General features: G+C 38.3%; 47 protein-coding genes, 1 other RNA gene and 2 other annotated features. Of the genes, 6 read left to right on the top strand and 42 right to left on the bottom strand.

The features are described from left to right. Positions 1 to 385 precede the first annotated feature (385 nt). Together PVA17_RS05670 and cymR are read right to left on the bottom strand one after the other, a co-directional pair. Positions 386 to 1,534 (bottom strand): cysteine desulfurase family protein, encoded by a 1,149-nt coding sequence (locus PVA17_RS05670; RefSeq protein ID WP_132356935.1) that lies wholly within the window; start codon positions 1,532 to 1,534, stop codon positions 386 to 388. Positions 1,535 to 1,612: 78 nt separating this feature from the next. Then, positions 1,613 to 2,032, bottom strand: a complete 420-nt coding sequence (gene cymR / locus PVA17_RS05665; protein WP_132356936.1) for a cysteine metabolism transcriptional regulator CymR — start codon at positions 2,030 to 2,032, stop codon at positions 1,613 to 1,615. 201 nt (positions 2,033 to 2,233) lie between these two features. Between cymR and PVA17_RS05660 the strand changes: the two genes are divergently transcribed. Beyond that, positions 2,234 to 3,523 (top strand): replication-associated recombination protein A, encoded by a 1,290-nt coding sequence (locus PVA17_RS05660; protein WP_274067128.1) that lies wholly within the window; start codon positions 2,234 to 2,236, stop codon positions 3,521 to 3,523. 102 nt (positions 3,524 to 3,625) lie between these two features. Here the strand turns inward: PVA17_RS05660 and PVA17_RS05655 are convergent, their stop codons facing one another. The 18 genes from PVA17_RS05655 to hisS form a co-directional block, all read right to left on the bottom strand. After that, entirely contained in the window at positions 3,626 to 4,342 is a 717-nt protein-coding gene (locus PVA17_RS05655) for a hypothetical protein (protein ID WP_274067127.1), read from the bottom strand. 392 nt (positions 4,343 to 4,734) lie between these two features. Further along, positions 4,735 to 5,295, bottom strand: coding sequence for a hypothetical protein (locus PVA17_RS05650; RefSeq protein WP_274067126.1), 561 nt, complete (start codon positions 5,293 to 5,295; stop codon positions 4,735 to 4,737). A 170-nt stretch (positions 5,296 to 5,465) separates the two neighbouring features. Then, on the bottom strand, positions 5,466 to 5,852 hold the full coding sequence (locus PVA17_RS05645; protein ID WP_142508964.1) for a hypothetical protein: 387 nt from the start codon (positions 5,850 to 5,852) through the stop codon (positions 5,466 to 5,468). 325 nt (positions 5,853 to 6,177) lie between these two features. Continuing rightward, on the bottom strand, positions 6,178 to 6,939 hold the full coding sequence (locus tag PVA17_RS05640; RefSeq protein WP_132356940.1) for a tRNA threonylcarbamoyladenosine dehydratase: 762 nt from the start codon (positions 6,937 to 6,939) through the stop codon (positions 6,178 to 6,180). A 528-nt stretch (positions 6,940 to 7,467) separates the two neighbouring features. Next, a complete protein-coding gene (locus PVA17_RS05635) occupies positions 7,468 to 8,448 on the bottom strand; it encodes an N-acetylglucosamine kinase (protein WP_274067125.1) in 981 nt (326 codons plus the stop codon). Between the two features lie 81 nt (positions 8,449 to 8,529). Continuing rightward, positions 8,530 to 9,612: a DUF871 domain-containing protein gene (locus tag PVA17_RS05630; RefSeq protein WP_274067124.1), complete on the bottom strand. Its 1,083-nt coding sequence runs from the start codon at positions 9,610 to 9,612 to the stop codon at positions 8,530 to 8,532. A 25-nt stretch (positions 9,613 to 9,637) separates the two neighbouring features. After that, positions 9,638 to 10,966, bottom strand: coding sequence for a PTS sugar transporter subunit IIC (locus tag PVA17_RS05625; protein WP_274067123.1), 1,329 nt, complete (start codon positions 10,964 to 10,966; stop codon positions 9,638 to 9,640). Positions 10,967 to 11,012: 46 nt separating this feature from the next. Beyond that, a complete protein-coding gene (locus tag PVA17_RS05620; protein ID WP_132356944.1) occupies positions 11,013 to 11,333 on the bottom strand; it encodes a PTS lactose/cellobiose transporter subunit IIA in 321 nt (106 codons plus the stop codon). A gap of 13 nt (positions 11,334 to 11,346) precedes the next feature. Beyond that, positions 11,347 to 11,658, bottom strand: coding sequence for a PTS sugar transporter subunit IIB (locus PVA17_RS05615; protein ID WP_132356945.1), 312 nt, complete (start codon positions 11,656 to 11,658; stop codon positions 11,347 to 11,349). A gap of 291 nt (positions 11,659 to 11,949) precedes the next feature. After that, entirely contained in the window at positions 11,950 to 13,125 is a 1,176-nt protein-coding gene (locus tag PVA17_RS05610) for a GNAT family N-acetyltransferase (RefSeq protein WP_274067122.1), read from the bottom strand. A 41-nt stretch (positions 13,126 to 13,166) separates the two neighbouring features. Next, positions 13,167 to 14,885 carry a phosphoenolpyruvate--protein phosphotransferase gene (gene ptsP / locus PVA17_RS05605; protein WP_132356947.1) on the bottom strand — a complete coding sequence of 573 codons (1,719 nt, stop codon included), beginning with the start codon at positions 14,883 to 14,885 and terminating at the stop codon, positions 13,167 to 13,169. After that, positions 14,879 to 15,148 (bottom strand): HPr family phosphocarrier protein, encoded by a 270-nt coding sequence (locus PVA17_RS05600; RefSeq protein ID WP_132356948.1) that lies wholly within the window; start codon positions 15,146 to 15,148, stop codon positions 14,879 to 14,881. Before PVA17_RS05600 ends, ptsP begins: the two co-directional genes overlap by 7 nt. Positions 15,149 to 15,165: 17 nt before the next feature. Further along, complete coding sequence (locus PVA17_RS05595) at positions 15,166 to 15,885, bottom strand: SIS domain-containing protein (RefSeq protein WP_274067135.1); 720 nt, start codon at positions 15,883 to 15,885, stop codon at positions 15,166 to 15,168. A gap of 4 nt (positions 15,886 to 15,889) precedes the next feature. Next, complete coding sequence (locus PVA17_RS05590) at positions 15,890 to 16,612, bottom strand: GntR family transcriptional regulator (protein ID WP_132356949.1); 723 nt, start codon at positions 16,610 to 16,612, stop codon at positions 15,890 to 15,892. A gap of 31 nt (positions 16,613 to 16,643) precedes the next feature. Beyond that, complete coding sequence (nagA, locus tag PVA17_RS05585; RefSeq protein WP_274067121.1) at positions 16,644 to 17,801, bottom strand: N-acetylglucosamine-6-phosphate deacetylase; 1,158 nt, start codon at positions 17,799 to 17,801, stop codon at positions 16,644 to 16,646. Between the two features lie 498 nt (positions 17,802 to 18,299). After that, positions 18,300 to 18,499, bottom strand: a non-coding RNA gene (gene ssrS, locus PVA17_RS05580) — 6S RNA. A gap of 139 nt (positions 18,500 to 18,638) precedes the next feature. Continuing rightward, positions 18,639 to 20,408 carry an aspartate--tRNA ligase gene (gene aspS / locus PVA17_RS05575; protein WP_132356951.1) on the bottom strand — a complete coding sequence of 590 codons (1,770 nt, stop codon included), beginning with the start codon at positions 20,406 to 20,408 and terminating at the stop codon, positions 18,639 to 18,641. Between the two features lie 259 nt (positions 20,409 to 20,667). Continuing rightward, on the bottom strand, positions 20,668 to 21,933 hold the full coding sequence (gene hisS / locus PVA17_RS05570) for a histidine--tRNA ligase (RefSeq protein ID WP_274067120.1): 1,266 nt from the start codon (positions 21,931 to 21,933) through the stop codon (positions 20,668 to 20,670). A gap of 94 nt (positions 21,934 to 22,027) precedes the next feature. Then, positions 22,028 to 22,269: a binding site (T-box leader), on the bottom strand. A 162-nt stretch (positions 22,270 to 22,431) separates the two neighbouring features. Between hisS and PVA17_RS05565 the strand changes: the two genes are divergently transcribed. After that, on the top strand, positions 22,432 to 24,018 hold the full coding sequence (locus PVA17_RS05565; RefSeq protein WP_274067119.1) for an N-acetylmuramoyl-L-alanine amidase family protein: 1,587 nt from the start codon (positions 22,432 to 22,434) through the stop codon (positions 24,016 to 24,018). A 246-nt stretch (positions 24,019 to 24,264) separates the two neighbouring features. On the opposite strand, the gene PVA17_RS05560 is transcribed toward PVA17_RS05565, so the two are convergent. From PVA17_RS05560 to PVA17_RS05540, 5 genes are all read right to left on the bottom strand, one after another. Beyond that, positions 24,265 to 24,480 (bottom strand): DUF2642 domain-containing protein, encoded by a 216-nt coding sequence (locus tag PVA17_RS05560; protein ID WP_132356954.1) that lies wholly within the window; start codon positions 24,478 to 24,480, stop codon positions 24,265 to 24,267. 73 nt (positions 24,481 to 24,553) lie between these two features. After that, complete coding sequence (gene dtd / locus PVA17_RS05555; RefSeq protein WP_132356955.1) at positions 24,554 to 24,994, bottom strand: D-aminoacyl-tRNA deacylase; 441 nt, start codon at positions 24,992 to 24,994, stop codon at positions 24,554 to 24,556. Positions 24,995 to 25,068: 74 nt separating this feature from the next. Next, a complete protein-coding gene (locus PVA17_RS05550; RefSeq protein ID WP_132356956.1) occupies positions 25,069 to 27,264 on the bottom strand; it encodes a RelA/SpoT family protein in 2,196 nt (731 codons plus the stop codon). 208 nt (positions 27,265 to 27,472) lie between these two features. Further along, entirely contained in the window at positions 27,473 to 28,390 is a 918-nt protein-coding gene (locus PVA17_RS05545) for a pseudouridine-5'-phosphate glycosidase (RefSeq protein ID WP_132356957.1), read from the bottom strand. Between the two features lie 4 nt (positions 28,391 to 28,394). Further along, positions 28,395 to 29,486: a carbohydrate kinase gene (locus tag PVA17_RS05540; RefSeq protein WP_132356958.1), complete on the bottom strand. Its 1,092-nt coding sequence runs from the start codon at positions 29,484 to 29,486 to the stop codon at positions 28,395 to 28,397. A 174-nt stretch (positions 29,487 to 29,660) separates the two neighbouring features. Between PVA17_RS05540 and PVA17_RS05535 the strand changes: the two genes are divergently transcribed. Beyond that, entirely contained in the window at positions 29,661 to 29,891 is a 231-nt protein-coding gene (locus tag PVA17_RS05535; RefSeq protein ID WP_274067118.1) for a hypothetical protein, read from the top strand. A gap of 60 nt (positions 29,892 to 29,951) precedes the next feature. Here the strand turns inward: PVA17_RS05535 and PVA17_RS05530 are convergent, their stop codons facing one another. Beyond that, on the bottom strand, positions 29,952 to 31,208 hold the full coding sequence (locus tag PVA17_RS05530) for an MFS transporter (protein ID WP_274067117.1): 1,257 nt from the start codon (positions 31,206 to 31,208) through the stop codon (positions 29,952 to 29,954). Positions 31,209 to 31,424: 216 nt separating this feature from the next. Between PVA17_RS05530 and PVA17_RS05525 the strand changes: the two genes are divergently transcribed. Further along, positions 31,425 to 31,871 carry a MarR family winged helix-turn-helix transcriptional regulator gene (locus PVA17_RS05525; protein ID WP_132356961.1) on the top strand — a complete coding sequence of 149 codons (447 nt, stop codon included), beginning with the start codon at positions 31,425 to 31,427 and terminating at the stop codon, positions 31,869 to 31,871. Between the two features lie 345 nt (positions 31,872 to 32,216). Here PVA17_RS05525 and PVA17_RS05520 read toward each other — a convergent pair whose 3' ends face one another. The 8 genes from PVA17_RS05520 to PVA17_RS05485 all read right to left on the bottom strand — a co-directional run bounded on the left by PVA17_RS05520 (position 32,217) and on the right by PVA17_RS05485 (position 41,071). Beyond that, positions 32,217 to 32,729: an adenine phosphoribosyltransferase gene (locus tag PVA17_RS05520; RefSeq protein WP_132356963.1), complete on the bottom strand. Its 513-nt coding sequence runs from the start codon at positions 32,727 to 32,729 to the stop codon at positions 32,217 to 32,219. A 33-nt stretch (positions 32,730 to 32,762) separates the two neighbouring features. Beyond that, the gene (recJ, locus tag PVA17_RS05515) at positions 32,763 to 35,081 is read right to left on the bottom strand and encodes a single-stranded-DNA-specific exonuclease RecJ (protein ID WP_274067116.1); all 2,319 of its coding nucleotides are present in this window, start codon (positions 35,079 to 35,081) and stop codon (positions 32,763 to 32,765) included. Between the two features lie 197 nt (positions 35,082 to 35,278). Then, positions 35,279 to 36,070 carry a tryptophan synthase subunit alpha gene (trpA, locus tag PVA17_RS05510; protein WP_132356965.1) on the bottom strand — a complete coding sequence of 264 codons (792 nt, stop codon included), beginning with the start codon at positions 36,068 to 36,070 and terminating at the stop codon, positions 35,279 to 35,281. Continuing rightward, a complete protein-coding gene (trpB, locus tag PVA17_RS05505; RefSeq protein WP_483308004.1) occupies positions 36,067 to 37,275 on the bottom strand; it encodes a tryptophan synthase subunit beta in 1,209 nt (402 codons plus the stop codon). The genes trpA and trpB overlap by 4 nt, the downstream gene beginning before the upstream one ends. Then, a complete protein-coding gene (locus PVA17_RS05500) occupies positions 37,256 to 37,891 on the bottom strand; it encodes a phosphoribosylanthranilate isomerase (protein WP_274067115.1) in 636 nt (211 codons plus the stop codon). Before PVA17_RS05500 ends, trpB begins: the two co-directional genes overlap by 20 nt. Next, the gene (gene trpC / locus PVA17_RS05495) at positions 37,888 to 38,679 is read right to left on the bottom strand and encodes an indole-3-glycerol phosphate synthase TrpC (RefSeq protein ID WP_274067114.1); all 792 of its coding nucleotides are present in this window, start codon (positions 38,677 to 38,679) and stop codon (positions 37,888 to 37,890) included. The genes PVA17_RS05500 and trpC overlap by 4 nt, the downstream gene beginning before the upstream one ends. After that, positions 38,676 to 39,707: an anthranilate phosphoribosyltransferase gene (gene trpD / locus PVA17_RS05490; RefSeq protein WP_274067113.1), complete on the bottom strand. Its 1,032-nt coding sequence runs from the start codon at positions 39,705 to 39,707 to the stop codon at positions 38,676 to 38,678. The genes trpC and trpD overlap by 4 nt, the downstream gene beginning before the upstream one ends. Beyond that, the gene (locus PVA17_RS05485; RefSeq protein ID WP_274067112.1) at positions 39,707 to 41,071 is read right to left on the bottom strand and encodes a chorismate-binding protein; all 1,365 of its coding nucleotides are present in this window, start codon (positions 41,069 to 41,071) and stop codon (positions 39,707 to 39,709) included. Before PVA17_RS05485 ends, trpD begins: the two co-directional genes overlap by 1 nt. Positions 41,072 to 41,504: 433 nt before the next feature. Then, positions 41,505 to 41,860, bottom strand: a binding site (T-box leader). 319 nt (positions 41,861 to 42,179) lie between these two features. On the opposite strand from PVA17_RS05485, the gene PVA17_RS05480 reads away from it, so the two are divergent. Further along, on the top strand, positions 42,180 to 43,868 hold the full coding sequence (locus tag PVA17_RS05480; RefSeq protein WP_274067111.1) for a methyl-accepting chemotaxis protein: 1,689 nt from the start codon (positions 42,180 to 42,182) through the stop codon (positions 43,866 to 43,868). A 199-nt stretch (positions 43,869 to 44,067) separates the two neighbouring features. On the opposite strand, the gene secDF is transcribed toward PVA17_RS05480, so the two are convergent. Beyond that, entirely contained in the window at positions 44,068 to 46,335 is a 2,268-nt protein-coding gene (gene secDF / locus PVA17_RS05475) for a protein translocase subunit SecDF (protein ID WP_274067110.1), read from the bottom strand. Between the two features lie 347 nt (positions 46,336 to 46,682). Next, positions 46,683 to 46,991 (bottom strand): post-transcriptional regulator, encoded by a 309-nt coding sequence (locus PVA17_RS05470; protein ID WP_132356972.1) that lies wholly within the window; start codon positions 46,989 to 46,991, stop codon positions 46,683 to 46,685. Between the two features lie 93 nt (positions 46,992 to 47,084). On the opposite strand from PVA17_RS05470, the gene PVA17_RS05465 reads away from it, so the two are divergent. Further along, complete coding sequence (locus PVA17_RS05465; protein WP_274067109.1) at positions 47,085 to 48,602, top strand: putative polysaccharide biosynthesis protein; 1,518 nt, start codon at positions 47,085 to 47,087, stop codon at positions 48,600 to 48,602. On the opposite strand, the gene PVA17_RS05460 is transcribed toward PVA17_RS05465, so the two are convergent. From PVA17_RS05460 to ruvA, 6 genes are all read right to left on the bottom strand, one after another. Next, the gene (locus PVA17_RS05460) at positions 48,599 to 49,234 is read right to left on the bottom strand and encodes a DUF421 domain-containing protein (RefSeq protein WP_132356974.1); all 636 of its coding nucleotides are present in this window, start codon (positions 49,232 to 49,234) and stop codon (positions 48,599 to 48,601) included. The two genes, PVA17_RS05465 and PVA17_RS05460, sit on opposite strands and share 4 nt — an antisense overlap. A 422-nt stretch (positions 49,235 to 49,656) precedes the next feature. Then, entirely contained in the window at positions 49,657 to 49,917 is a 261-nt protein-coding gene (yajC, locus tag PVA17_RS05455) for a preprotein translocase subunit YajC (protein ID WP_132356975.1), read from the bottom strand. A gap of 167 nt (positions 49,918 to 50,084) precedes the next feature. Further along, positions 50,085 to 51,230, bottom strand: a complete 1,146-nt coding sequence (gene tgt / locus PVA17_RS05450) for a tRNA guanosine(34) transglycosylase Tgt (RefSeq protein WP_132356976.1) — start codon at positions 51,228 to 51,230, stop codon at positions 50,085 to 50,087. Positions 51,231 to 51,284: 54 nt separating this feature from the next. Next, positions 51,285 to 52,328 carry a tRNA preQ1(34) S-adenosylmethionine ribosyltransferase-isomerase QueA gene (queA, locus tag PVA17_RS05445; RefSeq protein WP_248716677.1) on the bottom strand — a complete coding sequence of 348 codons (1,044 nt, stop codon included), beginning with the start codon at positions 52,326 to 52,328 and terminating at the stop codon, positions 51,285 to 51,287. A 17-nt stretch (positions 52,329 to 52,345) separates the two neighbouring features. Further along, positions 52,346 to 53,350, bottom strand: a complete 1,005-nt coding sequence (ruvB, locus tag PVA17_RS05440) for a Holliday junction branch migration DNA helicase RuvB (protein WP_132356978.1) — start codon at positions 53,348 to 53,350, stop codon at positions 52,346 to 52,348. 18 nt (positions 53,351 to 53,368) lie between these two features. Next, positions 53,369 to 53,989 (bottom strand): Holliday junction branch migration protein RuvA, encoded by a 621-nt coding sequence (gene ruvA, locus PVA17_RS05435; RefSeq protein WP_053596159.1) that lies wholly within the window; start codon positions 53,987 to 53,989, stop codon positions 53,369 to 53,371. Positions 53,990 to 54,068: the final 79 nt, after the last annotated feature.

Below are 54,068 nucleotides of genomic sequence, written 5' to 3'. Positions count from 1 at the left end.
GGGCCAACAGATGTCTTTTGCGCGAAAGCGTGAGTGAAACGTAGCGGCAGCAGCACGATGTTGGTCACGAAGGCGTTATCACAGGATGTGATGCTTTTAGCCTTCGTTCCTCTATTGCTAATCCCCAAGGAGTCGCCTAGTCTCCACTCCAATCAACTTATTTACATAGTAGACGTTTTAACAAAAGTCACCCACAATTTTTGGTTATAAACCCGATTTTTAAAAGATGTGTTGATTAATCCTATTTTTACACATTCGAATTAATTCGAAGAGGCTGATTTCCGCTACGGGCTACAAACAGTTGAAAAGGGAAAATATTAGCAAAATAGCAACAAAGCTCAATAATTAACCTATTTTAATCAACACGCCTAAATTTATCAGCAAACTACTTTTTCGCGAGTCTTTTCACTATCGCTGCTGTTTTTTCTGCGGCATGTTGTACATCATCTTCTGTTAAACCTTGACCAAAGCTAAAGCGGATTGAGTTACGTAATTCCTCTGCCCCTTGTCCAAACATCGCAACTAAAACGTGTGATGGGTCAATGGAACCAGCAGTACACGCAGAACCACTCGATACGCAAATACCCGCCATATCAAGATTTACTAAGAATGACTCTACTTCCATACCAGAAAAACTTACATTTAAAACGTGTGGGAGCGTATGGTTTAAATCTCCATTCATATGAAAGGCTAGTTTTTCTTTCGTGAAAACATCCAGCAAAATTTGCTTGAAGCGATTATATAGTGCGCGCTTTTCTTCTCGCAACTCATTTGCAATTTGCACTGCAGTCGCAAAACCAATCACTGCTGGCACATTTTCAGTACCTGCACGACGTTTTTTCTCGTGTGCTCCCCCTAATGCATAACTAGTGTATGGTGTCCCAGCTTTTTGGTATAGGAAACCAATACCTTTAGGACCATTAATCTTATGAGCAGAAACACTTAGTAAATCAACATGGAGATCAGCAACATTAATTGACTCTAAACCATATGCCTGAACGGCATCTGTATGAAAAATAGCTTTATGTTCACGTAACAAGTCACCAATTTCAGCAATCGGTTGAATCGTACCAACTTCATTATTGCCGTACATAATCGTTACTAAAATTGTATCCTCTCGCAATGCATTTCGCACATCTTCTACAGAAACACGGCCATTCTCATCAACCGGCAAATATGTCACGTCAAAGCCATCTCGCTCAAGCTTTTCACAAGTATGTAACACCGCGTGATGTTCAATTTGTGTGGTAATGATATGCTTCCCTTCAGCAGCCCGTGCATAAACAGTACCAAAAATAGCCGTATTATCCGCCTCTGTTCCGCCACTTGTTATAATAATTTCTCCAGGCTGAGCACCAATTGATTGGGCAAGTATTTCACGTGCATTATCTAAATATTTACGTGCCTCTCGACCTATCCCATGAATACTTGATGCATTCCCATAAACTTGTTGCATTGCTGTAGTCATAGCGTCTATTACTTTGTCATTCATTGGTGATGACGCTGCATGATCAAGATAAATATATGAATTCATGTTGAAAACTCCTTTGTACGAAAAGCGCTAAAGACTCATCTCTCTCCTTAGGGTAGAGAGATGTGCTTTAGCCTAATTTTAAATATAGAACATATAGCCTTCCGCTACATTTTCCTCAGTATATTGAGCTAAATCCTCAATTGTCGTTGTATCTAATACATTTTTCACAGCATCACGAATGCGGAGCCATAACTCTCGCTGAGGTGCTTCTTCATTTTCAATACCTTCTACAGGTTGAATTGGACCCTCTAACACGCTAATAACATTAGCCGCTGAAATTTCACTTGGTGGATTTGCTAACATATATCCACCATATGCACCGCGTACACTTTTCACTAAGCCTGAATTACGTAATGGTGAAACTAACTGCTCCAAGTATGCCTCAGAAAGATCCTTTTCAGCAGCAATTTTGCGTAATGGGATAGGCCCTTCACCATAATGCTTTGCTAATTCAATCATAATCGTTAGACCATAACGGCCCTTTGTAGAAATTTTCATTTTATCACCCTCAAATAGTCTAGTCAAAAATACTACCAACAGTATATCATAATCTCCTCTCGAAGAACTCGGAAATACACTTGGAAGGTTATGATATACTATTTATTGCACCTTAATATAATTAGGTAAAATACTATATAACGCTTCATTCTAAGCACAAAAACAAAAATCATTGAAAACAGTTGAAAGGGGGAATTTTTAATGCATAATGAACCACTCGCTTATCGCATGCGTCCTTTAACCCTCGATGAAATTGTAGGACACCAGGATTTTATCGGTCCTAACACCGCTCTTTATAAAATGATTCAAAATGAACATGTTCCATCCATGCTGCTATATGGTGAGCCAGGTATCGGCAAAACATCAATAGCGAATGCCATAGCAGGAAGCTCGAGGCTCCCCTTTTTCGCGCTTAATGCTACTCGTGCTGGTAAAAAAGACGTCGAGGATATTGTACAAGAAGCTAGAATCTCAGGAAAAGTCCTTCTTTTTTTGGATGAGATTCATCGCTTTAATAAATTACAACAGGATGCTTTGTTGCCACATGTTGAAAACGGCTCGATCGTGTTAATTGGAGCGACAACGGAAAATCCATACCATGATGTCAATCCCGCTATCCGCTCCCGTTGTGGAGAAATATATCAGCTAAAACGTTTAACGAACGACAATATATTCGAGCTTCTAAAAAAAGCACTTTCTGATGAAAGGCGCGGGCTAGGTAAATATCACTTTATAGTAACAGATCATCAAATTAATCAAATTGCTGAAGCAGCTAATGGTGACGCACGGAAGGCATTGACTTTGCTTGAATCAATTTATTATGCAAGTGATGAAGTAGACGGTCAAACAATCGCTGCTGATCATATCATTGAGCATCTTGTAGGCAGAATTGGCGTTTATGGTGATAAAAAAGGATCCCATTTTTATAATTTGCTATCTGCATTACAAAAATCAGTTCGTGGAAGTGATACGAATGCAGCAATGTATTATTTAGCTCATTTATTGGAAACAGGTGATTTAGTAGCTGTAAGTCGACGCTTACTAGTTATGGCTTATGAAGATATAGGCCTTGCCAACCCTGAGGTAGGACCGCATATGCTTGCGGCTGTACAAGCGGCAGAGCGTCTAGGACTACCAGAGGCGCGTATCCCGCTTGCAAGTGCTATTATTGAAATGTGCCTTGCGCCTAAATCCAATTCTGCAATTGTGGCGATTGATGCCGCCATTGCCAGCATTCATGCAGGAAAAGCAGGCGATATTCCACATCATCTACGCGATGCTCACTATGAAGGGGCAAAAGATTTAGGTCATGTAGGCTATCAATATCCCCACAACAGCCCTATCGGAACATTTGGTGGATGGGTAGACCAGCAATATTTACCAGATGAGCTTGTAGGCACAGAATTTTATAAACCTGTTATTGCGGGTGAAGAAAAACGAATGGCAGGAATCTACGAAAAGCTTAAATCTTTTCATAAGGATAAAAAATAATAATAGTACTGAAAAACAATAAGGCACTTCAATTTTAACAAGAAGCGCCTTATTTTTTTATCTTATTACTCTCGCTAAAAAACCGGACTGACTACTAAACAATCATCCTGTGAAGGTTGCCTTATTGGTTGTGTAGCGTGTTTCGTAAAATCGTTTCAATGCATCTTCCACATCTTTCATCGATGGCTGTCTCGTCGTTTCTTTCTCCTCCTTGTCCTTTTCGATTTCATGTAAATAATGAAGAAAATTGTAGGTTTGATAGAGTAGACTAGCAAATTCCTGGGCGTTCTCTCGGACTTCAGAACGAATTGCTTTTACAGCAATAGCTTGACCAATGGATTGCTCTCTTGATGGAGAGGTTTGATCATCTATATTATCATCAATTGTTCTATATAAAAATTTTAATGACTCATATACTTCCTTGTTGTCACTAAAACGTTCCTTTATCCACAATAAGACAAATTGTAATAGGACAATGGCATAAATAAGTGACAGACACTCATCTCCAAAAGATTTTTTGGACAAACGTTTAAAGGAGTCGTCTTGTGTCACAACTTCGAATATGATTAAACGAATTGGATACAAGAGCGCATGTCCGCTGTTGATATATAATTTCTCTCGATCTTTATACATAGCGAACCAAAAATCCCTTACTAATGAGATAGACTTCCTTGTTGATAGGGCTAATTGACATTGGGTAAGCTCATGTTCAAGTGTTTCTTGTATAAGCTGTCGAAATAGAAGTTCCTCACTCTCACTTACTAATAAGAGCGGTTTTTCTAATTTTGCCAAATCGATTTCGATACCGTTTATTAACATTGAACTGCCCCTTTCCTATAAATTCATACAGCACGGAATAAATCTTTTTCATCACCATAACGTATAGTTAATTTCCGTTACTATTGATGCTAATGCTTGCAAATAGATTTGCAATTTTTAACTATATTTCGACAAAAATCTATAAATACCTTTTAAGCAAAAAGTCCTTTTTTATTTTCACACACCAAAACTTTATCACTACAATTACGGACTTCATGGTCTTCTTACAATAGTCTATTAATATTTACAAAAAAAATCTGCAATACTTTAAGAACTTGAAACCCAATCACCCTCACAAAGCAGCGTACTGTAAGAATTGGTGAATCAAGCGCAAAAAGTAAGCAGATTCTAGTTGCTATATTATTTTAAAAAAATGTTTAAACACTCTTGAATTATTGTGTCATTTCATTATTAACAAATATTTTTAATTGTTGTAAGCATTGTTTGACTGCACCTTTTTGTTCAAGCACAGCATTTCGTAATGAGGATGTTTTCTCTTCATCCCCTACTACTTCACGATAAAGCGCAAAAATTGCTGATAATAATTGTTCATTCTCTTCTTGGTCAATGCTAGGTAAAGAATAGGCAGCAATCGTTAATAATTGCTCAACTTTTTCAGGTGTTTTTTGTAACTCATTGGATGAATAATACGTTGATGCCGCTAAAAAGTAGCACAGCTTTGCGCAGCAATCTATAAACAAATGCCAATATGTATTGGCACTTGGTAATTCACCCGCTCTATTGTCCAAATACTCTTTATAAAATGTTGTAGCTTGTGTATATAAAGGATTTAGTTCTCTCATAGCCTTTGGATAATTATTAGATGTATCCAAATAGTCAAATACAATATTATTCATTTTCTCCTGAAGCTTTACAATGTCTAAATGATCACGAATTACTTGAATTTCCATTTTCCCACTCTCCCATATTGTCATTTGTTTTCTAAACGTCATTCCTACTCCCCTAGGCAGTCCTGCACATCCAAACAAACTTTTTCACCATCTATTGGAATTATTAAAATTATAGCAATAAACCAAATAAAGAAGTGGGTACATGAAAAAAATAAGACAATATAGTGAATTATTAGCATTTTGAGCACCGAATGCGAACTATTTTGGTAGCATTATATTTTTTGTACATAATCATCAAATAAAGATTGCTCTTTCGTTCGATCAATAATTTCTATAATACTTCCTTGTGCATATTTTTTTATTCTTTTTTGTGGCATGTAAAAATAGGCCGTATTTGTAATTAACCACTCACTAAGTGTTAGTTCATTACCTGGCTGTTGATTTGTCAATATACGTTTATGTCGAAGTATATCCGCCATTTTATAAAAACCATCTGATAGCTCGTAGGCCGAAACATCAAAATTAAAAATAGGACTAACAACTTGTCCAACATCAAAAATGTGAATTGTTTGCCCTTCTTCATCAATAGCTAATTCTACTGTACTAATTTCATCGAATAGATTTAAGCCCCTATATTCCATTTGATAGATTTGCTCCACAATAAAACGCCTCCTTTAATAGGTTCTACAGCAAATGTTGAAGGATCATAATATGTCTCTTAACATAAATTGTATAGATATTTTACTAAATATCGTAGCTCCCCTTTTTACAACGTTCCTATTGTAACATAGAAAAAGTAGCCGTCTGCAAACGAGACAGCTACTTCCATAAAATGGCCAATCACCATTACCGAGGGTGATTTCGTTCCGCTTTTATTTTATCGAAAAGTTATTTAAGCTTATCGAAAAAATTATTGTTAATTTATCGATGAAAGTTTTTGACACAAACACTTGTAGCTGCCGCTTCGCTTTAGCTACAGAAATATTAGCCTTGTACACGTGTAATTTTTACATCTTTTAAGATTGTATTCACTACCCAGCTGGCCGCAATTAAGCCTGCCACTGAAGGAACAAAGGCATTGGAAGATGGAGGCATTTTTGCTTTACGGATAGCTGCATCCGGTTTTCCGACATGCTCTACGACATCTGGACGAACAACAATAGGACTCTCATCTGAGAACACGACCGTTACTCCTTTATGAATACCATCCTTACGTAATTTTGTACGGATTACTTTAGCCAATGGGTCTGTATGCGTTTTAGAAATATCTGCAATTTTGAACCGCGTTGGATCCATTTTATTGGCTGCACCCATGCTAGATATCATTGGAATATTACGCTTTAGACATTCCTTCATAATATGAATTTTATACATCACAGTGTCACTCGCATCAATGACATAATCTATGCCCTGTGCGAAAAATTCCTCATATGTTTCCTCCGTGTAAAACATATGCATATCAATTACTTCACATTCTGGATTAATATCAGCAATACGCTCTTTCATGACACCTGACTTAGATTTTCCGACCGTTGAAAGATAGGCAACTAATTGACGATTAACATTCGTAATATCTACATTATCCTTATCCACCAAAATAATGCGGCCAATACCACTTCGTGCACAAGCCTCAGCAGCAAATGAACCTACGCCGCCTACACCAAGAATGGCTACCGTTGTATTTTTTAATTTTTCGAGTCCCTCTGTTCCTATTGCGAGCTCATTACGTGAAAATTGATGTAACATCCTTACACTCTCCGTCTATTGAATTTTTAATACGCTTTAACGGGCAATAATATACATTCCCGTTAAAGCCCGATTGATGATCAGCGCTTGATAATGCACCACTAATCACTTTATTAGTAAACCTAGTTAAATACTAAGATAAAATCAAACCTATCTTACATTTTATTACGATATTCATCAAGTAAAAATTATAACTAAAAAAATTAAGTATTCCTACTAAAGCAATTATGCTACGGCATAATTATCGCTGTCGTCCAGATAAACATTGCGTCTTGTATTCGCTTTGTGCTTTAGCATGCGGATGTTTTTTGCACGAAAGCGTAACGGCGTGATGCAGGTCAGTTAGCTGTTATCACATGAATACAATGATTTTAGGCTAACATCCATTAGTAACTCCTTTCCAATTCCGTGACATCCACTGAAAGAATTTATGTAAAGTTTGACTTGAGCCGTTAAAAATCTAAATGTTTCCAGCTTAAAGTAAAAAATTAGGCAATTGAATACATCGTCATCCAATTGCCTTTAGTTTTAACACTGTTCTTGTTCATAATTTTTGGAGAAACATGCCGCAAAATCTAAGCCGAGCTGGGCATTTATTTGCTTAAAAGCCGCAATTACCGCCCCGCCGATCGGTTGTAAAACTGGTGCCATAAATTGCAATGGTATTTTGTCAGCCTGTGCGAATTGCTGTAATTTCGGTAAAAAATATGCTTCATTCTTAAAAACGCCACCGATTAATACGACAGGCACGTCTCCTTCCTCCCAAGTCATATGAGCGTAACATGCTTTAATTGCCACATAATATTTCTTACAAGCATCCTCAATGATCTGAATAGCAACACGATCACCTTCTTCTGCCGCATCGAAAGCATATTTACTTAACGGTGAAATCACGGTCCGAGGATGCTCTTCTCCATATATACACTCTATTAATTGTGGTACATTTTCTACAGAAAAATACCGCAATATGACAGCTGTCAAAGCTGTTGGGTCTCCGCGTCCATCATAGCTTTGAAAAATAGCCTTCAGCACTTGAATACCTAAATCATAGCCACTGCCCTCATCATCAAAAAGATAACCCCAGCCACCTACTCTATGAAAGCGTTGCTCACGATCGTAGCCCATTGTAATAGCGCCTGTCCCTGCAATTTGCACAATACCTGCCTGCCCAAGTGTGCCTGCATAAAGTGCAATTAGAGCATCATTATCAACAATCACATGAGCTGTCTTAGGAACGTATTGACGTACGATCGATTCTACAACATCTTCAGCCTGTAGCTCCTTAACGCCAGCCATGCCAGCAAAACAACTATCTATGGCAGCAAATACTTGCGGATTTTGTTGTTGTAAATTTTGTAGTATATCATGAATCGTTGACTTAAAAATTGGAATACCCATAGCAGTTGGGTTACTGCGAGTCGTTACTACTTTAGCATAAACATTGCCCAATTCATCACAAATGACTGCTGACGTTTTCGTTCCACCACCGTCAATCGCTAATACATACATATCTTTGCTCCTTTCCTTTCTTAATAAAGATAAAAAAGGGATTAACCACTATCAACTAGTGGCTTAATCCCTTCTTCTGTATCATTTCGTAAAACCAAATGATGCCCATGGCTGAATATGTGCTAATAAGAATTGCTCTTCTTCTACAACTCTTGCCACAACATTTGTCGATCCGGCATTCGGCATTTCCTTTAAAACAATTTGTAGCTCACCCTTATAACGTACATCTAAATTATTATCGATTGTCACATCGCCCAATTTTAATAGGTCAGTATCATGTACAGGGAAGTCACCATTTTTATATTTAACACGAGATTGCGTACTCCGGATCACATAATCCGAAACATCACCACGATTAAAATGGGGCTCCTTAAAAAGGATGGCTTCTTCTAAAATAGACGTTTCAATTGACTGCTCAACCTTCAGCTCTAGCTTATCGCGATTTAATTGACCTAACGCACGTATTTCTTCCTCAGAAGCATACATATTGCCGATAATACAATCATCTATTAAACCAGTGTGCCATAAATCCTTTGCTTGCACAGTAATTGGCAGATGACGATGCTCTTCTAATGTAGGCAATCCATGCTCTGTTTCTTCCCAAGGTCCGAACATAGCATGCTGTGATGAAATCATGGCTGCTGTACGAATATGATTTGCTTTAAATTTTTGCGATGTTTGTAAAAAATGTTGGCGTGATAAACCTGTGAAACGTCTCGGATAAAAATTATGACAGCCAATAATATTATCTTTATTCGGTTGATAGGATAATATATTTTCTACATATTTAGTACCGTTACTAATATTTAATTCTATTTTTAAATTACTTGCATCGAGCGACATAAACGCTTCTTCCTGGCCAGAAAAACCCATATCTAAGCGCAATGCCGCTAAATGATAATGCTCCTTAAAGTAACCGATATCTTTATACGTTAAGCCTAAATCTTCAAAAACAGCTGGTGCAATATCAGCAGAAATTTCAAAGCCAAGCTGCTGCCCAAATTTATTGATTTGTTGTAATTTTTGTCGTTCCTCATCGTTATTTAATGACATAAGACATGTAAATATTCGATCAAAACCATTGTCATGAGCGAGCTGAACATATCGCTTCATATCGTCTAGTGTACTATGCTGAGGATATAGTGAAATCCCTAATCTTTTCAATTTAAATACCTCCGTTAGCTCACAATTACACTTCTACTTTTTGACTCTCTAATTTTGTAACTTGCTGTTCTTTTTGAGCCTCTGCTTCAGCAGCCCGTAGTTCATTCTGCTTTGCCATGCGGTTGGCCATTGAAATGAACGGTAAATAAATACATACCGCGACTACAATTAAGACAATACTAAGGGCAGCTCCTTGCCAAGATTGAGTTGCTAAGAAACCATTAATAATCGGTGGCGTTGTCCATGGTGGTGAAACTGTAGCTGCCGGCACAAAGCCCCACTTTGTTGCAAAGAAAGCAATGGTTACGTTAATCATCGGAGTCAAAATAAATGGTACAAATAACACTGGATTCAACACAATTGGAAGACCGAAAAGTAATGGTTCATTAATATTGAAAAGACCTGGTGCTGCGGACAGCTTTCCGACGGTATTATATTGCTTATTCTTTTTAGCAAAAATGAAAATGGCGATAATAAGTGCTATTGTCGTACCGGAACCACCCATATTGATGAAGGCATCAAAGAATGGTTTATTGACGATGTATGGCGCTATTTCCCCAGATGAAATTGCTTCAACATTTTTTTCTATAGCTGGTAAATTGATCGTTTGCATAAACGGTTCGATAATGTTAGCACCATGAACACCTAATGTCCATAAAAACGTAGGAATAAATGCTAAAAGTAATGCCGCAACCCATGAATTCGTTAAGCCCATAAACGGCTCTTGAACGGCTGAGTAGAACGAACCAACAATATCAGGAATATCAAAGCCTGCCGAAATAATTGTACGAACTAGAGCAAATAAACCAATTGTAATAATAGCAGGTAATAATGCGGCGAAAGATTTTGAAACAGCCGGTGGTACTCCATTCGGCATTTTAATTAGTAACTTAGGATTGCCAGTCAATTTACAAAATAATTCAGTTGACAGCAATGCGATAATAATGGCAATAAATATACCACCTGTACCTGTCGTTAACCCTGTTAATCCACCTTCACCAAAAGTACCGAACGTCAAATAAGTTGAAAAGCTGATTACACCGGCAGAAAGTCCATCCTTGTCGTAACTTTTTGCAAGATGGTAAGCAATTGTAAAAGCTAATAACAAAGAGATGATTCCAAATGTTGCTCCCCAAACATTGCCGCCCCACTGTGTCCAAGTTTCATGCTTCCAGATGGCATCGAGCGCGTTTTGATAGAACTTGATAGGTAAATTATTAACAAGAACCGCAAGTGACCCAACAATTGTCAATGGCATGATTGTAATAAAGCCATCTCGAATGGCAACTAAATGACGCTGATTTCCTATTCTAGCTGCAACTGGCACAAATTTTTCTTCTAAAAAACGGAACATTTCACACACTCCCTTTACGTTTTTATTGTGACATCAATGCTTGATGCTATTCCCCTTTGATTCGTTCATACAACTCTATCATTTCAGTTGCTAAATCACGAAACGTGATGGCATTCATTAAATGATCCTGTGCGTGAATTAACAACATTGACACTTCTACTTTTTCTCCCCTTGCTTCTTGTGACAGTAGAGCCGTTTGAGAATGATGCGCTTCAATCAATGCATCGTTAGCTACCTGTATTTTTTCCTTTGCTTCTTGAATCTGTCCATTTTTTGCAAGCTGGATAGCCTCCATACATTCACTTCTCGTATTACCACTATGCACGATCAGTCCCATAATGGATTCCATCAAAACTGCTTCTTCCATTGTCGTTGCCCCCTTAACCAATCAACTGTAACGCTTGATTTAAAACATTTTCGCCATTCATCATGCCGTAATCCGCCATATTAATGACATCAATCGGAAAATTCATTGCCTTGTATTTTTTTTCAAATGTTCCTTTTAAGTAACGGACTTGTGGACCTAGTAGCAACACATCCACCGTCTTAGTAGCTAATACTTTGTCAACCTCACCTTCAGCAATCGCATAAATATCTGCCTCAATATTTTGTTCTTGTGCGGCTTTTTGCATCTTTGACACTAATAAACTAGTACTCATTCCTGCCACGCAAACTAGCATAATGTTTTTCATAAAAGCACTCCTTTTCATGATAAGATCGTCTTCTTAACTAACTTTATTTTTATGATTTTTTAACTATGAAATCGCTTTCTTAAGATGAGAATAGCATCAATTGGTATATACCACAATATACTTTTTACACCATTTACTCCCTTATGCAAAGACTTTAAAAATTGGGCTATAACTCTGTTACAGACTACAGAATGGATTCACCTAACTGGTATAGTCCAGAAAAAAGTTCAAAAAAATTTAATTTTTCAGAACCAACTACATTCATACCTACTTTTTCAACATATACACGACTTAAAAGTATTCATAGAATGCGGGTTTATTAGAGGGTAACGCTTGCTGCCAGCGATCAATAATGTCTTCAGCCAATTCTTCATTTGCATACAAGGCAGCATCCTTTACAGAAAGATAGCCCACCATCATCGCTGAAAAAAGATTAATTGGTAATGTTAACATATGCACTTTTTGACTAGAATTTGTCTCAATTATCGAGACATCTCCATTTTTATTTATTTTATATGCGTGCTCATTCCAGCTACAAAATATATCTTTAATTTGAATATATAACGGCTCCTGAATATCGCCCCACGGATAATGTTGCATGAACATCAAAGCATCTACTATTCTGACCATTGCATCCTGAACGACTTCCTTTTTAAACTGTGGTTCTTTAAAATAAAAGCCAAATTGATGGTTGTTTGAAGTAACTCCTTTAATGTTACTCACACTCGCTGCATGAGACGTTATAAAACGCCAAATCGCTTGTTCTGCTAGTAAATCTTCAGCTATAAAATCATGAATCTCAAACGTTCCATCTTGAATGATATAGCGAATATAACCTGCAATTTTATCATCCTTAAAATATGCCGCAAAATGACTATCAGGCATCCTTCTCTCTATCCTTTTCCACCAAGCATCATCTCGTAACATACTTCCATTATTGAACAACGCCTGTGCATTATGAAAATCTTTAATCGCCTGAAAAAGATCACGATCTGGCCATTCAAAGCTCATACGTTTTACTACGTCCAGCTGCTTTCCGAAAGAAGGAAACAGCATTTGCGGAATGGTGTAACATAGCTTTTCAACGAATAATTCCCAGCCGAAGTAACGATAAAAGGATACCGAAAATGGTGCTAACACAGAAATGCTCTGCCCATTCTCTCGCATTTTCTTCAGGGCCTCTGTCATAAGCTTTTTGATAATACCTTGTTGCCGATATTCAGGATATGTTGCAACAAAACCAATTCCGCCCATCTTATAATTTTCACCATGAATTGTTATATTTAGTGGCAATATGAATAACTGTCCAACTACTTTATTTTCATCGTAAGCACCCAATGTTGTACTATGCTCAATCCAATAGTGAAAATCATCGCGCCGCGCACCCGTATACTTATTAGGAAAACAATAATCTCTTAATTGATGTATTTGTAAATAATCATTTGGCGGAATTATTTTTATTTCCATACGCTAGATCACCCCTTTTCCATACTGAATATTCGTGCAATTCAAGATAAACTTAATAGATTATTTTTGACATATTCCTCGACCTCTGAGGCCGTAGACAGTTGTAAAATGCGCTCATTATGTGGTGTTAGCTGCTGTTTAGAAAGCTTAGCGAGATGTGCACGAGTCTTTAATATAGAGGAAGCACTCATGGAAAATTCATTTAATCCAAATCCTAGTAAAATCGGTAATGCTATTTCATCTGCTGCCATTTCACCACACATACCTACCCATTTTCCATGATGCTGTGCTGCATCAATGACATTTTTTATCAGTCTTAAAACAGCAGGATGATACGGTTGATATAAATAAGAAACGTTTTCGTTCATGCGATCTGCTGCTAACGTGTATTGGATTAAATCATTTGTACCGATTGAGAAAAAATCTACTTCCTTTGCAAATACATCTGCAATGATGGCTGCCGATGGAATTTCAATCATCATTCCTACTTCTAGCTTTTCAGATATAAGGTATCCATCACTCTTCAAACATTGTTGTTCTTCAAGCAATATTGCCTTCGCCATTTTAAATTCGTCCAATGTAGCAATCATCGGAAACATAATTTTTAAATTGCCGTAAGCGCTTGCTTTTAGTAATGCACGAATTTGTACACGAAACATTTCTTGTTGAGTTAAACTAATCCGAATTGCTCGATAGCCAAGAAAAGGGTTCATCTCATCAGCAAGCTTTAAATATGGTAGATTTTTATCGCCACCAATATCTAATGTCCGAACAATCGTTGGCTTGCCTTGCATTTTCTCAAGTACACTTTTATATGCTTGAAACTGCTCCTCCTCAGTTGGTAGCTCCTGACGTTCCATATATAAAAACTCTGTACGAAACAGGCCGATACCATCTCCGCAAGCATTGATGACCATATCCGCATCTTCAGGGTTTCCTATATTCCCTGCAATTTCTACTGAAAAACCATCTGCACTCAAACTAGGTAATGAACGATAGCGAAGAAGTTCTTCATTCTCCTCATTGTGTAAATGTTGTTGCTGCAAATAAAAGCTAGTTATTTCCGATGAAGCGTTGACAAAAATTTTGCCATTTGTCCCATCTAAAATAATTGGTGCTCCATGTTGAATACCTTCCGTAGCATTTTTCGTCCCAACTACCGCTGGAATCTCTAACGTTCGTGCGAGAATAGCAGAATGAGATGTTTTGCCACCAATATCCGTTATAAACCCTTTGACATACGTTGTATCTAGCATCGCAGTCATGGAAGGTGTTAAGTCTTTAGCAACGATAATAACATCAGAGGTTAAACAATTCATATCCACCATTTTAACCCCTAACAAATGGGTTAATACCCGTTTAGACACATCTCGAATATCTGCGACTCGCTCTTGCATATAAACATTATTAAGCCCTTCAAACATTGCAATAAACATATTCGATACTTCGTTTAATGCAAATTCGGCATTCACCCCAGATTGAATTTTCGCTTCAATAGATGAAAGCATTTCAGGATCCTCTAGCACTAATAGATGTGCCGCAAAAATAGCTGCCTTGTCAGCACCGAATTTATCTTGCGCTATTTCATGGATTTCTTGTAGCTCCACTTTCGTTTTTACAATAGCTGCCTTAAATCTTTCCAGTTCAGCATGGACATCAGTAATCTTAACTTCTTCAAAAGTTAGATCTGGTTCCTTTAAACAATACGCATTTGCAAAGGCAATGCCTCGAGAAACAGCAATTCCTTGTATTTCTAACATTCCTCACCAATTCCTTTTGAAACCATTACTTCTGTTATTGTTTGAAATAGCTTCTCGACATCAGATCCCTCTGCTGAAATTTCTACAATGCTTCCAGGTGCTACCCCTTGCGCCATAACGCCCATAATTGATTTTAAATTGACCGATTTCTCTTTATACGTTAACTGAACGTCACACTCAAACGGTGTTACAGCCGTTACCAGTAATGCTGCTGGTCTAGCATGTAGTCCCTCTGGCGCAGTTATTTTAAACATTTTCTTCATCGATATCCCTCCGCATGTCATTTAAAGTTAATACGATGTTGATAACTGGTAATCATAGCCTCATTATGAGACAAATCAGCATCAACATTATTACTTTTAAAAACTGGTAATATTTTGTCAGATAAAGCCATACTCTCTATGATTTCACTAAATAATGCATTTAAAATAAATGAACCGATCACTGTAGAGGATGGTGCAAACTGTATATCATGGTGATGCAGCAAACCATCTCCTATTGGTATATGCGTATCGATAACTATATCTACTACATCCTCTAAGCGCTGTCCACTTTGATGACGGGTCGGCTGTTCGCAATAAGCAAGAGATTGCAGGGACATGACTAGCACTCCTGTTTCTTTCGCTAAAAAAGCCACATCTAACGGTGCTTGATTTCGTCCGGATGTTGAAATAACAATGCAAACATCATGTTCATGAAAATCAAAATGATCTTTATACCGTTCAATGATAGTCGGGTCCTTCTCGTTTTTAGATGATGTCATTGCTCCTGCATGTAAAGTTAAAGGTTCAATAATGATAGGACGTACAGGTACAAGTCCTCCCGCACGATAAAATGCGTCCTGTGCTAAAAGATGAGAATGGCCACAACCAAATAATTGGACAATTCCTCCGCATTGAAGCCTTTTGACAATTAATTGTGCTGCCTCTTTTATTTGGGCATATTCTTGCTCCCTCACGACCTGCATTAACTTTTGTATTTCTAAAAAATATGCATCCATTGGATCACCTTTTAATTTCACTAATGAATTTGTATCGATCAGCTCGATAAGTACTTCGCACAAGCTCGAACGGAACTCCATCAGATAAATAACTTGTACGTTTAATAATTAACACAGGAGCAGTATGATTAATTTGCAAAAATTTACTATCCTCTTTTGGAACAATAGCTGCCTCCATTTGCTGAATAGCATTTCCAATTTTTTGATGGAACTTTGCTTCGATTAACGCATACAATGACCCCATTATTTTCTTTTCATCTAATTCTGGATATACTTTCACAGGAATATACGTTCTTTCGATTGCCATTGGCTTGGAATCTGCACTACGAATTCGTACAACGAAGAACACCTCTTCGCCCGGCTCTAACATTAAATCTCTAGCAATATCAATTGGTGGTACGATTTTTTCAAAGCGTAGAACTTTACTGCTTGGTTCCATCCCTCTAGCCCGCATATCCTCTGTGAAACTTGTTAATCCTTTAAGTGGTTGCTCTAATTTTGGATTAGCGACATATGTACCTCTCCCTTTTTCACGATACAGCAATCCGCTATTCACTAAATTTGTGATTGATTGACGAACAGTCATTCTACTAACATCAAACTGCATAGAAAGCTCTCGCTCAGAAGGTATATTTTCACCGATTTTGTATTCTTCTAAATAAATACGTTGTTTAATGATTTCCTCTATTTGTATATAGATAGGTATATGAGAATTTTTATCTAACAAGTGTTGCACCATCCTTATCGCCTTTTTACTTTCATTTCTCAAATACAACTTTACCCCGACAAATAGTTTTTTGTACATTTAAATGTTCATCAAGTAATACAAAATCTGCATCATATCCTTCTGCAATATAACCTTTAGTTGCAAGCTGTAATTGCTTAGCAGCATTCGTAGAGGACATTGCGACAATTTCCTGCAATGAGCAATCGGTAACTGCTTTCATATTTTTTACTGCCTGCTCCATCGTTAGCACACTGCCTGCTAAAGCCCCATTAGATAAATGAGCCCCCTCCTTAGAAACATGAACGGTTTGACCACCTAAATCATAATCACCATAATGTAAGCCTTTTGCCCGCATCGCATCTGTAATTAAAATGATACCATTCGCTCCTTTCATACGATACGCTAGCTTTACAGCCTGAGGATGGCTATGCACGAAATCAGCTATAATTTCAGTCTTCACCTGATCTTCTAATAGCACTGCACCAACGACACCCGGTTGGCGATGATGGAAAGGGCGCATTTGGTTATATAAATGTGTGGCCTGCCTTACTCCCAATGCTACGGCCTTATCCACTTCCTCAATTGATGCGTCAGAATGGCCAATGGAAGCAATAACATTTAAATCTTTTAACGATTCAATAAACGTAAAGCCTCCCTCTACCTCAGGCGCAATTGTAACTTGTTTAATGCGTTGCTTACTTATTTTCTGCCAGCATGTAAATTGCTCAGCAGACGGTAATATAATGTATTCTATTGGCTGAGCTCCTGCCCGTTTTTTCGATACATATGGCCCCTCTACATGTATACCTAATAAGCTTGCCTCATCATCATTATTTTCAAATTGAGCAACGTTGGATAAAGCGCTTTCAATCGCTTCTATAGATTGCGTCATTGTAGTAGCAAGGAAGCCTGTAACGCCTTCTTGTACTAAAGAACGTGCCATTTGATGTAATGCTATTTGTGTAGCGTCCATCACATCATGTCCAGCTGAGCCATGTATGTGCATATCAATATAGCCAGGTAGTAGTATCCAATTTTTATCTTTGCCATCAATATAATGCTCAGCCTCGTGAGATAAGTTATTACTTATTTTAATAATTTTACCATTATCAATAAATAAATCGCCTTTAAACGGTGCTTCATCATGATTGACTATCGTAACATTGGAAATTAAAAGTGTATGCTTCAAATAATCACCCCCTAATCTTTTTTGAGGAGCTTGCTGAAGTTTCCAAGCTATTATTTAACTTGGTATAGTTGTCTATACCAATTATAGGACACTTTTACAAAAATAAAAAGTATTTTTTATATTTTCTAAATTCTTTAGATTTATCGCCATAACTTGGAGTTATTTTCCGTTCCGACTGGGTGCTTTTTTGCTGTCGCTTCGCTTTCGCGTAGAGCACGCTTCCTGGAGGTGTCCGATGAGTACTACCAATATGTTGAATACGATTGGCTATTCGTATGTTCTATAATCTCGGAACGCACCCATTTTTCCATTCATTATCATAAAGCACAATTTTCTCTTCATTCATTTTTAAGCCAACAATCATAGTCATTTCTCCTCTACCATTACAAATTCGTTCTATTATAAATATTCCTATGCAGTTGTCTTTTTAAAATAACCATTTTTTCGCACTAAAAAAGGAGCTAATTTTATGCTCCTTGTGGTTATTTACTATGTATGACGAATCCCGATTGTGCCGTTATGCCAAGAAACATTCGTCTTGAACCCGCAATTCGCAGGGGGGTGCCCGCTTTGCAGCTTTAAACGTCCCGCTCCGCGTGGGGCTTGTTTGCGACTACAAAATGAAGGCTCCCGTTTCTAAAGTGTTCGGTCAAAACTATTAAGTAGAGCTAGCAATTAAACAAACACATCAGGATTCGTATTACAGTAATAATAGCACTCTTTATCTGATAATTCAATCTATTTTCTCAAAAAAAATCTCCATTCATGCGAAAACGCAAAAAATACCTAGATTCTCAACAAATTTTGCTAGAGAATCCAGGTATTTCGGAGTATTCATTATCTTTTAAATGTTTTTATTGCTAAATTTAGCTCATTTAATTGTTCTGAAGAAACTTCACTTGGTGCATTTGTTAATAAGCAGCTTGCACTTGCTGTTTTCGGGAATGCAATTGTGTCACGTAAGTTCGTGCGGCCAGCAAGTAGCATTACGAAGCGGTCAAGACCAAATGCTAAACCTCCATGTGGCGGTACACCATATTCAAATGCTTCTAATAAGTAGCCAAATTGAGCTCTTGCTTCTTCTTCTGTGAAACCAAGTAAATTAAACATTTTTTCTTGTAATTCACGTTCATAAATACGTAGTGAGCCTCCACCAAGCTCATAGCCGTTTAATACGATATCGTATGCTTGCGCGCGGACAGCTGCAGGATCAGTTTCCATTAATGGAATATCTTCATCAAATGGACGTGTGAATGGATGGTGCGCTGCATAATAGCGACCGTCTTCTTCAGAGTACTCTAATAATGGCCAATCTGTAATCCATAGGAATGCAAATTCTGATTCGTCGATTAAGCCTAAATCTTGACCTAATTTCGTACGAAGTGCACCTAAAGATGCTGCTACAACAGATGCTTTATCAGCAACGAATACTAAAATATCGCCCACTTCAGCTTTCATTCGTTCGATTAATGCAGTTGCTAAAGCTTCATCAAAGAATTTTGCAATCGGTCCGTTTAAGCCTTCTTCCGTTACTTTTAACCAAGCCAGACCTTTTGCTCCGTAAATACCAACGAATTTTGTTAGCTCGTCCATGTCTTTACGAGAGTATTTGTCTGCAGCACCTTTAATGTTGATACTCTTTACTTGCTTGCCCTGTGCTACTGTATCAGCAAACACTTTGAAGTTACAGCCATCAAAAATATCATTTAAAGCAACTAGCTCTAAGCCGAAACGTACGTCTGGTTTATCTGAGCCATAACGATCCATAGCTTCTTGATATTTCATACGTTGGAATGGAGCAGGGATATCAATACCTTTTACTTCTTTCATAACTGCTTGGATTAAGCGTTCGTTCATTTCAATAATTTCTTCTTGCGTTAAAAAGCTTGTTTCAATATCAACTTGTGTAAACTCTGGTTGACGGTCAGCACGTAAGTCTTCATCACGGAAACAACGTGCGATTTGGAAGTATTTTTCGAAACCAGATACCATTAATAATTGCTTAAATAGCTGTGGTGATTGTGGTAGTGCATAAAATTCACCTTCATGAACACGTGATGGTACTAAATAGTCACGAGCTCCTTCTGGAGATGATTTTGTTAAAATTGGTGTCTCTACTTCTAAGAAGCCTTCGTTTTGTAAGAAGTTACGAATTGTACGAGTCACATCTGAACGCATTTTGAAAGTGTCAAACATCACAGGACGACGCAGGTCAAGATAACGATATTTTAAACGTAAATCTTCGGATACATCTGTGCGATCTTCGATTTGGAATGGCGTTGTTTTTGCCGTATTAATAACGACTAATTTTGTTGCTTCTACTTCAATTTTGCCATTTGGTACATTTGGGTTAATTTGATCTTCTGCGCGAAGAATAACTGTCCCTTCTACTTCAATTACGTACTCACTACGCACTTTATCGGCTAGAGCATGCGCTTCTGCAACATCAGGACTAAATACTACTTGAGTGATTCCAGTACGATCGCGTAAATCAATGAAAATTAAACCACCTAGGTCGCGACGACGTTGTACCCAACCTTTTAGTACGACTTTTTCGCCTTTTAATGCTTCTGAAAGTTCATTACTAGCATGTGTTCTTGTTGCCATTATTTAATTCCTCCAAAATTTATTTGGCTCATCATTACTTAGGGTTGATTTATCCACATGACATACGTTTTCATAAAATGTCATTCCCCATTTTCAAGTGATGAACCGTTTGTTTTACTTATGTAGCATACAGTTCCTACTAGGTAGTGAATAGATGCCAAGGAAAATGAGCGAGTTCATTAGATGAATTATCTGTCCAAATGACGAACAGATAATCCTGGATTGATTTATAAAACGATTTTTGTTTTAACGGTTTCGCTTATTGTTTTAATAGGTAGTTCACTAACTCTGAGAACGCTACTTTTTGTTGTTCACCTGATTCCATATGTTTAACAGTAGCTACTTGCTCTTCAAGCTCCGTTTCGCCTAAAACAATCGTATATTTTGCACCTAAGCGGTCTGCTGATTTCATTTGAGCTTTCATTTTGCGATCTAAATAATCCATTTCTGCGGAAATGCCCTTAGCACGGAAGGTACTTGTTAATTCTACAGTTTTTAGCTTCGCTTCTTCGCCCATAGCGATCATATAGACATCAAGTCCTGATGCTGTATCTAATTCAACACCTTCAGCTTCAAGCGCAAGTAACAAACGCTCAATACTTAATGCGAAACCGATACCTGGTACTTCCGGTCCACCAATTTCTTGCACAAGGCCATTATAGCGACCCCCACCACAAAGTGTAGTAATGGCTCCAAAGCCAGAAGCCGTTGACATAATTTCAAAAGTCGTATGATTGTAATAATCAAGACCTCTTACAAGATTTGGATCGACCTCATACGAAATTCCTAATGTATCTAAATATGTTTTAACTTGAGCAAAATAAGCTGCTGACTCCTCTGTTAGGAAATCAGTTAATGCAGGTGCAGATTGCATTAACGGATGCTCACGGTCTACCTTACAGTCTAAAATACGCAGTGGATTTTTTTGTAAACGATTTTGGCAGTCTGAACAAAACTCATGAATATGTGGTTCGAAGTGTTGTAACAGTGCTGTACGGTGTGTATTACGTGTTTCTTTGTCACCAAGTGAATTAATGACTAATTTTAAATCCTTTAAACCTGCTGATTCATAAACATCCATTGCTAGTGCAATAACTTCTGCATCAATCGCTGGGTCAGCTGAACCAATTGCTTCTACCCCAAATTGAACAAATTGACGGTAGCGCCCTGCTTGTTGACGTTCATAACGGAACATTGGTCCTAAATATGAAAGCTTTACTGGTTGATCAGGTGCACCAAACATTTTATGCTCAACATAAGCACGAACTACACCAGCTGTATTCTCCGGACGTAATGTTAACGAACGGCCACCGCGATCTTCAAAAGTGTACATTTCTTTTTGAACAACATCTGTTGTTTCACCGACACCACGTGCAAATAAATCTGTTTGCTCAAAAATTGGTGTGCGAATTTCATTGTAGCGATAGACACGACAGATATCACGGATAACCGCTTCTATCTTTTGCCATTTTTCTGATTGACCAGGCAAAATATCTTGTGTCCCTCGTGGCACTTTAAAACTCATAGAAAAACCTCCTTTATAAATTGCTTATGAGCAAGCTGTCTTCTGGACTTCTCGTTTTTTGTCCACAAAAAAAGCCCTCGCCACCTTGCGTTTTGCAAGGGACGAGAGCTGTACAAGCTTCCGCGGTTCCACCCTAGTTGACGCATCAAATTCATGCGTCCTCCTCCTAATCGGATAACGGCCGATTCCGTTTTTTCCTACTAAGCATTACTTTTCAGAAAAAAGCCTCTCAAGTGTTATTCACAATATACATTTTTGTAGGAAAGATTTCAGCCTAGGTCTTTCCCTCTCTTCTCCAATAGAGGTATCTGCTACTTGCTTGGTCATAAGCGGTTAATCATTTTTTGATTACCCTTTATGTTAGTCACAACAAAAGGCAATGTCAACTGTTTTTATTTTTTTTACAATACATTCGATAAAATAACAAATTCCATTACCTTTTTCCCACGAATTCTATTACTCAAGCATGGTAAAATAGCACAAGATAGGAGGAATCTGATGAGGACAAAACTTTTAAATATTAGTATCATCTTCGTACTAGTGTTAATGATCGCGATTCCAAGTATGAACAATATTCAAAGAGCACTAGCAGACACCAGTGATTTAAAAGTAACTGGAACGACTCTTCATTTACGTGAGGGACCTGGACTGTCTTATCCAATCATTACGACATTAGATGAGGGTGATTCGCTAACTTCTATTAGTCGTGAGGGTGACTGGATTCAAGTAAAAGCAGGCGATTACGAAGGCTGGGTAGCATCTTGGCTAACAGCTTCCATAAACGATAAACAAACGCTTGATAAAACGTTGATTTCACAAGTCGATCGTCTAAATATTCGTACTGAGCCTGACATATCTTCAGCAGTTCTTGGACAATTATCGATAGGCAGCCAAGCTAAACTCATTGAAAAAAATGGCGAATGGGCAAAAATAGATTGGAACGGACTAGTTGGGTGGGTATCTACTGACTATGTTACAATCAATGACCTGCCTGAAAAAAAGGCTAAATCTGAGGCTGAGGCTAATGAACCTAAAGTTGAGGTATCTGCAAAAAAAATCAACAAAGATACAACATTTACAGTTTTAGTGGATGCACTTAATGTGCGCCAAAATCACGACTTAAATGCTAAAAAAATAGGCACAGCTTCAAATGGACAAACCTTTAAAGTGCTGGCTCAAGAACATAACTGGGTAAAAATTCAATATAACGATAATAAAGCAGGTTGGGTTTATAGCTTTTATGGTACTTTTTCAAATAAAACGACATCAAAATCTGCTTCTTCTTCCTCAGAGCTTGAATCTGTCACAATCATTTATAATGGGACAAACCTACGAACAGATTCAACAACAACTGCTGATGTTGTTGCACGTGTAGATGCTGGTGAAACCTACCCTATTGTAGGCACTAAAAATGATTTTTATGAAATACAAGTAGATGACAAAACTGCATTTGTGGCGAACTGGGTCGTTACTACTACTTCGTCGAGCAAAGCCACTACTGCTAGTAAAAAAGATAAATCTAAACCACGCAAAAAAGGCACTTTAAATGGGCTAACGATTGTCGTAGATGCTGGACATGGAGGAAATGATCATGGCACGACCGGACAACGAGGCACAGATGAGAAGGAAATTACATTGAAAACGGCATCTCTTCTTGCTTCAAAGTTGAGTGCTGCTGGGGCAAATGTTGTCATGACTAGAGAATCTGATGAATATGTTGCACTTCGTAAACGCGTATCAATTGCGCACCAGTATGAGGCAGATGCTTTTATAAGTATTCATTATGATGCAACAGACGATAGCTCCATTAATGGCTTCACCTCATATTATATGAATAGTAATCAACAAGGTCTTGCAGAGGCAATAAATAAAGGACTTTCCAATAAAATCGATTTAAAGAATCGTGGAACCCAACAAGGAAATTATTTAGTTTTACGAGAAAATCATCAACAAGCTGCTCTCATTGAGCTAGGCTACTTAAGTAATGGTAGTGAGGAACGTGTTATTACAAGTGCTAAATTCCGTGAACAAGCTACTCTCGGTATCTACCAAGGTATTTTAAATTACTTTAACGAAGAGCAATAAAAATCCATTATACTTTTTGCATAAGATAAATAAGCTGCAAAGGACAGTAGATTAGTACTTCCCTTGCAGCTATTTATTTTTTACTAGTTCATTAAGAGTATATGACTCTTCCTTGATAGAAGTATTCGTTAATGGAACTAATCAATTCTAAGTTATGTTTATCTTCAGTACTCAAGTACTTACACTTGCTAAAACGAAAAAAGGCCTCCAACTCATATTCTAAGAGTATAGAGGTCCTTTATGCGTTTATTTTTTCATTGTAGCTAGCGTAACCCATACAATTTCCCTCATACTAATGAATAATGGCGTACGGTTAACCTCTAAAACAATATCATCAGGTAATACAGAGATTAATTTTCCTTGCTGAATATTTTTCTTCGTTTGCACTACAATTACCTGACCAATCATCATATTAAGAGTTTCATATAAATATGGATTTGATATGCTTCCTACCTGCGTCATTCTTAAGACACTTCCTTCCTACAAAACGAACCATACTATTTAATGTATGAAGGAATCGTAGGAAATGTACCATTTATTTAGATTCAAGAAGTATGGTGATAGGGCCATCATTTGTCAGTGCAACATCCATCATTGCACCAAAAATTCCTTTTTCCACATGTAAACCGTGTTCACATAAGGCATTATTAAAAGCCTCCCATAACGGTTCTGCAACTTCTGGTCTTGCTGCACTCGTAAAACTTGGGCGATTCCCTTTTTTCGCATCTCCATACAATGTAAATTGTGAGACGGATAGAATAGCCCCTCCATGCTCTAAAATAGAATGATTCATTTTTCCATCAGCATCTTCCCAAAGGCGGAGATTTGCTACTTTTTTCGCTAAATATTCAACATCCTCTTGCGTGTCCCCGTGTGTAATGCCAACAAGAAGAACATAACCGCTATCAATAGCTCCCGTTACTTTTCCGTCAACCGTAACAGAGGCTGCTTTACTACGTTGTAAAACTACTTTCATTTTTTAAAACCTCAATTCCCCTATTGTATGCAACAAAAAGTGCATAACAAAGTTGCTTCTGCCTAACCAACGAATTAGTTAATAACACGTTGTACTGAATATATATCAGGTGTTTGCTTAATACGTTCCACTACTTTATGCAAATGCGAAATATTTGAAATTGAAATCGTTAAATGAATTGTTGCCATTTTATCACGATCTGCACGGCCACTCACTGCTAAAATATTCGTTTTTGTTTCGCTAACAATTTGCATGATTTCATTTAAAATTCCTGGTCTATCGAAAGCTGACACTTCAATATCGACAGGGTATTCTTTTTTCTCTGGAGTAAGCCCATGTTCCCATTCAACTTCTATTAAGCGCTCCTGCTCATCATCAACTTGAATATTTGGACAGTCAGCACGGTGCACTGAAACACCTCTTCCTTTCGTAATGAAGCCTACAATTTCATCTCCAGGAACTGGCGTACAGCAACGCGAAAGTCGAATTAGCATATTGTCGATATCTTTTACGATAACACCCGATTCCGTACGTTTTTGCGGAATAGGGTTTTTCATTTTTTGCTCAATTTTCTCAAGTGCTTCTTCCTGTTCACGCTCTTTGCGGCGCTTTTCCGCTAGACGATTAGCAACTTGCTGAGCTGTAATTCCATTCACGCCGACAGCAGCATATAAATCTTCTTCATTTGTGTAGTTAAATTTTTCACATACTCGCTTCAAATTGTCCGCTGACATTGTTTCTTTCACATCAAAACCTTGAGCACGGATTTCCTTTTCTATCATCTCTTTACCTTTGATGATATTTTCCTCACGAAGATGACGTTTGAAAAATTGCTTTATTTTATTTTTCGCCTGAGAAGATTGAGCTATTTTCAGCCAATCGCGACTAGGACCAAATGATTGCTTAGACGTTAAAATTTCAATAATGTCCCCCGTTTTTAACGGTGTATCAAGCGGTACCATTTTACCATTAATTTTCGCGCCAATTGTACGATTTCCAACTTCTGAATGCACACGGTATGCGAAGTCGATAGGTACAGAGCCTGCTGGTAATTCAATGACATCTCCTTCAGGCGTGAAAACATAGACCATATCAGAAAATAAATCAAATTTTAAAGATTCCATAAACTCTTCAGCATTAGAAGATTCATTTTGGAATTCTAAAATTTCTCGGAACCACGTTAATTTTTGGTCGACATTTTGTTTTTCATTATCAACTTTTTTACCTTCTTTATACGCCCAATGCGCTGCAATCCCGTACTCGGCAATTTTATGCATTTCCTTCGTACGAATTTGAACTTCTAGCGGGTCACCATAAGGACCAATTACTGTTGTATGCAGGGATTGATATAGATTTTGTTTTGGCATCGCAATATAATCTTTAAAACGCCCTGGCATTGGCTTCCATAATGTATGCACAATTCCAAGTACGGCATAGCAATCTTTAATACTATCGACAAGTACACGAATGGCTAATAAATCATAAATCTCATTGAATTGTTTCTTTTGTAACACCATCTTACGATAAATACTGTAAATATGTTTTGGGCGACCATAAATATCTGCTTCAATTTCAACATCTGTAAGCTGTGACTTCATCTCACCCATTACATTATCTAAATATGCCTCACGCTCATCACGTTTTTTCTTCATAAGACTGACAATGCGATAATATTGCTGTGGATTTAAATAACGAAGTGCCGTATCCTCAAGCTCCCATTTAACAGTCGAAATCCCAAGACGATGCGCAAGTGGTGCAAAAATTTCAAGCGTTTCTTTTGAAATACGGCGTTGTTTTTCGGCAGGTAAATGCTTTAACGTGCGCATATTATGTAGGCGGTCTGCCAGTTTAATCAAAATGACACGAATATCCTGCGCCATCGCTACAAACATTTTTCGATGATTTTCTGCTTGTTGCGCTTCTTTAGATAAATATTTAATTTTCCCTAGCTTTGTTACACCGTCTACAAGCACCGCAACCTCTTCGCCGAATTCACGAACCAAATCGTCACGCGTAAAATCCGTATCCTCGACAACATCATGCAAAAAACCAGCCGCCACTGTTGCAGGATCCATTTGCAATTCAGCTAAAATACCAGCTACTTGCACAGGATGAATAATATACGGTTCACCTGAGCTTCGGAATTGCTCAATATGGGCATCCCTTGCTAATTCATATGCTTTTTTCACGAATGCGACATTTTCCTCATTCATGTAGGATTTGACTAACTCAAAAACGTCCTCGGGAGTCAAAATTTGCTCTTTCGCCATAACATGTCCACCTTGCTCGTCAAATTTTTCAGATTAGATATAAACTTAATTGTATAAAATATTATGGGCTATTGTAAAGTAACTGTGTCATTTTGTTTAGTTATTCTCGTGAACAATGTGAGAAATGGGAAATATATTCTAGGAAATGAATAAAAAGACCCTTTGCGAATGCAATATTCCGCAAAGGGTCTCTTTCTATATCCATAGGTTATTTACTTAATTTATTATACGCTACAGCAATTTTTGACCCAACTACCGCATTATTTTTTACTAATGCAATATTGGCATCAAGGCTTTTACCTTCTGTTAATTCTTTCACTTTTCCAAGTAAGAATGGTGTCACGTTTTTACCGTTAATACCGTTTTCTTCTGCTTCTACCAAAGCTTTTTCAATGATTCCTGTAATGAATGCATTCTCAAGAGCTTCAGTCTCTGGAATTGGATTAGCAATAACAGCTCCACCTTTTAAGCCTAATTGCCATTTGGCACGTAGCATTTCTGCCACTTCTTCTGGCGTATCAATCTTGAAGTTTACAGCAAAACCACTTTGGCGTGTATAGAATGCTGGTAGCTCATCAGTACCGTATCCAACAACTGGTACACCTTTTGTTTCAAGATATTCTAAAGTTAAACCAATATCTAAAATTGATTTAGCCCCCGCACAAATTACAGCAACATTTGTTTGCGCTAATTCTTCTAAATCCGCTGAAATATCCATTGTTGTTTCTGCACCACGGTGTACGCCACCGATACCGCCAGTTACAAAAATTTCAATATTAGCTAGCTCAGCACAAATCATTGTTGCTGCTACAGTCGTCGCTCCTAATTTTTTTGTTGCTAAAAGATAGCCTAAGTCACGACGAGATGCTTTTGCTACGCCTTGAGCATTACCGAACATTTCAAGTTCTTCATCTGATAATCCAATTTTAATTTTACCATCGATTAAAGCTATTGTTGCTGGTACTGCACCATTATCTCGAACAATTTGTTCTACTTCACGTGCTGTTTGAACATTTTGTGGATATGGCATTCCGTGAGAAATAATTGTTGATTCTAATGCTACGATTGGTAAGCCTTTTGCTTGTCCTGCTTTTACTTCTTCTGATAATACGATGAATTCTTTCATGTTGTTATTCCTCCATTTCATTGTTTAACAAATCAACTGATAGCTCAGGTCTTACTGTATATGGGGATGCAAGCGTATTTTTGGCATTCGTTAAGCCTGCATCAATACATGTTGCAAAGGATTGCCCAGTAAGCCAGCTGTGGATTACAGCACTTACAAAGGCGTCCCCGGCACCTGTCACATCTTCAATTTTTTCTATAGCTTTCGCCGCGTAATTGCTTGGCTTCGTTGTAACGGAAGCTGCATACACACCCTTGCTACCCGCTGTAATAATTACGTGGTCAGCACCTAATGTAAGAAGTTGCTGTAAAGCCTTTTCATAATGCACAGCGTTTTCGATTTTATGACCAACAATCGTCTCTGCCTCATCTGTGTTACAAATAAACCATGTTACACCTTGCAACGTATCAGGTAATCGATTCATTTTTGGCGAAGATACCGGTACGATGACAAACGGAATGTCACGGGCAATTGCAACCTGCTGTATGTAAGCCACTGTTTCCTTTGGACAGTTCAAGTCCATAATAAAGCAGCCTGCGTTCATGAGCATTGCCTCATGTTTTTTTAGCAAACTTGGCAATAAAAGATCATATACTTCCATATTCGCTACCGCTAATGCTAGCTCGCCCTGCTCATCCATAATCGCGGTATAGGAACCAGTCGAAGCGTCTGGTAACTGCTCCACATAACGTAAATTCATAAATGGCTCCGAAGCTTCTTGGATCACTTGCCAATCAGCATCTTTGCCGGCAGTAGTCAGCAATGTTACTTGATGATTTAATCTGCCTAAGTTTTCAGCAATGTTTCGTCCAACACCCCCTACACTAAATGAAGAGCTTGCAGGATTAGATGTACCGAACTGGACATTCCCCTTCACATGAAATTTTCGGTCAAGATTGGCTCCACCGATACAAATGATTTCATTTTCCTCAGGTAAAATATACGCACGGCCTACAATTTTCCCCTGTTTCGTCAAGCTCGATACTAAATTAGCAAGGACTGGTCGAGACAGATTCATTTTATCGGCCATCTCTTGTTGAGACATAAACGGATTCTGGCGAATTAATGCAAGGACCGCCTGTTCTCTTTCATTCATAGCATCACCTTTTGTTATATTTGTTTACATTATAAACTTTTGTTTGGGTGGTGTCAAAAATTTTTTAATGAAAAAAGTTGAAACCGATACGATATTGGCTTCAACCTTATGTTGCGATAGCTATTACTTTAATGAAATTAAGGTGTCAGGTGGTACGAAAGCGAAGCTGTCACTATGCAACAGCAACAAATGTTTTCTATACGTGAAATCGATAGCTGCGGAAATTCGGGTTTTGCTGCGTTCTTTGCTCTGTTAGCGGCGAAACTTTTTGCTTTAGCGGCGGTCTTCCTTTCGTTTGCGGCGCAACTTTATACTTTAGCAGCGTTCTTCCTTTCATTTGCGGCGCAACTTTATACTTTAGCGGCGTTCTTTCTTACGTTTGCGGCGCATATCAATATTAGCTGACAAAATTTTGAGAACCGACGATAGTCAATAGTATCGCCCTAAGCAAAGCCAGTAGCTAGTTCAAATATTGGCATGATGGGGTGTTTGTTTTTTCACGATGATGACAAATAAACTTGCCAATGCACAGAACATTCCAGCAAGGAAAAAGGCCCAACTATATGAATTAAAAAACTTATAAATGAGGCCTCCACCATAGGCAGCAACTGCAGCTCCTGCTTGATGTGATGCGAAAATCCACCCATAAATAATGCCACTTTTATTCGTACCAAAAATTTGTCTAGAAATACTAATCGTTGGAGGTACTGTAGCAATCCAATCTAATCCATAAAATATTGTAAAGATTGTCAGTAAAGTTAGCGACCCTTGCATTAATGCATACGGGAGTAAAAGCAGAGCCATTCCTCTTAAAAGGTAATACCAAAACAATAACCATCGATTATCAAAACGATCAGACAGCCACCCGGATAAAGTAGTACCTACAAGGTTAAACACTCCCATAAAGGAAAGAAAGGATGCAGCGGTTACTAAAGGGACACCAAAGCTAATACAGTAAGAAACAAAATGAGTACCAACTAACCCACTAGTTGACAGTCCACAAATAAAAAAACTTCCCGCTAATAGCCAAAATTCTTTCTTCCTTATTGCCTCAAATAAACCATTAAAAGCAATACTAATCGGATTTTTCTTATGATTCTCTTGTTGCACTTCTAGATCTTCTTCCAGTCCATAAGGAAGAATCCCTATATCCTGTGGTTTATTTTTCATAAATATTGAAATGGTGATGAACATAACAATACTTAGAATAAGCATTAAACCAATCGCCCATCGCCAGGAATAATTTTCAATCATAATCGCCAATAATGGTAAGAGAATTAACTGCCCTGTTGCAGTACTCGCCGTTAAAATCCCTACTGCCAATCCTCTACTTTTCACAAACCAACGATTAGCTACATAAGGACTTAACACCGTTAAAAAAAGACTTGCTCCTAAACCAATAATTCCGCCCCATATAACGATTAACTGCCATGATTGAGTCATGAAAAGCGTAAGCATCATGCCAATAAATAATGTAGTCATTGCACCTAGCATCATGTTCTTTAATCCCGCTATTTCTAGTAACGCCGCCATAAACGGACCCGAAAAACCATATAAAAATAGACTCACTGCAAAAGCTAAAGCAATTATAGATCGATCCCAATTAAATTCTTTTTCAAAGGAGTCTATAAAAACTCCTGATGACGACATTGTAATCCCTGCAACAATAATGGAGAAAAAGGTTACGACTAAAATAAACCAGCTATAATGAATACGCCTCATCTTGACACCTTCAATTCTTATAAGATTTTTTAAATTACAGCTCAATTACATGTATATGCATGTATTACTAGGGTAAATGACTTCCTAAAATCATGTATATACATATATAATCTTAGTAATCACTTTTATTACTGTCAAGAAACATTTTCCAACTTAACAAAATAAATCAATAGGGCTACTATAATAGTGAACCAACTCGAAAAGGAGTACGGACCAATGAAGAATATAGATTACACACAAATATGTGTATGTGCAAACCTTCGAAAAAAAACGCGACTCGTAACACAATTTTATGATAATTTACTACAGCCCACTGGCTTAAAAGTTACACAATACTCAATGCTAGCAAATATCGATCTTCAACAATCAGTTTCCATTAGTCGACTAGGTGAAATTTTACTGCTCGATCAAACAACCATTACACGTAATATTAATTTGTTAAAGCGCAATGGCTATGTAAATTTAACAAGAGATCCGCAAGATGCTCGAGCAAAGGTCATTACACTAACTGATAAAGGGGTTGAAAAATTAAACGAGGCTGCTCCAATTTGGCAAGATATCCAAGAAAGAATTATCAATGATATCGGCTTAGAAAAATACAATGATTTTTATGAAACATTGAAAACTATCCAAAAAATAATTCAATCTAATGATGAAGAATAAAAACGAACCTACACAAAAGAATCCATTTTGAAAAATGATTGTTCAAAATGGATTTTTCATAATTTCATGGATCACTACAGCTGCTGGGTTACCACCAAATTTTGTTGCTGTAAAAGCATCAATTACCTAATATGACAAAGCAAACTCTCACTTATTTTTGAATATAAAAATTTTTAATGCTCACTATATCGATTAATCTCAATAAAATAAAAAAAACGCCACAAAAATGTGGCGCTTTTCATATTATTGTATGACTCTTCTATAAAACGAGAGATTGATTTCCGTTCCGGCTAAGCGCTTTCCCAGGGGGACGTCAGTCTTCACTTCAATCAACCAAATCCTTTTTTAATATTCAATAAGTGTTTTTATGTTTAAGTCACCAAGTTTTGCACGACCATTCAGCTCTTTTAACTCGATTAGGAAGGCACAGCCCACAACTTGACCGCCTAATTGTTCAACTAAACGCACTGTCGCTTCAACTGTACCGCCAGTCGCAAGTAAATCATCACAGATTAATACTTTTTGCCCTGGTTTAATTGCATCTTTGTGCATTGTTAGCGTATCTTTACCGTACTCAAGACCGTAGTCAGCACTTATCACTTCACGCGGTAATTTTCCTGGCTTACGAACAGGCGCAAAACCAATTTCAAGCGCATAAGCAACTGGACATCCGATAATGAAGCCACGAGCCTCAGGACCTACCACAATTTCAGCACCTAATTCTTTTGCGTAACTTACGATTTGGTCTGTTGCATATTTGTATGCAGCACCATTATCCATAATTGTTGTAATATCTTTGAAGCTAATGCCCTCTTTCGGCCAGTTTTCAACCGTTGTTACGTATTGCTTTAAATCCATGTTATTGTTCCTCCTACGAAACTTAATCGTATATTAATGTAATCGTTCATCAAACCATTGTTTTAATTCTATATAAGGGGCATATACTAGCTTTTGCTCCATTTCAATCTGTTCTGAACGCTGTTTGTAAGACGGTGCCTCTGTAAGTGCCTGTTTTGGTGCATTCACGTTGACAGTCGTCAGTCCACTCTCCATTTTAACAAAATCAAGTTCAAAAAACACCTGTGTCATAAATTTTAATGCATCTAACGGCCAACCTGTATGTTTAGCCAATTCCGCCAAATGCATATTTAATGGAAAGGCAGGGCGATTTTTTAAAAACTTATAATACCAGGAAAATTGCTCACGTGTAGGCAATCCATTGAAGTACTGAGAATCAGGCATATAAAAATGTGCATATATACGGGAAGGAGCAGTTTTTCGTAAGACACTTTCTAACATTTGAACATTTTGTGGCAAATCCAGTAGGACGATATAATTGCTTTGTTCTACATTTGAAAGTGTAGGATCCACTGTTAGGATTGGTACACCAATTAACGACTGGTAATAGGTCACCGTTTCTGAACGGAAGGCGATAAATGTTGCCTCCTCTTTTGGAACCGTATTTAACCAGCGGGATGTTTGGCGAATACCACGAATATCAAATAATTGCCATTCAGTCGTTTGGACATCCTCAATCATAAATTGTGCTTTTTTACGTCCTTGCCATTCGTTAATTTGTAAATCCCCTGTAAATGATACTTTAATTCCATATGTTAATTCGTCGTGTAAATGTCCTTTATTGAATCCGACACTATCCAATTTTTCATAGCCATCCGTCAATTCCATTTTTATATGATTTTCTGCTGCTCCAATTTTCCGCATGGAGGATATCTCCACATCCTCGAGCACATAAACAGGCTTCGGAAAATCAGTACCATATGGACCAAGCGTCGAAATTTCTTCAATAGCATCCGCTGAAATTTCATCCATTTTTAGCGGTATGTCAATATTGAGTACAGGTGTCAATTGTTCCTCTGATAAACACGCTCTTGCTTGATCATCTAAGCGTGACCTTAACTCATCCACATGCTCAATGGGTAATGTCATCCCTGCTGCCATAGGGTGCCCACCAAAATGAGGTAATATATCTCGATTCTTCGCTAATTCATTATATAAGTGGAAGCCTTCAATACTACGAGCTGAGCCTTTAGCTGTTCCTTTTTCATAGTCTAACGACAGTACAATTGTAGGACGATAATAGAGCTCAACAAGACGGGACGCGACGATCCCTACTACCCCAGCATTCCAGCCTTCTCCAGCAATAACTAACACGAGTGAATCCCCGATTTTTTTATCTGATTCAATGAGAGCTATCGCCTCATCTGTAATGCTCTTTACTATATCTTTGCGTTCACTATTACACGTATTAAGCTGCTTCGCTAATGCTATTGCTTTAGCATTATCCTCAGCCATTAATAGCTCGACACCTGGCGCCGCTTCTCCTAGTCGACCAACTGCATTTAAGCGCGGTCCAAAGTAAAATCCGATTGTTTCTTCGTTAATTTTTGCTTGCTCTGCACTGGCTACTTCACACATTGCTTGTACCCAAGGGGTGAGTGATCGGCGCATTTCTTCTATTCCGCGTTTTACTAGGTAGCGATTTTCATCAACTAATGGTACTAAATCCGCTACTGTTCCAACAGCTACGTATTCCATTAAATGCGTTGGCAATTCTCCATATAGAGCATGCGCTAACTTAAAAGCTACCCCCACGCCTGCAAGCTCGCCAAATGGATAATGTCCTTTTGGTATACGAGGATGTAAAATAATATCGGCAGGTGGTAATTCATCGCCTGGTTCATGGTGATCTGTAACGATAACATCCATGCCTAGTTCCTTCGCGACACGAATTGGTTCAATACCTGAAATACCATTATCAACGGTTATAATTAGCTGAGCGCCCTCTTCATGTGCTTCACGAAATAGCGCTTCATTCGGTCCATAACCGTGAATAAATCGATTTGGTATTTTAAACGATACATCGGCACCGAGATCAAGTAACACATTCAACATGATTGTCGTGCTTGAGACACCATCGCAATCATAATCTCCATAAACTAGGATTTTTTCTCCATTATCAAGCGCTTGCTCAATACGTGCTACAGCTTCTGCCATACCATGCATTAAAAATGGGTCATGGATACTTGCTTCTGTCATATTTAATAAACTCTCTGCATCAGCAGTTGTTTCACAGCCACGCGCTGCTAAAATTTTTGCTGCAATTGCAGAAAGTTGTAGGTCATTTTGTAATGTTTGGACAAGCTTAGCGTCTGGGCGCTCTACTCGCCATCTCTTTTTTGATAGAATCATCTTTTCACTTCCTCACGAAAGCTATTATACCGAAAATCTAGCCTATCCGCACTATCTGTCAGATTGATAGTTTTAACCATCAGATTTTCTATTCAATCCGTTATTTTTACTAAACTACCCATTGATAGCAATCAGAGCGACAGATAGAACCGTCAAAGCCTTCGGAATCAGTCTCAACAGAAAAAAAGCCTACTCCATTAAAGAGTAGACTTGTGAATCACATCTTTTGAAGCAGACACTAACGCCTCAATTTTCTCCAAATTACCTTCATGCAATGCTGTCACGATCGCACTGCCAACAATTACACCGTCACTAAGTGCCCCCATATTTACCACTTGCTCTGGCGTTGATATTCCAAAGCCAGCTAGTACTGGTATTTGACAGGCTTCACGTAAGCGAGCAAAATGATCATGTAAATCATTCGCAAAGGTTGTACGAGCCCCTGTGATTCCATTGACTGTCACAGCATAGACAAAGCCTTGGCTGGCAGCCGCGATACGTACAATTCGCTCTGGAGGACTTGTTAACGATACAAGTTGAACGATGTCGATACCATGAGGATTTAATGTATCACATAAAACGGTACTTTCTTCAAGCGGTACATCTGGAACGATTAATCCTTTAACGCCCCCCGCTACACAAGCCTTCGCAAAAGCCTCTAACCCAAAAGCTAAAACTGGATTAAAATAAGTCATAACAATTAACGGAACTTGAATTTCTTTTTTAAATGAAGCTAATGCTTCTAGCACTTTACGTAATGTTACACCTTCTGCTAAAGCTCGCTCACCTGCTTGCTCTATCGTAGGTCCATCCGCTACAGGATCCGTGAACGGTATACCAACTTCAATGGCCGTTACAGCCATTTGCTGTAGCTTCAAAATCGTAGGCTTCAAAGTTTCTAGCCCTCCATCGCCGGCCATAATATATGGTATAAATGCTTTATCCCCAGCGATTTTCGCTTCTTCAATTGCCTGCTGTAATGTTGTCATAACATATCTCCTCCTAATACTTTACGGACAGTATGAACATCTTTATCTCCTCGGCCAGATAAGCACACAACTATGATGTCATCTGTAGACATTGTCTTCGCAAGTTTTGCTGTATAGGCAATGGCATGAGAGCTTTCTAGTGCAGGTAGTATACCTTCTGTTCTACACAGTAATTGCAAACCATCAAGTGCTTCATTGTCTGTAATCGCATCAAATTTAACTCGCCCAATATCATGTAAATAACAATGCTCTGGGCCCTTCCCTGGATAATCTAGACCAGCCGAAATAGAATGTGCTTCTTGCACGAAGCCATTTTCATCTTGTAATAAATACATGTATGCACCGTGTAAGACGCCTAGCTGTCCACCGGCAATTGCTGCTGCATGCTTTCCTGTCTCAATACCACTACCTGCAGCCTCTACCCCGTATAGCGCAACAGTTTCATCATCGACAAAAGGATGGAACATACCGATTGCATTACTACCACCACCTATACAAGCAACAACTGCATCTGGTAAACATCCTTCTTTAGCTAAAATCTGCTCCCTAGTTTCAACACCAATTACACGCTGGAAATCCCTCACGATTTTCGGGAATGGATGCGGTCCTAAAGCTGATCCTAAAATATAATGAGTATCTTCAACATTTGTCACCCAGTAGCGCAGTGCAGCATTGACAGCATCCTTTAATGTTTTTGAACCTGTTTCTACAGACTCTACTTTTGTACCGAGTAACTCCATGCGAAACACATTCAACTGTTGGCGTTTTATATCCTCTGCACCCATAAATACAACACATTCAAGATTCAATAATGCGCATGCAGTTGCCGTAGCCACTCCATGCTGTCCTGCACCTGTTTCCGCCACTATTTTCCTTTTACCCATTCGTTTAGCAAGAAGCGCTTGACCAATCGCATTATTAATCTTATGGGCTCCAGTATGATTTAAATCTTCACGCTTTAAATAAACCTTCGCGCCGCCTAGCTCTTTTGTTAAATTTTTTGCGTAATACAATGGCGTCTCACGACCAACATATTGTTGTAAATAATAGGCCAATTCCTCAGTAAAAGTTTGATCATTCATTGCCTCATCATAGGCCGTCTCTAATTCCAACAAAGCGGTCATTAATGTTTCGGGAACAAATTGTCCACCAAATTTTCCATAACGCCCTTCCTTTGTCGGTACACTATTTGCAATTGAATTCACTATTATGCTCTCCCTTTCTCACTGCCTGTAAAAATGCATTTATTTTGGCTATGTCTTTTACACCGTCTGTCTCTACACCACTCGATACATCTACCATAAATGGCGACACAAGTGATACGGCTTCTTCTATATTTTCAGCTTGCAAACCACCTGCTAAAATTAGCTTTTCTCGCGGAATCCCTACCGTCTCTAAAAGGGTCCAATCAAACGTGTGCCCACTACCACCTTTAAAATCTGTCCCTGGTGCATCAAACAAATAATAGTCTGCATCATATATAGCAGCTGCCTGAACATCTTTAACACCTCTTACAGACAAAGCTTTAATAGCCGGATAACCTTGCTGACGAATAAACTCCGAAGATTCTTCTCCGTGGTACTGCACATAATCTAATGGCACACTTTCTACCGCTGTGCGTAATTCCTCCACGCTTGGATTGACAAAAACACCGATTTTCAAAACGCCCTCCGGTACATATTTTGCTAGTTGCTGTGCCTGTTCAACCGTCACTCTTCGTTTGCTTGGCGCAAAGACAAAACCAATGGCATCCGCTCCTACCTCGATTGCTGCCTGCACATGCTGTTGTTCCTTCAGTCCACAAATTTTCACCTTCGTCATACAGATGCACCTACCTTATTGACCTGTAAACTTTTTAGCGTATTACCTGGATTACCACTGCGCATTAATGACTCACCTACAAGAACGCCACTAGCTCCCATAGCCGCCACCGCTTTAGCGTCTTCTTGCGTCGAAATCCCACTTTCACTTATTAAAACTTTCTCTTCTCCGAACGGAAAAGCTTTAGCAATTTCACGTGTTCGCTCTAAGTTCACTTCAAACGTACGTAAGTCTCGATTATTGACGCCAACCAGCTTGGCACCAATTGCAATAGCACGTTCAAGTTCCTCTAAATCATGCACCTCCACTAATACCTCTAGATTTAAGCTTATTGCATAGCTATATAAATCGCGTAATGCCTCATCTGTTAACGCGGCTACAATTAGTAAAATAATAGATGCACCTGCTGCCTTTGCAAATCGAATTTGAACACGCTCAATCATAAAGTCCTTACAAAGAAGTGGCGTTTGAACAGCATTTGCAACTGCGGCTAAATCATCAAAGGAGCCTTTAAAAAACTTTTTATCTGTTAAAACAGAAATGGCCGCCGCTCCAGCTTCTACATAAGTTTTTGCCTGCGCCACTGGATCTGCCCCTTGTGCGATTAGCCCCTTTGAGGGGGAGGCGCGCTTCATTTCAGAAATAACCTGTAATGTCTCAGCCTTTCTCAATCGTTCAAATAAAGACGGTCGTAGCTTTTCTGTAAAATTAGCTAACGGATCGGGCTGTTCAAGTAAAGCACTAACTTCTATCTTTTTTTGTTCAAGAATTTTATTTAAGATATTCATTGTTGGACCTCCACTCTGTTAATATGCTCACTATAAGCAACGACTGCCTCTAATTTTTGAAGGGCACGCCCGCTGAAAATACTATCCTTCGCCATTTCTACACCTTCTTTAACGGTTTCAGCAATTCCATAGCTGAACAACCCAATACCAGCATTCAATAAAACTGTGTCAAAGTAAGCACTTTGTTCACCAGCTAATAATTGACGCATAATTGCGGCATTTTCGTCCGCATTGCCTCCACGAATAGCCTCTATTGGTGCATAGCTAAGACCCGCATCCTCTGGAGTTAAAGAAAAAGGAATCAAGTCTCCTTTATCTACTAAGACAAAAGTATTTTGGCCAGCTAATGACGCCTCGTCTAAACCTAGTGGCCCCGAAACGATCATTGCACGTTTACGCCCGAGCATTTGTAATACGGAAGCATACTCCATGACAAAATTCGGACGATTAATGCCGGTAAATTGCGTCGATAAAGGCACTGGATTCGTAAGTGGGCCGACAAGATTAAATATAGTTGGCTTGCCTAGTGCGCGACGTACCTCACCAATTCGCTTTAATTTTGGATGGACATTTGGTGCATATAAAAAGGCAATTCCTTCTTTCTCTAATAGCTCAACAGTTTGTTCAATGGAAATATTCGTATGAATACCGAGTGCTTCCAAAACATCAGCGCTTCCTGATGCCGAAGAAATTTTACGATTACCGTGCTTCGCCATTTTGACACCTGCCCCTGCTAACACAAAGGCACAAGCCGTACTTATATTAAATGTATTAAGACCATCACCACCAGTTCCACAATTATCCATATAGACACCTGCTTTTGCTGGTACGTCTAGTGCAAATGAACGCATAATGGTAGCTAATGCCGCTACTTCATGTGCTGTTTCACCTTTGACAGATAATGCCGTTAAAAAGCTTGCGATTTCTTCTTTCGGTGTGTCATTTTGGAACATCCATGTTGCCGCCTGTAGCATTTCCTCATACATTAAATGCTCTCGTCGTTGTACTTTTTGACGAATATCTTCCATTAATGTGAGCCTCCTTCTTTTTCAAGTAGCTGCAAAAATTCCTGCTCATTCTCTTCTATTTGTGTTAAACTTTCATCGACATTTGTGTATTTGGTCACCATTACAGTTGTTTGCATATGCATCGTTTCATTTTCTATAACAATGGATTTCCATGTTAAAGCAAAATCAAGATGACCGTTAAAACCAATAAATCCAAGTGCTCCTCTTAAAGTTCGACTAGATTTTTCTAAATAGTCCTTTGCCTGATCTTTCGGAATAACTGTTGATACAAAGGATGGTAATGTCGCAGCTAATACATCAAGTGCATGAAGCATCGGTAATATTTGTCCTTCAACTCTCGATGTCATGTGTAATGCATGCTTTGAACGCTCAATTCTCATCGCCTCTATGATTTGAATGGAATCTCGGAAGCACACAGACTGTAATTCTTGTTGCACGGCTGAAACAAGTACAGCATGTGACTTCCTTATATTTGTGTTTTCATAGAGCTTTCGTTCAAGTTCTAAATCTTCACCTTTTGTGGAACCTCTAGGAAATGTCCCCTCTGTTGGTGTCGCCATCACACGCTCACCTTTTACACGAATTAGGCTTTCAGGAGATGTTCCTAAAACAACATGATCCTCAAACTCTACATAATACATATACGGGGCAGGTTGTTTTTTACGCAATTGACGATATAAAGCGAAAGCTTCTCCTTGTAAATTTGCTAACAAACGCTTTGATAGGACGGCCCTTGTCATATTTTCATCTAATGTAGCTTTGATAGATGTTAGAGTTGTTGCAAATTGTTCATTCGTAGACGATTCAAAAGTTTCATAACTACAACTTTTATCCTCATCCTCTCTACCTTTTAAAAGCTGCTCTGCCAACTCTTCTAAATTGGGTTCTTTTTTTTCTGCATCAATATTCGTATAAATTAAAGTAACTTCATCTGTTACATGGTCAAACACAATGATTGTCTCATACACATGGAAATGCACATCTGGTAGTTGCACTTTATCCTGATCAGTCGATAATGTTGTTATGGCATCACGACCAACATAGCCAACCGCTCCGCTTGAAAATGGGAATTGTATCGTATTGGAAATGCGTGGCATTAATCTTTTCAATAATACGAACATGTCGCCCTTATGTGTATAGGTGTTTCCGGTCTTATGTGAATATTCCTGAATTTCATCTCCAAAGCCTTTATACGTTTTTCTTGGATTAGCACCAATAAAAGAAAAACGACCTGCTCCTTCATGCTGCGCTGAACTTTCAAGTAAAAATTTTAGATTTCCTTTTAGGCGTCTAAAAATTAAAATCGGTGTTAAAGAATCAGCATTAATCGTTTTCATTTTTGTTCTTGAACTCGTAGATAGCATAGTGACCAAGCTCCTTTTCTTAAAAATCCACTACCATTGGACTTACAAATGTTTAGCAGCTGAATCGATATTTGTTGAATAAAAGGGGCATCAACATAGCGTAAGGTTGCTTTCCGTTCCGGCTGGGCGCTTTCCTGAGGGCGTCCGATGAGCCGCTTCACTCGCGATGCTCGCTCCAGGGTCTCATCTGTGACGCTGATCCCCAAGGAGTCGCCCAGCCTCCACTCCAATCAACTATTTGCATGGTGTACGTTTTAACAAAATGTCACCCCTAATTTCTGATAATGGACAAAAATTTATTAGAAATCACAAAGTGTAGTGTTGATTTCTGTTCCCTTGGGGGATGATGTTTTTTGCACGAAAGCGAAGCATTCATCCCCCTGTAATTAAAAACAACAAAAAAAGTCCTCTGCAAAAAGGATTTTTCCTAATTGCAGAGGACGATCAAGACCGCGTTGCCACCTCATATTAGAGCATATTTGCTCTCCCTTATGTGCTCAACCTTAGTTCGTCAATAAAATTGACATACCTTTTTTCTTGGCAAAAAGATTTATCTAAGTCAAAGCACCCCCTATAACGTGGGGAATCCGTTCGCTATCATCAAATTTCGCCTTGGCGTAATAATATCCAGAGGCATTCATTTTATTCTGTAAGTGTTTGTAAACCTACTGGATGAAGATAATTAGCGACTCTCATAAGTCCATTCACATAAGCTACAAATCAGTTCACACCATCCACTGACTCTCTAAATTGCACACTTATGCTACTACTCTTATTCAACAATTTCTCAGCTATTCTCATCTAAACTCAGCTCATCTGTTCTAAGGCTGACCTCGCTCCCGAGACCAACTACCTTGTATCGAACGAAAAAGTTAGCCTTATTTTATGCCAAACAATAAAAATTGTCAATCAATTCTGAGAAAAGGGAAAATGTTAAAGAGACTTTTCAAATTATACAATAGGAAAAATCACCTTCTCGCGCATTAGTAAAAGGGAGTTAAACTACCTATTTTTAAGAAATTTACTATAACTTGACCTCGTAAGAATATCAAGTTATAGTAAATTCATACCATTGATTTTCTATTACTTTAAGAAGGAAGGAACAAATATGTCTGTTCAGAAAAAACTAAATATAGGTTTTATTTCATTCATTTGTTTACTCTTATTATCAAGTATTATTGCTTTTTTTCAATTTAAGTCGGTTGAGGGAGACATAGTAGAGGTACTAGATAACAGAATCGTACAAATTCAATTAACAGATGAAATACAACAGCAGCTTGCCTCACAGGGACTTTTTTTACGTTCCTATATTCTAAATAGTAAGGATGAGACAACAAAATCAAATTTAGAACGTTATGAAAAACTATTATCAGAAACCATTCAAGAGCTTTCAGGTATTGTTCGTTCCGATTACACAAAAAATATTATGAAGCAAGTAACCGATTTACAACAAGATCTACTAACAAGTTCTGATAAAGCAGTGCAAGCATTTAATAGTGGAAATACAGATTTAGCCTTATCATACATAAATGGAGAAGTTACAAAAAGTAACAAAGAAATTTACACACTGACAAACGATTTATTAACTTATCAAGACGAACAGCTGCAAGAGGTTAAAAGTAGTGTTGTCCAAACCGTTACGCGAGCTATTATTATTTCAATTGTCTTACTTGTTATAAGTGCAATTGTTGGTTTATATTTTATGTATTTTGTAAAACGCTCCATCATTCAACCGCTTCGTAAAGTGATTAATGCAGCCGATACGTTAGCACACGGTGACTTAACAATTGCTCAGCTGGAGCATAACTCAAAAGATGAGATTGGTACACTTGCCACAGCAGTGAATGCGTTAAAACAGAATTTATCTGTCCTACTTAAAAATGTTCAGGACAACGCTACACAATTATCTGCCGCTTCTGAAGAGCTTTCCGCTAGCACGGTAGAAGTGACAACAACTACAAGCGACATCTCACATCGAGTACAAGACACGTCAAACCATATAGCTTCATCTGCTAGTGCCTCTCAACAAAGTGCTCTAGCTATGGATGAAACAGCTGCTGGTGTACAACGAATTGCTGAGGCTACTCAAAATTTACACCACAATGCTATAAATATGACACAGCTTGCTAATACTGGAGGGAAGACTATTACGACTGCCAAGGAGCAGATGAATACAATTTCTGAGTCAACTACACGAATTGCCAATTTAACGCAAAAGCTAAGTAAGCAATCTGAAGAAATTGGGCAAATTACAAAAGTAATTACGGCTATTACTGAACAAACAAATTTACTGGCGCTCAATGCGGCCATCGAAGCAGCACGAGCTGGTGAGCACGGCAAAGGCTTCGCTGTTGTAGCAGATGAAGTACGAAAGCTTGCTGAGGAATCCAAGCAATCTGCTGGCCAAATTGTTGCCCTTACAAATGAGATTCAAACGGATACAAAAAATGTTGCAGCTGCTGTGCATGAAGGATTAGTATCTGTACAGGATGGTGTAGCAAAAATTCATGAGGCCGGTAATGCTTTTGTTTCTATTACAGAGTCTGTGCAAACATTTACTGACCAAATTGAAGATATATCAGCCACATCTGAACAAATCTCAGCTAGTGCTGAGGAGGTAGCTGCCTCTGTAACAGACATTGCAAATGGTGCAAGTATTTCAGCGAGCAATTCACAAATCATTGCTGAAGCAGTAGAAGAGCAAGCTGCAACAATGCAGCAGGTGAATGAGGTAGCAGAGGAATTAAGCAATAACGCTCAGCAACTCCAAGCATTACTACTACAATTTAAACTTTAACTTCTTTCAGCGGGTGTCCAAACACCTGTACCTGGCCTTCACGTAAAAAACATCTATTACCTTAAAGTCTCCGGCGGATGTTACGGAATTATAGGGCAAAATTTAAAAAGAATCTGCTGCTTTCCTAAGAAAGCAACAGATTCTTTTTTATAAGAAAACAGGGAAAGAAATGTTTCCTTTCCCTGTTTATAGACTTATGTTAAACAGTAGGTTCGTCAGTACCCCATTGTTTTTTCTCTTTTTTGTGTATTTGCCCATCTGATTTTTTCATTTGACGAACTTTAAGTGAATACCAGATTTGTGCAGCAATACAAATGGAAGAATACATACCTGTGATTAAACCAATCAATAACGCGATTGAGAAGTTTTGAATCGACGGTGCACCTAAAATAAGAAGTGACACAGTAACAATAATAACCGTTAACACTGTGTTAACAGATCGACCCATCGTTTGACGTAATGATTTGTTAACGATATCCGCTAACACTTCACGGTCTTTAATCGTATCATATCGATCTAAGTTTTCACGCATCCGGTCAAACGTAACGATCGTATCGTTAATCGAATAACCGACAATTGTCAGTACAGCTGCAATAAACGTAATATCGACTTCTAAGCGCATAAAGCTAAATACAGCAACTATTAAGAATACGTCATGTAGTAACGAGACAATTGCTCCAACACCCATGCGCCATTCGAAACGAATCGCTACATAGATAATGATACCGATAGCTGCAAATGATAATCCTTTAATAGCATTTTTCACAAGCTCTTTACCGACAGTTGGTGATACTGTACTTACGCCAGGTTCATGACCATATTTTTCGCCCGCTTCTTTTTTGAATTTTAAAATTTCTGCTTGCGATAGATCATCTTTATAACGGATAACCGCAGAGTTGTTCTTTTCACCTGCCAAAACGATATCTTCAGATGGGAAGCCGATGCTATCTAAGTATTTAGATACTTCTTCTTTAGTTAAAGTTTGATCCGCTTCAATTTGCACACGAGTACCACTTTGGAAGTCAATACCAAGGTTTAGACGGAATATACCAAGAACCACTAAACCGGCTACAAGAATAGCTAATGAGAATGTATAGAATTTCTTACGGTTGTGTACAAAGTCAAAACGATCAAATTTCGTTGATAAATCTAATGTTCCGATATTTTCATCTAAGCTATGCTGTTTAGATTTGGCAATACCAAACCACGCTGGATTGTTGAAAAAGCCACTGTTGACTAGTAAACCTAATAGTACACGAGAACCCCAAACAGCAGTTAAGAAGCTTAGTAAAATACTAATAATTAAAGTTGTTGCAAACCCTTTTACAGAGCTTGTCCCGAATTGGAATAATACAGCAGCTGCTAATAATGTAGTTAGCTGTGCATCAACAATTGCTGATAAAGATTGCTTCGAGCCAATTTGGAATGCTTGTTTAACTGAATAACCTACTCGTAGTTCTTCACGAATACGCTCTGCTGCTAAAATATTCGCATCAACTGCCATCCCTATACCGAGCACGATAGCTGCAATACCTGGAAGTGTTAACACGGCATTAATCCAATCGAATACAACTAGTACTAGGAATGTGAAAATCGCAAGTGTAATAATGGATATAAAGCCAGGTAAACGATAGTAGAATAGCATAAATAAGAAAATTATTACTACGCCCACAACGCCAGCGAAAATTGTACTTTTCAGTGCTTGGTCACCAAATTGTGCACCTACTGAAGTAGAATAAATTTCATTAAGCTTTACTGGTAGTGCTCCAGCATCTAAAATACCCGCTAGATTTTTTGTTTCCTCAACTGTGAAATTCCCGCTAATCATGACATCTGTTGTATTTAATGTTTGAGTAACTGTTGCTGCAGATGCATAGCGAGGCTTCGCTTTTTGTGATTCAGCTTTATATGAATCGACACCTTCTTCAAAGTCTAACCATACAACGAGTAAATTTTGACCTGCTGGTTTAGCAGCAATTTTACTAGTTATATCAGCAAATTTCTTCGCATCTTTTAATGTTAGGGAAACAATTGGACGATTTTGCTGGTCAAAGGAATCCTTAGCGCCACCTGGCTTTAGGTCATTACCATCCAGCAAAATATTGTCATCGACATCTCGGAATGTTAAATTTGCAGTTGTAGACAATAATTTACGTGCTGATTCTTGGTCTTCGACACCCGCTAATTGCACACGAATTCGATTTTTGTCTTCAACCTGAATGCTCGGTTCACTTACTCCGATAGCATTTATACGTTGGCTAAGCGCTGTTGCTGTTGCCGACAAAACACCCTGTGTAATTTCTTCTCCCTTGTGTAATTCTTTCACCTCATAAAGAACCTCAAACCCGCCCTGTAAGTCAAGACCTAGCTTAATGTCCTTTAAGACGCCGCCTACAGTCGTACCGATGGTTGCTGTAAAAATAACCATTAGTAGTACGAATGCAACTATACGACTTTTTAGTTTCATTTATAAATCCTCCTCGAATTGTGTAAGGCAAGTCCTTACACTACAAACAAGTATAATAGCAAGTCCTTTTGAAACGTTTATTCCTCCTTTTCCTTTAGAATAATGTTGCTTGTGCTTCAAAAAGGTTGCTCTACTTATTTCAATCGTTCATAACGCGCAAATTTATCCCTGTATTTGTATAGGTGTAATCCTCCAAATTTACAAAAGAATTATTAGGAGGTTTTTGAATAAATATACTTATACAAATAAAAAAAGCGCAACACACTCATTATGAAACACGTTGCGCTTGGTGTCAATTCAACACTTTTAGTATTCTTTTATTATTTGACAAATTTCACACTTTCTTCTTAAGTTTTAACCGGACCAAGTAGCATTTTTAACTCTTCCGTATTTAATTCTGTAAACCAATCATTACTTTGTAAAAATTCTACTTGATTAAATGATACGATATCGGATGGTGATACTGAAAAAATAGTGGAGATAATTTCATGTATACGTAATTGTTCAATATTTTTTTTGCGCCATTTTTTTTCTATACAGAAACGCCATAGCTCTTCTGCTGTAATCGCATCGTATTGATAATGTTTAAACTCTTCCATCTTACTATCAATTGCAGGACGAATTTTTTCAAATAGTTGCTCATACTGCATACTCATTTTGAATCATCTCCAATCAAAGTTGTATCGTAAGACATGTCTGCATACAAATAGTGTAAATGAATTTTTGTGGCTTGAGAAGGGACGGATGGCATGAGTTCTTTTGTACGGGGTACACTATTTTTAATGTTCGTAATTTTTTTATCGAAACTCTTTGGCTTCTTTTATAGAATGCAGTTTATGCGTATCGCTGGTGAAGAGGCAGTTGGCATTTATATGACAGTCTATCCGGCGTTCATTTTCTTCATCTCACTCATTCAACTTGGACTACCTATCGCTGTGGCAAAAATTGTAGCAGAGTTACTAGCAAAAAACAAACGCGAAGGCATCTTTGGTGTTATGCGTACGGCTATACTTTGGTCATTTATTGGAATGATCATCTTTATGCCGATTGTTGCACTTACTATACCATATATATCGACTACTCTTTTACATAATGAACAAACAACATTCACGCTTTGGATTGCACTCTTTGCTGTACCAGTGTCAGTTGGTTCTGGATTATTGCGCGCTTATTTACAGGGTATTGCGAAAATTACACCAACAGCTTGGGCTCAAATGATTGAACAAATTATTCGCATTAGCTTCATCACATTTACACTGCCGTTTGTCGCTGCCTATGATAACGCTGCCGTTACAGCAGCCACTGCTATGGGTATTACGCTTCTAGCTGAAGTTGTTGCTTTCTTGTATTTGTGGATGCATTATATTGTCTCAAAGAAAAAATTATTGACACGGAAAAACAAAATCGAGGCTTATCCTGCCTCCCCAATGTTACGGATTGCCATACCTTCTGCAGGAAGCAGGCTGTTTGGATCTTTTACTTGGTTTTTAGAGCCAATCATTTTTTTAAAGGCTTTAACAATGGCTGGTTTAACGGCCTCCGCAGCAACCATTTTATATGGGGTTATTTCGGGTGTACTAGTCCCACTATTATTATTCCCAGCCTTTGTATCTGCTGCACTTTCGATTGTCCTTATACCGGCCGTTAGTGATGCCGTGGCACGCCAGCATATACCACTTCTACAGGAACGGATTTCTGTATCATTGCGACTATCATCCTTAGTGGGCTGTGTAGCTGCTACGTACTTTTTCGTTCATGGAGACGACTTAGCTATGAAGCTCTTTCACTTACAAGAAAATCGTGGGTATGTGAAAATATTGGCCCCTATTTTTTATTTTTATTATATACAAAGTCCATTGAATTCTATTTTACAAGCAATCGGTGAGGCTCGTGCAGCAATGATGAACTCCATTTATGGAGGTCTTGGTAAACTTTTTGTTATGTTCGTACTTGCTTCTCAGCCTGGAATACAAGAAAAAGGTGCCGTTGTAGCAATTGGCTTTGGTGTTTTATTAACTTCATTCTTGCATATCGCAACAGTAAGACAGCGTAAAAATTTGCGTGCTGGCTTTAGAATGTTTGTAGTGCCATATAGCTGCTTTATTGCTGTTTGTGTTACTCAGTATTTCCTGATGCAAATAATGCCACTGCCTTTTATTTTAAGTAGCTGTGTAACCTTGTTTTTACTATTTACTTTCTTACTATTTACCAATCAGTTGCGCATAACTGATTTGCGCTACCTTCGTAAGCTGGCCAAGAAAGTTTAAGATTCTTTCAGCTGGATATGAAGCCGATCTTCCTCCCAAACACAAAAAAACACAGTGTTACTATCTGTAATATTATTTTTAGCAAGCTCTGCCATTAACCAATCAGTATCTTTATGCAAGACCTTTAAATGCCTATCCTGAATATCACCGTCGATAATAAGTGGGTAAACAAATGCCTTTTCATCTTTTTGGTATACGGACAAATTGCCGGAGGGCTCTAGATAGGCATAAGCAATATCTGTAACGGAAGCATTTCCGTTTTCGCGTAATTGTTGACACAAATCATCTAAATTATAGCGTTGCTTGCGCATTTCACTTTCTAAAATGACACCATCCCTTATAAGCAATACAGGATCACCATCAACTAGGTCACGGAATCTTTTATTTTTGAGTGAAATATATGCCGTTATTATTTGAATGAAAAACAATATGATGATGGGTAAAATTACTTTAAATAAAGGACTTTCGAAATCATCAAGTGCAAATGCAGCAACCTCAGCCATTAAAATGGATACGACTAAATCTATTACAGACAATTCGCCGACCTCACGTTTACCCATTAAACGAAAAATTATTAGGATAAACACATATAAAAAGCATGTTCTAAAAATAATTGTAAAATATTCTTCCATGCAGTCACCCCCAATTCATAAGGTGACCGTATACGTTACTTTTTATACAAAAAAGCCTTGTCAAAAATGAATTCTGCATTTTGACAAAGCTTTACATATAGTGTAAGGCGTTGTCCACTTTTTGGACAACGCCTTTAAGATTAATTTCGCCTTGGCGTAAATAGCCTGAATTTTGAATTGTGCAGGCACAATTCATTCCTTGGAAAAATCCGTGACATCCACCATAGGCTTTAGATCAACGTGATGTTGGTTACTCAGTCGGTGTTCCGTCGCTGTCGCACAAATAACTTGCCACAAGACGTGACGTTCTTAGACTGAGTTCCTTTATTTTAGTAGGTTTTGGTTTGCCCACGGCAAAGAAATCTCTACCGTATTCATTTCATTTTATGATGCGGACATTTTCTACTGAATGAAGGTATATATTAGTTATTTACAATACGTCCGATTGCCTGACGATCAAATTTTACGCGCACATTGTCTGCGATTTTTAATGTTATAGTTGTGTCCTCAATTGAGTCAACCTCACCATGTAAGCCACCGATTGTAATAACTTTATCTCCACGTTGCAAATTACTCTGCATATTTTGTGTTTCCTGCTGTCTCTTTTTAGCAGGGCGGATTAAAATAAACCACATTGCAACGAACATGATTAAAATCATGATTAAGCCAGAATATTGTTCCATGATTCTTGCCCCCTTTCCAATTCTTATTTAGTATAGACTATTCCACCATAAAAAAGCGACGGACAAGCCCAAATTTTTTCTACATTACTAATATTTTTTCTAAGATAGACATTTTTTTGCTAGAATTATTCACATTTCACACAAATTTACATGTCTTTTTACTAATATTAGAAGTTCTTCGCGTTTGGTCCATTAAAGCCGTATTTCTCGAAAAATTCTTCTCGGAAATCACCCAGACGGTCCTCACGTATTGCCTCACGTACTTGTTCCATTAGCTTCAACAGGAAGTGTAAGTTATGATAAGTCGTTAAACGGATACCAAACGTTTCTTCTGTACGGATTAGATGACGAATATATGCGCGTGAATAGTTTTTACATGTATAGCAATCACAGTTAGGATCAATCGGTCCGAAATCACGTGCATATTTTGCATTTTTAACAACTAAACGACCTTCAGATGTCATTAATGTGCCATTACGGGCAATACGTGTTGGTAATACACAGTCAAACATATCAATACCACGAATAGCACCATCAATTAATGAATCAGGTGAACCGACACCCATTAAATAACGTGGTTTATTCGTTGGCATTAACGGTGTTGTAAACTCTAATACTCGGTTCATAACATCCTTAGGTTCACCAACAGATAGCCCCCCAATTGCATAACCTGGGAAATCTAGCTCTACTAATGCTTCCGCAGAACGACGACGTAACTCCTCGAATTCTCCCCCTTGAATAATTCCGAATAGACCTTGGTCTTCTGGACGTTTATGTGCTTCTTTACAACGTTTAGCCCAACGAGTTGTACGGTCTACTGATTGCAGCATATAGTCATATGTCGCAGGGTAAGGTGGACATTCATCAAAAGCCATCATAATATCTGAGCCTAAATCATTTTGAATTTCCATCGCCTTTTCTGGGCTTAAAAACAATTTGTCCCCATTCAAATGATTGCGGAAATGAACTCCTTCTTCTTCGATTTTACGGAATTGACTAAGTGAGAACACTTGGAAACCACCTGAATCTGTTAAAATCGGGCGATCCCAGTTCATAAATTTATGCAAGCCACCCGCTTCCTTAACAATATCATTACCTGGTCGTAGCCATAAATGATACGTATTTGACAGAATAATACCTGCATTCATGTCTTTTAATTCCTCAGGTGACATTGTTTTAACAGTTGCTTGTGTACCAACAGGCATAAAAGCTGGCGTTTCAAAAGAGCCATGTGGTGTATGCACGATGCCAAGGCGTGCTCCTGTTTGCTTACAAGTATGAAGTAGCTCATAACGAATTGCTGGTTGTGTCATAATTATAAAAATTCCTCTCTTATCTAAAGTAAAAACAGTACTCCGATTTTTTCTTTATTCTCCCTTTGGACGAATAAACATAGCATCACCAAAGCTAAAGAAACGATACTTTTCTTCTACAGCTTGATGATATGCACTTAAAATGGTTTCTCTTGTTGCAAGCGTACTAACAAGCATTACAAGGGTAGACTTTGGTAAATGGAAGTTTGTGATTAAACCATCTACAATAGTAAATTCATATCCCGGATAAATGAAAATAGACGTCCAACCTTGTTCTGCTCGTACTTCGCCTTTATATTTAGAGCCGATAGTTTCTAGTGTACGTGTAGAGGTAGTACCAACTGCTATCACTTTTCCACCATTACTTTTTACTCGATTTATGATAGATGCGGTTTCTTCCGTTACACTATAAAATTCAGCATGCATTTCGTGATTTTCAATTGAATCTACGCTTACAGGACGGAAAGTTCCAAGTCCCACATGTAAAGTGATAAATACAACTTCGACCCCTTTTGCTTTTACTTGCTCTAATAATTCTTCTGTAAAATGCAAGCCTGCAGTTGGTGCTGCCGCTGAGCCACGCTCTTTTGCATAAACCGTTTGGTAACGATCCTTGTCCTCTAATTTTTCACGAATATATGGAGGTAGTGGCATCTCACCAAGTTGCTCTAAAATTTCATAAAAAATCCCATTATATTTAAACTCAAATGTACGCCCACCATGCTCAAGCTCTCCTGTACAAGTAGCTGTCAGTAAGCCATCTCCAAATGTTACAACTGTGCCGACTTTTACACGTTTGGCTGGTTTAACAAGTGTTTCCCATTCATCCGTACCTGCCATTTGCTTTAATAGCAGTACTTCTATATGAGCACCCGTTTCCTCTTTAACACCCATTAAACGCGCTGGTAAGACCCTTGTATCATTTAACACAAGGCAGTCTCCTGCTTGTAGTTCATCTAATATATGAGCAAAATGATGATGCTCTACATTTTTTGAGCCTGGCGTCACTACCATTAAACGACTAGCTGTACGGTCCAAAAGTGGTGTTTGTGCAATAAGCTCTTCTGGCAATTCAAAATCAAAATCTTCTACACGCATGAAAATACTTCCTTCTTCTAGGTTTGTTGGGGATATTCATATCCAAAATGTTCGTAGGCTGAATGTGTTGCCACACGTCCACGTGGCGTACGCTGTATAAAGCCAATTTGCATCAAATATGGCTCATACACATCTTCTATCGTTACTCGTTCCTCGCCTATAGATGCTGCCAGCGTATCTAAGCCTACAGGGCCACCACGGAAGCGCTCAATCATATTGGTCACAAGTTTATGGTCAATATGGTCAAGCCCTCTAGGATCGACTTGTAATAGCTCGAGCGCTTGCTTAGCAAGTCCCTCCGTTATCATACCATCTCCGAGCACCTGTGCATAATCTCGCACTCGTTTTAGCAAACGGTTAGCAATACGGGGTGTACCACGTGAGCGTGTCGCCATTTCAAGTGCTGCTACTTGCTCAATCTCAACATCAAATAAATGCGCACTACGTACAACAATTTCTGCAAGTGACGTATTATCATAATACTCTAACCTCAACAACACGCCAAAGCGATCTCTTAAAGGTGCTGATAATGCGCCAGCTCTTGTTGTTGCACCGACGAGTGTAAATGGCGGTAAATCAAGTCGAACAGAACGCGCTTCGGGGCCTTTACCAACGACAATATCTAAACAAAAATCCTCCATCGCAGGATAAAGCACCTCTTCTATGGCACGAGGCAGGCGATGAATTTCATCGATAAATAGCACGTCCCCTGGTTCCAGTGAGCTTAAAATAGCTGCTAAATCTCCAGGACGTTCGATCGCAGGGCCGCTAGTCATGCGTACATTGACATTCATTTCATTAGCAATAACAGCAGCTAATGTAGTTTTACCAAGTCCAGGCGGTCCATATAGCAGCACATGATCTAAACTTTCCTGACGAAGCTTTGCTGCTTCAATGAAAATTTGTAAATTCTCCTTGACCTTATGTTGACCAATATATTGTGCTAATCTTTGTGGCCGTAAAGATAATTCAAACTGTTCATCATAGCTACCTGCCTCACTAGCAATCATACGTTCAGGCATGTACTTCCCCCCCTTTCACTATTTTAACTTTAATAGCAATTGTAAAGCTTGTTTCATAAATGCATCTGTTGTTTCAAGTTTGTCATTTTCTTCGAGCTGTGGACGTATTTTTTCTAATTCTTTTTCAGAATAACCAAGTGCCATTAAGGCAAGAATAGCTTCTTCAAGCTCATGTTTATATGGATTCACACCAAATAACGGTAGCTCATCTTCTGTACTTGGTAGCTCAATAGTCTCCAACAATCCGCCAAGTTTACCTTTTAAATCTAAAATCATTTGACGTGCCGTTTTCTTACCCACACCGGGAAACTTTACTAAAAATGATTCATCTTCTCGTTCAATGGCACTGATAACCTGTTGCGGGTTCCCAGTAGCTAAAATAGCAAGTGCACCCTTCGGTCCAATTCCTGACACTAAAATAAGTTTACGAAACAGTTCTCGCTGATCTAAATTTGGAAAGCCATATAACACTTGTGCATCCTCACGTACATGCAAGTGAACAAAAATTTGTTGTTCAAGAGCCGATGTCCGGAACGCAAATGGATTTGGTGTATTTAGCTGCCAGCCAATCCCTTGTTGTTCAAGGACGATATACTCAGGAGTTATACGCTTTACTTGTCCTTTTAAATAATCATACATTCTATAATCCCTCACAATCATCGTCTTCGATTATAGCATATTACGAACGAATGCTCGACTATAACAAATGCGCTAAAGC

The sequence above is a fragment of the Lysinibacillus sp. CNPSo 3705 genome (genome assembly GCF_028674935.1).
Taxonomy (GTDB): Bacteria; Bacillota; Bacilli; order Bacillales_A; family Planococcaceae; genus Lysinibacillus.
This window is presented reverse-complemented; position numbering and strand designations above follow the sequence as displayed.

Bases quoted from the DNA above. Each gene is read 5' to 3' on its own strand.
- PVA17_RS05670 (WP_132356935.1), bottom strand. From the start codon at position 1,534: ATGAATTCATATATTTATCTTGATCATGCAGCGTCATCACCAATGAAT.
- cymR (WP_132356936.1), bottom strand. From the start codon at position 2,032: ATGAAAATTTCTACAAAGGGCCGTTATGGTCTAACGATTATGATTGAA.
- PVA17_RS05660 (WP_274067128.1), top strand. From the start codon at position 2,234: ATGCATAATGAACCACTCGCTTATCGCATGCGTCCTTTAACCCTCGAT.
- PVA17_RS05655 (WP_274067127.1), bottom strand. From the start codon at position 4,342: ATGTTAATAAACGGTATCGAAATCGATTTGGCAAAATTAGAAAAACCG.
- PVA17_RS05650 (WP_274067126.1), bottom strand. From the start codon at position 5,295: ATGACGTTTAGAAAACAAATGACAATATGGGAGAGTGGGAAAATGGAA.
- PVA17_RS05640 (WP_132356940.1), bottom strand. From the start codon at position 6,939: ATGTTACATCAATTTTCACGTAATGAGCTCGCAATAGGAACAGAGGGA.
- PVA17_RS05635 (WP_274067125.1), bottom strand. From the start codon at position 8,448: ATGTATGTATTAGCGATTGACGGTGGTGGAACGAAAACGTCAGCAGTC.
- PVA17_RS05625 (WP_274067123.1), bottom strand. From the start codon at position 10,966: ATGTTCCGTTTTTTAGAAGAAAAATTTGTGCCAGTTGCAGCTAGAATA.
- PVA17_RS05620 (WP_132356944.1), bottom strand. From the start codon at position 11,333: ATGGAAGAAGCAGTTTTGATGGAATCCATTATGGGACTGATCGTGCAT.
- PVA17_RS05615 (WP_132356945.1), bottom strand. From the start codon at position 11,658: ATGAAAAACATTATGCTAGTTTGCGTGGCAGGAATGAGTACTAGTTTA.
- PVA17_RS05610 (WP_274067122.1), bottom strand. From the start codon at position 13,125: ATGGAAATAAAAATAATTCCGCCAAATGATTATTTACAAATACATCAA.
- ptsP (WP_132356947.1), bottom strand. From the start codon at position 14,885: ATGTTAGAAATACAAGGAATTGCTGTTTCTCGAGGCATTGCCTTTGCA.
- PVA17_RS05600 (WP_132356948.1), bottom strand. From the start codon at position 15,148: ATGAAGAAAATGTTTAAAATAACTGCGCCAGAGGGACTACATGCTAGA.
- PVA17_RS05595 (WP_274067135.1), bottom strand. From the start codon at position 15,885: ATGGATGCATATTTTTTAGAAATACAAAAGTTAATGCAGGTCGTGAGG.
- aspS (WP_132356951.1), bottom strand. From the start codon at position 20,408: ATGGCAACAAGAACACATGCTAGTAATGAACTTTCAGAAGCATTAAAA.
- hisS (WP_274067120.1), bottom strand. From the start codon at position 21,933: ATGAGTTTTAAAGTGCCACGAGGGACACAAGATATTTTGCCTGGTCAA.
- PVA17_RS05565 (WP_274067119.1), top strand. From the start codon at position 22,432: ATGAGGACAAAACTTTTAAATATTAGTATCATCTTCGTACTAGTGTTA.
- PVA17_RS05560 (WP_132356954.1), bottom strand. From the start codon at position 24,480: ATGACGCAGGTAGGAAGCATATCAAATCCATATTTATATGAAACTCTT.
- dtd (WP_132356955.1), bottom strand. From the start codon at position 24,994: ATGAAAGTAGTTTTACAACGTAGTAAAGCAGCCTCTGTTACGGTTGAC.
- PVA17_RS05550 (WP_132356956.1), bottom strand. From the start codon at position 27,264: ATGGCGAAAGAGCAAATTTTGACTCCCGAGGACGTTTTTGAGTTAGTC.
- PVA17_RS05545 (WP_132356957.1), bottom strand. From the start codon at position 28,390: ATGAAAGAATTCATCGTATTATCAGAAGAAGTAAAAGCAGGACAAGCA.
- PVA17_RS05540 (WP_132356958.1), bottom strand. From the start codon at position 29,486: ATGAATGAAAGAGAACAGGCGGTCCTTGCATTAATTCGCCAGAATCCG.
- PVA17_RS05535 (WP_274067118.1), top strand. From the start codon at position 29,661: ATGCAACAGCAACAAATGTTTTCTATACGTGAAATCGATAGCTGCGGA.
- PVA17_RS05530 (WP_274067117.1), bottom strand. From the start codon at position 31,208: ATGAGGCGTATTCATTATAGCTGGTTTATTTTAGTCGTAACCTTTTTC.
- PVA17_RS05525 (WP_132356961.1), top strand. From the start codon at position 31,425: ATGAAGAATATAGATTACACACAAATATGTGTATGTGCAAACCTTCGA.
- PVA17_RS05520 (WP_132356963.1), bottom strand. From the start codon at position 32,729: ATGGATTTAAAGCAATACGTAACAACGGTTGAAAACTGGCCGAAAGAG.
- recJ (WP_274067116.1), bottom strand. From the start codon at position 35,081: ATGATTCTATCAAAAAAGAGATGGCGAGTAGAGCGCCCAGACGCTAAG.
- trpA (WP_132356965.1), bottom strand. From the start codon at position 36,070: ATGACAACATTACAGCAGGCAATTGAAGAAGCGAAAATCGCTGGGGAT.
- PVA17_RS05500 (WP_274067115.1), bottom strand. From the start codon at position 37,891: ATGACGAAGGTGAAAATTTGTGGACTGAAGGAACAACAGCATGTGCAG.
- trpC (WP_274067114.1), bottom strand. From the start codon at position 38,679: ATGAATATCTTAAATAAAATTCTTGAACAAAAAAAGATAGAAGTTAGT.
- trpD (WP_274067113.1), bottom strand. From the start codon at position 39,707: ATGGAAGATATTCGTCAAAAAGTACAACGACGAGAGCATTTAATGTAT.
- PVA17_RS05485 (WP_274067112.1), bottom strand. From the start codon at position 41,071: ATGCTATCTACGAGTTCAAGAACAAAAATGAAAACGATTAATGCTGAT.
- PVA17_RS05480 (WP_274067111.1), top strand. From the start codon at position 42,180: ATGTCTGTTCAGAAAAAACTAAATATAGGTTTTATTTCATTCATTTGT.
- secDF (WP_274067110.1), bottom strand. From the start codon at position 46,335: ATGAAACTAAAAAGTCGTATAGTTGCATTCGTACTACTAATGGTTATT.
- PVA17_RS05470 (WP_132356972.1), bottom strand. From the start codon at position 46,991: ATGAGTATGCAGTATGAGCAACTATTTGAAAAAATTCGTCCTGCAATT.
- PVA17_RS05465 (WP_274067109.1), top strand. From the start codon at position 47,085: ATGAGTTCTTTTGTACGGGGTACACTATTTTTAATGTTCGTAATTTTT.
- PVA17_RS05460 (WP_132356974.1), bottom strand. From the start codon at position 49,234: ATGGAAGAATATTTTACAATTATTTTTAGAACATGCTTTTTATATGTG.
- yajC (WP_132356975.1), bottom strand. From the start codon at position 49,917: ATGGAACAATATTCTGGCTTAATCATGATTTTAATCATGTTCGTTGCA.
- tgt (WP_132356976.1), bottom strand. From the start codon at position 51,230: ATGACACAACCAGCAATTCGTTATGAGCTACTTCATACTTGTAAGCAA.
- queA (WP_248716677.1), bottom strand. From the start codon at position 52,328: ATGCGTGTAGAAGATTTTGATTTTGAATTGCCAGAAGAGCTTATTGCA.
- ruvB (WP_132356978.1), bottom strand. From the start codon at position 53,350: ATGCCTGAACGTATGATTGCTAGTGAGGCAGGTAGCTATGATGAACAG.
- ruvA (WP_053596159.1), bottom strand. From the start codon at position 53,989: ATGTATGATTATTTAAAAGGACAAGTAAAGCGTATAACTCCTGAGTAT.